This is a genomic window from Klebsiella sp. K5-306 (assembly GCF_051835185.1).
GTDB lineage: Bacteria > Pseudomonadota > Gammaproteobacteria > Enterobacterales > Enterobacteriaceae > Klebsiella > Klebsiella oxytoca.
This window is the reverse complement of record NZ_JAIFJY010000021.1, coordinates 1-57248: the sequence shown is the minus strand read 5'-3', so window position 1 is coordinate 57248 and position 57248 is coordinate 1. Positions and strand designations below refer to the sequence as shown.

At 47.4% G+C, this 57248-nt stretch carries 55 protein-coding genes, 1 tRNA gene and 2 pseudogenes (1 of these 58 running past the window's edge); 25 read left to right on the top strand and 33 right to left on the bottom strand.

Annotated features, from left to right (window positions below; all coding sequences use genetic code 11):
• From K2184_RS24850 to K2184_RS24840, 3 genes are all read left to right on the top strand, one after another.
• Positions 1 to 322, top strand: the final stretch of a protein-coding gene (locus K2184_RS24850; RefSeq protein WP_024273993.1) for a DsbA family protein. The gene continues 401 nt to the left of window position 1, outside the view; 322 of the gene's 723 nt are visible here — the last part of the coding sequence; its start codon lies off the left edge, out of view; its stop codon occupies positions 320 to 322.
• Positions 323 to 362: 40 nt separating this feature from the next.
• Positions 363 to 1121 (top strand): thiol:disulfide interchange protein DsbG, encoded by a 759-nt coding sequence (gene dsbG, locus K2184_RS24845; protein ID WP_064370899.1) that lies wholly within the window; start codon positions 363 to 365, stop codon positions 1119 to 1121.
• A gap of 105 nt (positions 1122 to 1226) precedes the next feature.
• Positions 1227 to 1562, top strand: a complete 336-nt coding sequence (locus tag K2184_RS24840) for a gamma-glutamylcyclotransferase family protein (RefSeq protein ID WP_064370898.1) — start codon at positions 1227 to 1229, stop codon at positions 1560 to 1562.
• A 51-nt stretch (positions 1563 to 1613) separates the two neighbouring features.
• Here the strand turns inward: K2184_RS24840 and K2184_RS24835 are convergent, their stop codons facing one another.
• Entirely contained in the window at positions 1614 to 2642 is a 1029-nt protein-coding gene (locus tag K2184_RS24835; protein WP_016807364.1) for an LLM class flavin-dependent oxidoreductase, read from the bottom strand.
• 177 nt (positions 2643 to 2819) lie between these two features.
• A complete protein-coding gene (locus tag K2184_RS24830; RefSeq protein WP_023320678.1) occupies positions 2820 to 3197 on the bottom strand; it encodes a RidA family protein in 378 nt (125 codons plus the stop codon).
• Positions 3198 to 3587: 390 nt separating this feature from the next.
• Between K2184_RS24830 and lysM the strand changes: the two genes are divergently transcribed.
• Positions 3588 to 4040, top strand: a complete 453-nt coding sequence (lysM, locus tag K2184_RS24825; RefSeq protein WP_047720018.1) for a peptidoglycan-binding protein LysM — start codon at positions 3588 to 3590, stop codon at positions 4038 to 4040.
• Positions 4041 to 4284: 244 nt separating this feature from the next.
• On the opposite strand, the gene K2184_RS24820 is transcribed toward lysM, so the two are convergent.
• Positions 4285 to 4512: a cold shock domain-containing protein gene (locus K2184_RS24820; protein ID WP_004100846.1), complete on the bottom strand. Its 228-nt coding sequence runs from the start codon at positions 4510 to 4512 to the stop codon at positions 4285 to 4287.
• A 447-nt stretch (positions 4513 to 4959) separates the two neighbouring features.
• Here K2184_RS24820 and cspE point away from each other — a divergent pair, with 447 nt between their 5' ends.
• Together cspE and K2184_RS24810 are read left to right on the top strand one after the other, a co-directional pair.
• Positions 4960 to 5172 carry a transcription antiterminator/RNA stability regulator CspE gene (gene cspE / locus K2184_RS24815; RefSeq protein WP_004100844.1) on the top strand — a complete coding sequence of 71 codons (213 nt, stop codon included), beginning with the start codon at positions 4960 to 4962 and terminating at the stop codon, positions 5170 to 5172.
• Positions 5173 to 5704: 532 nt separating this feature from the next.
• Positions 5705 to 6607, top strand: coding sequence for a DMT family transporter (locus K2184_RS24810; protein WP_047720019.1), 903 nt, complete (start codon positions 5705 to 5707; stop codon positions 6605 to 6607).
• A 112-nt stretch (positions 6608 to 6719) separates the two neighbouring features.
• Here K2184_RS24810 and K2184_RS24805 read toward each other — a convergent pair whose 3' ends face one another.
• From K2184_RS24805 to K2184_RS24795, 3 genes are all read right to left on the bottom strand, one after another.
• Positions 6720 to 7898: a MalY/PatB family protein gene (locus K2184_RS24805; RefSeq protein ID WP_017146172.1), complete on the bottom strand. Its 1179-nt coding sequence runs from the start codon at positions 7896 to 7898 to the stop codon at positions 6720 to 6722.
• A complete protein-coding gene (gene nhaC / locus K2184_RS24800) occupies positions 7888 to 9363 on the bottom strand; it encodes a Na+/H+ antiporter NhaC (protein ID WP_017146173.1) in 1476 nt (491 codons plus the stop codon). The genes K2184_RS24805 and nhaC overlap by 11 nt, the downstream gene beginning before the upstream one ends.
• A gap of 141 nt (positions 9364 to 9504) precedes the next feature.
• Positions 9505 to 10515: a LacI family DNA-binding transcriptional regulator gene (locus K2184_RS24795; RefSeq protein WP_017146174.1), complete on the bottom strand. Its 1011-nt coding sequence runs from the start codon at positions 10513 to 10515 to the stop codon at positions 9505 to 9507.
• A gap of 428 nt (positions 10516 to 10943) precedes the next feature.
• Here K2184_RS24795 and K2184_RS24790 point away from each other — a divergent pair, with 428 nt between their 5' ends.
• From K2184_RS24790 to K2184_RS24765, 6 genes are all read left to right on the top strand, one after another.
• A complete protein-coding gene (locus K2184_RS24790) occupies positions 10944 to 12461 on the top strand; it encodes a BglG family transcription antiterminator (protein WP_017146176.1) in 1518 nt (505 codons plus the stop codon).
• Positions 12451 to 12924, top strand: coding sequence for a PTS sugar transporter subunit IIA (locus tag K2184_RS24785; RefSeq protein WP_017146177.1), 474 nt, complete (start codon positions 12451 to 12453; stop codon positions 12922 to 12924). The genes K2184_RS24790 and K2184_RS24785 overlap by 11 nt, the downstream gene beginning before the upstream one ends.
• Positions 12925 to 12945: 21 nt before the next feature.
• Entirely contained in the window at positions 12946 to 14352 is a 1407-nt protein-coding gene (locus tag K2184_RS24780; RefSeq protein ID WP_163525777.1) for a PTS fructose transporter subunit IIC, read from the top strand.
• A gap of 2 nt (positions 14353 to 14354) precedes the next feature.
• Positions 14355 to 15215: a ketose-bisphosphate aldolase gene (locus K2184_RS24775; protein WP_017146179.1), complete on the top strand. Its 861-nt coding sequence runs from the start codon at positions 14355 to 14357 to the stop codon at positions 15213 to 15215.
• Positions 15216 to 15610: 395 nt separating this feature from the next.
• Positions 15611 to 16837, top strand: a complete 1227-nt coding sequence (locus K2184_RS24770; RefSeq protein ID WP_163525778.1) for a tyrosine-type recombinase/integrase — start codon at positions 15611 to 15613, stop codon at positions 16835 to 16837.
• Between the two features lie 158 nt (positions 16838 to 16995).
• The gene (locus K2184_RS24765) at positions 16996 to 17193 is read left to right on the top strand and encodes a hypothetical protein (protein ID WP_163525779.1); all 198 of its coding nucleotides are present in this window, start codon (positions 16996 to 16998) and stop codon (positions 17191 to 17193) included.
• A gap of 187 nt (positions 17194 to 17380) precedes the next feature.
• Here K2184_RS24765 and K2184_RS24760 read toward each other — a convergent pair whose 3' ends face one another.
• The 4 genes from K2184_RS24760 to K2184_RS24745 all read right to left on the bottom strand — a co-directional run bounded on the left by K2184_RS24760 (position 17381) and on the right by K2184_RS24745 (position 19429).
• Positions 17381 to 17557: a glutathione S-transferase N-terminal domain-containing protein gene (locus K2184_RS24760; RefSeq protein WP_224256813.1), complete on the bottom strand. Its 177-nt coding sequence runs from the start codon at positions 17555 to 17557 to the stop codon at positions 17381 to 17383.
• Between the two features lie 15 nt (positions 17558 to 17572).
• The gene (locus K2184_RS24755; protein WP_163525780.1) at positions 17573 to 17887 is read right to left on the bottom strand and encodes a TfoX/Sxy family protein; all 315 of its coding nucleotides are present in this window, start codon (positions 17885 to 17887) and stop codon (positions 17573 to 17575) included.
• Positions 17888 to 18173: 286 nt separating this feature from the next.
• Positions 18174 to 18731: a type 4 pilus major pilin gene (locus K2184_RS24750; RefSeq protein ID WP_163525785.1), complete on the bottom strand. Its 558-nt coding sequence runs from the start codon at positions 18729 to 18731 to the stop codon at positions 18174 to 18176.
• A 392-nt stretch (positions 18732 to 19123) separates the two neighbouring features.
• Positions 19124 to 19429 (bottom strand): conjugal transfer protein TraD, encoded by a 306-nt coding sequence (locus tag K2184_RS24745; protein ID WP_163525781.1) that lies wholly within the window; start codon positions 19427 to 19429, stop codon positions 19124 to 19126.
• Between the two features lie 645 nt (positions 19430 to 20074).
• On the opposite strand from K2184_RS24745, the gene mobQ reads away from it, so the two are divergent.
• Together mobQ and tcpC are read left to right on the top strand one after the other, a co-directional pair.
• A complete protein-coding gene (gene mobQ, locus K2184_RS24740) occupies positions 20075 to 21577 on the top strand; it encodes a MobQ family relaxase (protein ID WP_196552875.1) in 1503 nt (500 codons plus the stop codon).
• 66 nt (positions 21578 to 21643) lie between these two features.
• Positions 21644 to 22555: an NAD(+) hydrolase TcpC gene (gene tcpC / locus K2184_RS24735; RefSeq protein ID WP_196557194.1), complete on the top strand. Its 912-nt coding sequence runs from the start codon at positions 21644 to 21646 to the stop codon at positions 22553 to 22555.
• A gap of 131 nt (positions 22556 to 22686) precedes the next feature.
• Here tcpC and K2184_RS24730 read toward each other — a convergent pair whose 3' ends face one another.
• A complete protein-coding gene (locus K2184_RS24730) occupies positions 22687 to 23196 on the bottom strand; it encodes a TIR domain-containing protein (protein WP_000122166.1) in 510 nt (169 codons plus the stop codon).
• A 135-nt stretch (positions 23197 to 23331) separates the two neighbouring features.
• Between K2184_RS24730 and K2184_RS24725 the strand changes: the two genes are divergently transcribed.
• Entirely contained in the window at positions 23332 to 24168 is an 837-nt protein-coding gene (locus K2184_RS24725) for a macro domain-containing protein (protein ID WP_001151471.1), read from the top strand.
• A 58-nt stretch (positions 24169 to 24226) separates the two neighbouring features.
• On the opposite strand, the gene K2184_RS24720 is transcribed toward K2184_RS24725, so the two are convergent.
• The gene (locus tag K2184_RS24720) at positions 24227 to 24502 is read right to left on the bottom strand and encodes a hypothetical protein (protein ID WP_000430095.1); all 276 of its coding nucleotides are present in this window, start codon (positions 24500 to 24502) and stop codon (positions 24227 to 24229) included.
• Positions 24503 to 24512: 10 nt separating this feature from the next.
• Positions 24513 to 25043 (bottom strand): membrane lipoprotein lipid attachment site-containing protein, encoded by a 531-nt coding sequence (locus K2184_RS24715; protein WP_163525822.1) that lies wholly within the window; start codon positions 25041 to 25043, stop codon positions 24513 to 24515.
• Positions 25044 to 25545: 502 nt separating this feature from the next.
• Here K2184_RS24715 and K2184_RS24710 point away from each other — a divergent pair.
• Positions 25546 to 26415: a restriction endonuclease gene (locus K2184_RS24710; RefSeq protein WP_163525823.1), complete on the top strand. Its 870-nt coding sequence runs from the start codon at positions 25546 to 25548 to the stop codon at positions 26413 to 26415.
• Positions 26416 to 26524: 109 nt separating this feature from the next.
• Here the strand turns inward: K2184_RS24710 and K2184_RS24705 are convergent.
• Both K2184_RS24705 and K2184_RS24700 read right to left on the bottom strand, forming a co-directional pair.
• Positions 26525 to 27487: pseudogene (locus K2184_RS24705) on the bottom strand (hypothetical protein).
• Positions 27488 to 27656: 169 nt separating this feature from the next.
• Positions 27657 to 27926, bottom strand: a complete 270-nt coding sequence (locus K2184_RS24700) for a hypothetical protein (RefSeq protein ID WP_024146121.1) — start codon at positions 27924 to 27926, stop codon at positions 27657 to 27659.
• Positions 27927 to 28842: 916 nt separating this feature from the next.
• Here K2184_RS24700 and K2184_RS24695 point away from each other — a divergent pair.
• Positions 28843 to 29406, top strand: coding sequence for a replication/maintenance protein RepL (locus tag K2184_RS24695; RefSeq protein WP_023201857.1), 564 nt, complete (start codon positions 28843 to 28845; stop codon positions 29404 to 29406).
• A gap of 121 nt (positions 29407 to 29527) precedes the next feature.
• On the opposite strand, the gene K2184_RS24690 is transcribed toward K2184_RS24695, so the two are convergent.
• Complete coding sequence (locus K2184_RS24690; protein ID WP_163525824.1) at positions 29528 to 30208, bottom strand: hypothetical protein; 681 nt, start codon at positions 30206 to 30208, stop codon at positions 29528 to 29530.
• Between the two features lie 214 nt (positions 30209 to 30422).
• Between K2184_RS24690 and K2184_RS24685 the strand changes: the two genes are divergently transcribed.
• From K2184_RS24685 to K2184_RS24670, 4 genes are all read left to right on the top strand, one after another.
• A complete protein-coding gene (locus tag K2184_RS24685; RefSeq protein ID WP_196552874.1) occupies positions 30423 to 30902 on the top strand; it encodes a DUF4756 family protein in 480 nt (159 codons plus the stop codon).
• 156 nt (positions 30903 to 31058) lie between these two features.
• A complete protein-coding gene (locus tag K2184_RS24680; RefSeq protein ID WP_163525825.1) occupies positions 31059 to 31463 on the top strand; it encodes an H-NS family histone-like protein in 405 nt (134 codons plus the stop codon).
• 191 nt (positions 31464 to 31654) lie between these two features.
• Positions 31655 to 32533, top strand: a complete 879-nt coding sequence (locus K2184_RS24675) for a retron St85 family effector protein (RefSeq protein WP_163525826.1) — start codon at positions 31655 to 31657, stop codon at positions 32531 to 32533.
• A 309-nt stretch (positions 32534 to 32842) separates the two neighbouring features.
• Positions 32843 to 33772, top strand: a complete 930-nt coding sequence (locus tag K2184_RS24670) for a retron St85 family RNA-directed DNA polymerase (protein WP_227628991.1) — start codon at positions 32843 to 32845, stop codon at positions 33770 to 33772.
• A gap of 36 nt (positions 33773 to 33808) precedes the next feature.
• On the opposite strand, the pseudogene K2184_RS24665 reads toward K2184_RS24670, so the two are convergent.
• The 8 genes and pseudogenes from K2184_RS24665 to K2184_RS24630 all read right to left on the bottom strand — a co-directional run.
• A pseudogene (locus tag K2184_RS24665) lies at positions 33809 to 33999 on the bottom strand (IS256 family transposase); the annotation flags it as partial.
• A 236-nt stretch (positions 34000 to 34235) separates the two neighbouring features.
• Positions 34236 to 34481 carry an H-NS family histone-like protein gene (locus K2184_RS24660; protein ID WP_163525827.1) on the bottom strand — a complete coding sequence of 82 codons (246 nt, stop codon included), beginning with the start codon at positions 34479 to 34481 and terminating at the stop codon, positions 34236 to 34238.
• A gap of 100 nt (positions 34482 to 34581) precedes the next feature.
• Entirely contained in the window at positions 34582 to 34878 is a 297-nt protein-coding gene (locus tag K2184_RS24655; RefSeq protein WP_163525828.1) for a hypothetical protein, read from the bottom strand.
• Between the two features lie 52 nt (positions 34879 to 34930).
• A complete protein-coding gene (locus K2184_RS24650; RefSeq protein ID WP_163525829.1) occupies positions 34931 to 35221 on the bottom strand; it encodes a hypothetical protein in 291 nt (96 codons plus the stop codon).
• A gap of 79 nt (positions 35222 to 35300) precedes the next feature.
• Positions 35301 to 35507: a helix-turn-helix transcriptional regulator gene (locus K2184_RS24645; RefSeq protein WP_047057312.1), complete on the bottom strand. Its 207-nt coding sequence runs from the start codon at positions 35505 to 35507 to the stop codon at positions 35301 to 35303.
• Between the two features lie 207 nt (positions 35508 to 35714).
• Positions 35715 to 36560 (bottom strand): DUF6387 family protein, encoded by an 846-nt coding sequence (locus K2184_RS24640; RefSeq protein WP_163525830.1) that lies wholly within the window; start codon positions 36558 to 36560, stop codon positions 35715 to 35717.
• A 360-nt stretch (positions 36561 to 36920) separates the two neighbouring features.
• Positions 36921 to 37008, bottom strand: a tRNA-Ser gene (locus K2184_RS24635).
• A 143-nt stretch (positions 37009 to 37151) separates the two neighbouring features.
• On the bottom strand, positions 37152 to 38780 hold the full coding sequence (locus K2184_RS24630; protein ID WP_004100830.1) for an ABC transporter substrate-binding protein: 1629 nt from the start codon (positions 38778 to 38780) through the stop codon (positions 37152 to 37154).
• Positions 38781 to 39047: 267 nt separating this feature from the next.
• Between K2184_RS24630 and yccA the strand changes: the two genes are divergently transcribed.
• Together yccA and tusE are read left to right on the top strand one after the other, a co-directional pair.
• Positions 39048 to 39707, top strand: a complete 660-nt coding sequence (gene yccA / locus K2184_RS24625; protein ID WP_163525831.1) for an FtsH protease modulator YccA — start codon at positions 39048 to 39050, stop codon at positions 39705 to 39707.
• Between the two features lie 88 nt (positions 39708 to 39795).
• On the top strand, positions 39796 to 40125 hold the full coding sequence (tusE, locus tag K2184_RS24620; RefSeq protein ID WP_004100828.1) for a sulfurtransferase TusE: 330 nt from the start codon (positions 39796 to 39798) through the stop codon (positions 40123 to 40125).
• On the opposite strand, the gene yccX is transcribed toward tusE, so the two are convergent.
• The 3 genes from yccX to K2184_RS24605 are packed head-to-tail and all read right to left on the bottom strand — an operon-like array spanning position 40122 to position 41815.
• Positions 40122 to 40403: an acylphosphatase gene (yccX, locus tag K2184_RS24615; protein WP_004100825.1), complete on the bottom strand. Its 282-nt coding sequence runs from the start codon at positions 40401 to 40403 to the stop codon at positions 40122 to 40124. The genes tusE and yccX overlap by 4 nt on opposite strands.
• A 52-nt stretch (positions 40404 to 40455) precedes the next feature.
• Positions 40456 to 41244, bottom strand: a complete 789-nt coding sequence (locus K2184_RS24610) for a helix-turn-helix transcriptional regulator (protein ID WP_163525836.1) — start codon at positions 41242 to 41244, stop codon at positions 40456 to 40458.
• Between the two features lie 16 nt (positions 41245 to 41260).
• Positions 41261 to 41815, bottom strand: a complete 555-nt coding sequence (locus K2184_RS24605; protein WP_023320671.1) for a YbhB/YbcL family Raf kinase inhibitor-like protein — start codon at positions 41813 to 41815, stop codon at positions 41261 to 41263.
• Positions 41816 to 42005: 190 nt separating this feature from the next.
• On the opposite strand from K2184_RS24605, the gene rlmI reads away from it, so the two are divergent.
• Positions 42006 to 43208: a 23S rRNA (cytosine(1962)-C(5))-methyltransferase RlmI gene (rlmI, locus tag K2184_RS24600; protein WP_047720066.1), complete on the top strand. Its 1203-nt coding sequence runs from the start codon at positions 42006 to 42008 to the stop codon at positions 43206 to 43208.
• A 59-nt stretch (positions 43209 to 43267) separates the two neighbouring features.
• A complete protein-coding gene (hspQ, locus tag K2184_RS24595) occupies positions 43268 to 43585 on the top strand; it encodes a heat shock protein HspQ (RefSeq protein WP_004100817.1) in 318 nt (105 codons plus the stop codon).
• On the opposite strand, the gene K2184_RS24590 is transcribed toward hspQ, so the two are convergent.
• From K2184_RS24590 to K2184_RS24565, 6 genes are all read right to left on the bottom strand, one after another.
• A complete protein-coding gene (locus K2184_RS24590; protein ID WP_163525832.1) occupies positions 43582 to 44550 on the bottom strand; it encodes a peptidase in 969 nt (322 codons plus the stop codon). The genes hspQ and K2184_RS24590 overlap by 4 nt on opposite strands.
• Before the next feature lie 42 nt (positions 44551 to 44592).
• Entirely contained in the window at positions 44593 to 47736 is a 3144-nt protein-coding gene (locus tag K2184_RS24585) for a glycosyltransferase (RefSeq protein ID WP_163525833.1), read from the bottom strand.
• A gap of 224 nt (positions 47737 to 47960) precedes the next feature.
• Positions 47961 to 49166 (bottom strand): HlyD family efflux transporter periplasmic adaptor subunit, encoded by a 1206-nt coding sequence (locus K2184_RS24580; RefSeq protein WP_004111917.1) that lies wholly within the window; start codon positions 49164 to 49166, stop codon positions 47961 to 47963.
• Complete coding sequence (locus K2184_RS24575) at positions 49163 to 51310, bottom strand: type I secretion system permease/ATPase (protein ID WP_064345150.1); 2148 nt, start codon at positions 51308 to 51310, stop codon at positions 49163 to 49165. The genes K2184_RS24580 and K2184_RS24575 overlap by 4 nt, the downstream gene beginning before the upstream one ends.
• Positions 51307 to 52743, bottom strand: coding sequence for a TolC family outer membrane protein (locus K2184_RS24570; protein WP_023320665.1), 1437 nt, complete (start codon positions 52741 to 52743; stop codon positions 51307 to 51309). Before K2184_RS24570 ends, K2184_RS24575 begins: the two co-directional genes overlap by 4 nt.
• Positions 52744 to 52913: 170 nt before the next feature.
• The coding region (locus K2184_RS24565) for a BapA/Bap/LapF family large adhesin (RefSeq protein WP_439237794.1) at positions 52914 to 57248 on the bottom strand (4335 nt) is incomplete at its 5' end.

Sequence of the window (57248 nt, the reverse complement as noted above, 5' to 3'; positions counted from 1 at the left end):
AAGTTCGCTGACTTCGGCAAGGGCTGCGCTAACTCTGTGGCGTGCGCATCCTGAACAGTTTGTGAAATTTAACCATATCCTGATGGCAAAAAAGGGATATCACGACGGCGCCAGCATTGAGCAAGCCAAGACGAAGGCCGGGGTCAGCGTAGCAACGCCGGATGAACAAAGCCTGGCGACGATTAAGCAAAGCCTGCTGGTGGCCGAAAAGCTCGGCATCCAGGGTACGCCAGCCACAATCGTTGGCGACGAGATGCTGTCGGGCTGGATCCCCTGGGAGCAATTTGACGCCATGGTCAGCGACGCGCTGAAAAAACAGTAACCCTCTCCGGGGTGGCCCCCCGGAATTCAGAGATAATGAGATGAAATACATTCTACTGCTGGCGGCCTGGATAATGCCGGGCCTGGCATCTGCCGGGGAAGCTCTCCCTCAGATAGTGAAAAATTTTGGCGAACAGCAAGGGATCGCCCTGATTAAAGAGATCGATTCGCCCGGCGGGGTAAAAGGGTGGATCGGCCAGTATCAGGATATGGGGGTGACCCTGTTTTTGACGCCGGACGGAAAGCACGTGATTTCTGGATATCTGTATGACGAAAAAGGTAAAAACCTTAGCGAGGCCTATTTTCAGGAAGCCATCTATACCCCTTCAGGCCGCAAAATGTGGCAGACGCTGAATAATGCTCGTCCGCTGAAGGAAGGCGCGGATTCGGCTGCCAGAAAAATCATTGTCTTTGCCGATCCTTTCTGCCCCTGGTGCAAAGCGTTCTGGTCGGCGGCGCAGCCGTGGGTAAAAGCGGGCAAGGTCCAGCTAAATACCCTGCTCGTTGCTTTTCTCAATCCGAAAAGCGGCAGATACGCAACGGCGATCCTGAACGCGCGCGATCCGGCCGCCGCGTGGCGAGAGTATGAGCTTTCAGGCGGCAAAAAAGTGCCGCATTTTGAGGGCGTTACTCCACGCGACACCTTTAATCTTCTTCAGCATCATCAAAAACTGATGGATGATTTGGGCGCCAGCGCGACGCCGGCTATTTATTACATGAATGAGCAGAATGAGCTCCAGCAGGTCATCGGCATGCCCGACGAACAGCAGCTGCGGGAGATGTTCGGGCCAGCGCCCTGACAGATAAGGCGCTCTGCGGGGCGCCTTGCCAACCCAGGCCAGAGTTCGTATTTTATGGCCTGTTCTGCCCGTTTGGGTCTTCAACGCTTGAGTTAATGAGGGATAATGGAACGCTTATTTGTCTACGGCACGCTGCGCCCGGGCCACTCTAACGCCCATATTATGGACAGCATTGGCGGAGAGTGGCAGCCAGGCTACATCACCGGCACATTTTATGAACGCGGCTGGGGAGCGGCGGCAGATTTTCCGGGCATTGTTCTCGACAAAAACGGCCCCCGGGTGCCCGGCTTTCTGTTTCTGTCGGCGAATCTCGAGGCCCATTGGGCCATGCTGGATGCGTTCGAAGAGGGCTACGATCGCGTTGCTGTTGAAGTCACCACCGATGAGGGTCAGCGAGTGACCGCCTGGACCTACCAGCTACAGCCGAAGAGGACCCCGTAGACGATTTCGCCCCGCACAGCGCTTGCCGGCGGGGCATCGACCGCGACTAACTCAGGCATCGCGCCAGCCCATTGCCGGCGCAACGTGCTTCAGAATCGACTCAATGACATGCGCATTATATTCCACGCCCAGCTGGTTCGGCACCGTCAACAGCAGCGTATCCGCTTCGGCGATGGCCTCATCCTGTTTCAGCTGCGTGATGAGCTTGTCCGGCTCTGCGGCGTAGCTGCGACCGAAAATAGCGCGGGTTTTCTCATCGAGGAAACCGATCGAATCACTCTCGTCACGGCCTGAACCGAAATAGAGACGATCGCGATCGTCCATCAGGGCGAAAATGCTGCGGCTAACCGAGACGCGCGGCGTACGGGTATGGCCCGCCTGTGCCCAGGCTTCGCGATAGGCGCGGATCTGTTTCGCCTGCTGAATGTGAAACGGTTCCCCGGTTTCATCATCCTTCAGCGTCGAACTTTGCAGGTTCATACCCAGCGTTGCCGCCCACTTCGCGGTAGCATTCGAACCGGCGCCCCACCAGATTCGTTCGCGCAGACCTTCGGAATGCGGTTCCAGACGCAGCAGCCCCGGCGGGTTGGGGAACATAGGCTGCGGATTGGGTTTCGCAAAACCTTCCCCGCGCAGGACGTCCAGCAGCACTTCGGTGTGACGACGCGCCATATCCGACTCATTTTCGCCTTCGCCGGGGACGTAACCAAAATAGCGCCAGCCATCAATAACCTGCTCCGGAGAGCCGCGGCTGATACCCAGCTGCAGGCGGCCACCGGAGATGAGGTCCGCCGCACCCGCATCCTCTGCCATATACAGCGGGTTTTCATAACGCATATCGATCACGCCGGTGCCGATTTCAATTTTTTTGGTTTTCGCCCCTATCGCAGCCAGCAGGGGAAACGGGGAACTGAGCTGGCGAGCAAAATGATGCACCCTGAAATAGGCGCCGTCCGCGCCCAGTTCTTCGGCGGCGACGGCAAGGTCGATGGATTGTAACAGCGCATCAGCGGCTGAACGCGTTCCGGACTGCGGCGACGGCGTCCAGTGACCAAATGATAAAAAGCCAATCTTTTTCATGACGAAGTTTCCTGGTTTGCAGGGAGTCGTCGGTAGAGCGCGCCTTATGACAAGCGTGTCTGCCGCGTATCCCACTACTCTACGCGTAACCAGGTGAGAATAAATATCGTTTGTTTAACCGAATGCTTCAAATAAATTGATAAAGCTATTTGCCGCCTCCCGGCCATGGGCCGTCCTTCAGAGGCCGAAAATCGCTTCAATTTCAATTTTAAGGTCGGGTGAAAAGAGGCGGCTGACTTCAACGAGAGAGCTGGCAGGCAGGTGGTCACCGTAGTTTTGATAAAGAACCCGGCGTAATGCGTCGATCTCAGCAAATGAGGTTATAAATATAGTGACTTTAATCAGGGATGAAAAATCAACGCCTTCTGCGTCAGCGACGGTTCTGATCTGCTTAAAGATCTCCTCCGCCTGGGCGGCGATGCTCCCCTGCTGCGCCTGCGTGCCGAACGCGGTTAACCCTGAAATATAGAGCGTGTTTCCGTGCGTTACCGAGTGAACGTAGGGAGCCTTGACTTCCCCCAGTTGAGGATAATTTTTCCGTACCACCTTGCTCATGCTGACATCCTTATTTAAGAGGAAACGAGTCGCCATCCTAACATGCTTTAGCTAAGGCATTCAGTATGTCTCCTCCTGGCAAAAAATAGCATTACAGCCCTTATCTATGCTCTCTTCGCAGCCTGGCAAGGCGTTGCTACGGTACCGATATCGTTGCAAAACGGATCGCATAATGGCCGTGATGACTAGCGTTGATGCCGCGCCATCGCGGAGAATTTAAGGCAAATATCCTGCACTTTGACGCTTATTGCATATACTTCAATGGCAGGTTGCGCTTCTTTAAGACGTTGCCGCTACGGTGGAGGCATCCTGCACTTATCTATATTGGATATTGGATTATTGGGTCTGATGAAAATATTAATCATGAAGCAGTAATGGAGGTATGGAACGATGGGATTATTAAGTTTTGTGAAAGACGCGGGCGAGAAAATCTGGGATGCGGTTTCTGGCGGCAGCAAGGAAGATCGGGCCGAAAAGCTGAAAAAACACATTGATAACCTTAACCTGCCCGGCGCTGAAAAAGTGAATATTGATGTCGCGGACGATGGCACCGCAACGATAACGGGCGACGTCGGCTCACAGGAAGATAAAGAAAAAATTCTGGTGGCGGTGGGTAACGTCACCGGGGTAGGCCAGGTCAATGATAGCGTTAATGTGACGCAGAGCGGAGCGGAAAGCCGTTATTACACGGTGAAATCCGGCGATACCCTGAGCGCCATCTCAAAAGCGATGTACGGCCAGGCTAATGACTATCAGCGTATTTTTGAAGCCAATAAACCGATGCTGACGCATCCCGATAAGATCTATCCGGGTCAGGTGCTGATTATCCCGGCGAAGCAGTAAGTTATTTCGCGAAGCTTCCGTCAGTTCACTCACCACACTTCGTTAATTACCGGCCGGTCTGCTGGTCGGTAATTCACTCTCAGCCATGTGAACGTTTATCCGGGCATTCTGCCTGGCAGCATCGCAGGCCGCTTTAGTGGCCGGGAGAGATAATTTTTCTGTCAGTTAGGGATGGCTTCTGCCACGGCGAACCGCAGCCGTCGAGATGGCACAATCGACGCCCTCTCCTCTCATGGTCATCGTTCTAAAATATCTCTTTATCGCACAGAATAACTTTCGTCGCCGCTGGACCTTTATCACCGCGATGTATGGCAAATTCAACTTTTTGCCCTTCAAAGAGGGTATTAAAGTTATCGCCGTGAAGCGCTGAGTAATTAACGGCGATATCTTTGCTGCCATCAAGAGGAGAGATGAAACCAAACCCCTTCGATTCATTATACCACTTCACCAGACCTTTAATTCTTGAGGACATACTCCCTCCAGTTACACAGCATGAAATTGAGAGAAACGTACAGGATCAAATTTTGGACTCAAAAGGAGGGGATATCAGCGATAGCGCCTGGTCATGAGAACTGCTCAGTAGAGTTTGATGTTCGTTTATCGCGCACAGATTAGGTCATTAATGCACGGATAGCGATAATAAGCAAATCAATTTTTAGCCATCCAGATATCCTTGCGCGGCAAAAAAACTTTATCAGGATATTTACCTGGAAATAAGTCTTGCTATCTATAGTGATGTGTGTGACTAATGAGGGGTCGGTTTAGCATACAGACATAATAAAGCGGTTTAGTAAAGCAGTCCTCATCTTAAGTGTTATCCGTTGATAATTCTTCCTTTTGAGTCTCCTTATCGTTATTAATTAGATTCTGTGCGAAAACCCTTTTCGCCGTAAGGCTCAGATATGTTGAGGTATTATCAATGTCTAATAAAATGACTGGTTTAGTAAAATGGTTTAACGAATCAAAAGGTTTTGGTTTCATCACTCCGGACAACGGTAGCAAGGATGTTTTCGTCCATTTTTCTGCTATCCAGAGCGGTGGCTTTAAGACCCTGAGCGAAGGCCAGAAAGTCGAATTCACCATTGAAGATGGCCAGAAGGGTCCTTCAGCGGGTAACGTCTACGCTGTTTAAAGCGCGCTCCTGCTTTAATGACCCTGACATCACGTCGGGGTTATTTATAATGAGAGTTTTTGAGATAATCGCGTCATTTTGCTATTTTCATGCTTTCGATAACACCCCCCAAATGACGCCCCCCGAGTATTGCTATAACCCCTCCCACTGGTATATCTCTTTGCAACAATAAATGCTCCCGTTTAGAGTCGTAATACCTTAAGCCACCGGCAAAGTACGCAAACCTCGTTTTAAATTAACGGCGAGCGACTTCAGCAATTAAAAAGATAAGAATGTACAGTGCGTATCGTTCATGCTGCCAGTGAAGAGAGCCTGTCGATAAGGCGCGTCTCTATCATTTTTTTCGCGATATTTTCTCAAGGTGGTTAAAGCCAGCACCTGCGGAAGGGATAGTAATGATGATAGCCATCCTGAATGGCGCCGCTACCCATTGATTATTCATGAAAATTTTAAAAAACGTCTAATTTAATTGATGTTTTAAAAAAAACGTAGTTACCATGTAGTACAGTTTAAAGCGATGCAAGGAATCAGCATGCCCTACCTGTTACTTACGCTGGCAGCCCTGTTTTGGGGAGGGAATTATGTTGTAGGGCATATTCTCGTTCAGGGCGCAGATCCGATTGTTATGACGGAAGCAAGGTGGGCGCTAACCGCCATGCTGCTGGTAGGGCTTTATCAACGTCAAATCCGCGAGAGTTGGCGTTTATTGCGTGGAAATGCATCGACGCTGCTGATTTTAACGCTGTGTGGGCAGGTGAGTTTCCCGCTAACCCTCTATATCGGTCTGCAGACCACCTCCGCGCTAAACGCCGCAATTTATATGTCGGCGACCCCCTGCATGGTGCTGATGATTAACCGTCTGATTTTCCATGACCGGGTTTCAGCGCGTAACTGGTGCGGCGTTGCGTTTAGCACCGCAGGCGTACTGCTGCTTCTGCTGCACGGCAATCTGACCAACGCCGAGGGACTCAAAGGATTTAGCCAGGGCGACCTGTGGGCCATGGGGTCTGCGCTAAGCTGGGCGGTTTATTGCTCTCTGCTGCGTAATAAAGATCGGCGTATTCCCGCCAACGCTTTCGTCGCCGTCAGTTCACTTATCGGCGCCCTGATTCTGCTTCCGGTGGTCATTTTCTGGCTATGGCGACACCCCGCCACCTCGTTCGCCGCGTACCACGATATCTCTTTCCTCACCGGCCTGGCGTATCTGATTATCTTCCCCTCGTGGCTGGCCTATTTGTTCTGGAACAAAGGCATCGCCGCCATTGGCGCGACTCGTGGTGAAATTTACACTCACCTTATTCCGCTGTCTGGCGGGATATTGAGTATTCTGTTTTTACATACCCGGCCGCACCTCTATCACTTACTGAGCACGCTGTTAATTTTAATTGGCATCGCGATTTGTTCGATCGCAAAAAAGGAAACGGTGCATTCGTAAGCAGGAATGCACCGTTTTAACCCTGACAGGGGGAGGACAGACTCTCAGCACCTGCGCATTAAAACGGGCGACAGGAACTTCGCTTAGACGGACTCACCGAAGGCAATGTTATTTATGCTGTAAAAGCAATGCGTTTCAGTCCCTCCACCGCTTTTTCGAGGTACGCGCGCGGACACCCGAGATTAAGGCGAATAAAACCGCTGCCGGTTGCGCCAAAGCTGTTTCCCATTGAAGGGGCAATACCCGCAACATCCACCATGAGCCATTTCAGCTGTTCATCGTCCAGTCCCAGCCGTTTGCAGTCTATCCATAGCAGGTACGTCCCTTGAGCAGGGATGATGCGCGCCCACGGTAGATATTGCTCAACCTGCTGAATAAACCACCGTCGATTTTCTGCCAGATAGCGCAGTAGCTCATCCAGCCAGGGAGCGCCGTGTTGCCACGCAGCTGTGCTCGCTTCAATGGACAACGCATTGAAGACGTCCAGTCCATGAGCATCGAGACGGCGCATAAATTGTTCACGCAGCGCCGGCGACGGTATGAGAAAGTTCGCAATGCGTAGGGTAGATAAACCAAACGTTTTACTGGCGGAGGTGGCGGATATCACGCGCGAATGCCAGCGCTCCTCTAAATGCAAGACCGAGGTAAATGCTTCCCCTGGAAGCAGTAAATCGGCCCAGATTTCATCGGAAATTAAAATAACATCATACTCTTCACACAGCCGGAGCAACTCGCTCAGTTCCAGAGCTGACCAACACCGACCGGTTGGATTATGCGGATTACAGAGGATCATTAGCGGCGGGCGCTCTGTACGAAACAGCCTTTCCAGATGATCGAGATCCATTCTGTAGCCCTGGTCAGGCTCCTCATACAGCGGATTATCCAGCAGGCGTCTACCGTTGAGCGAAATAATTTTGGCAAAAGATCCATAATAGGGTCCCTGAACCACCACCCCTTCACCGGGGTGGCTCAGCATTTGCACGAGGAGGGATAATCCGGGAACCACCCCTTCAATACTGCATATCCACTCTGGTTTTATAGCCAGCTGATGCCGCATTAAGAACCATGAGATTAATGCGTCGTAGTAGGTTTGCGGTCGTTCGCTGTAACCAAAAATACCGTGTTCAATACGCTGAACTAAGGCTTTCTGAACGTCCGGCGGGCAGCTAAAGTCAAAATCGGAAACCCACATCGGCAACAGTTCGGTGGCTTCTTCGCCAAAATAGCGCGTCATAAAATCCCATTTCAGCGATCCGGTATGGTGGCGATCAATTATTTTATTAAAGTCCATCTGGCTTCCCTTCCTGTTCTGTGGCCAGCATATTCGTTGCATTTTCTGCGGCTGGGGAGGTTTTCGCGATACCGATTCCGGTAAAGCCGAAAAATAAGGCAAAGAAGATAGCGGCATAGCACTGAACCGCCCAGGGCAGTAAATCCAGGGTGCTCACTCCCAGCGTCGTTGCCATATAGACCCCGGCAGAGGTCCAGGGTAATAAAGGCTCAATAACGGTGCCTGCATCTTCGATGGTTCGAGAAAGATTTTTGGTATCCAGCCCCATACGCCGGTAGGCATCTTTGAATAATTCAGCGGGTACCAGAAGAGCCAGTTTTCCATCGCTCGTTGCGCCAGTTACCAGAATAGTGGTGCCAATGGTGGCGGCGATGAGCTGACCGACGCTGTGAATAACCGTCAATAGGCGGTTGATAATAATGTTGAGCGCCCCCGTTAAGGTTAAAGCGCCGGCAAAGGAGAAAGCGCAAAATACTAGCAGAATGGTGCTCATCATAGAGAACATACCGCCACGGTTGAGCAGTCGCGGCACATCAGCAATGATGCCTTCGCTCCCCTGCGGGAACATGGAGATGTTGAAACCGTCAATAAAGGCATCCAGCCCCTGCTTAAGGCTAAGCCCCTGCATCACGACGCCGAGAATCAGGGCTAACACGCAGGCGCCCAGCATTAAAGGAATGACCGGTTTTTTGCGAACCGCTCCCCACAGAACAATGACGGGCGGTAAAATCAAAACGATATTAAAGCGGTACAGCGACTCCAGCGCATTGACAATATCGGTGACCCGCTGCGGCGTCGCGACCTCGCCCAGCATATTGCTGTGACCGGCGATAAGATATACCGCCGCGGCAAGCAGAAAGCTGGGGATTGTGGTCCATAGTAAGTGCTGAATATGCTCGAAGAGCGTGGTATCGGCGACAATGGCGGCGAAGTTGGTGGAGTCAGACAGCGGTGAAATTTTATCGCCGAAGTAAGCCCCGGATACCACCGCCCCGGCAGCCGCCGCCAGGGAGACGTCCAGCCCGGCCGCGACCCCCATCAGCGCCACCCCCACCGTTCCCGCCGATCCCCATGATGTTCCGGTACACACCGAGACGACGCTGGTCAAAAAGAATGCGGCAATAAGAATATACTCAGGACTGATTAATTTAAGCCCCCAATACACCATATAAGGAATGGTGCCGCTGAACATCCAGGTGCCAATTAAAGCGCCAACGCAGATGAGGATCATAATGACTGGCATCGCTTTCGCCAGTTTATCCACGACCGAACTAATGATCTCTTCCCACGTAAAGCCCTGCCATAAGGCTAATACGGCGGCTACGGCAGCGGAACAGAGCAGTAGCGGTTCGATTCGCAACCCCATGATGCCGTAGCCAATAATTAACAGCATTAGCATGGCTAAAATAGGGACGGTGGCCAGGCCAAATGAGAGCGTTTTTTTCTGCTTTTGAGAGGCATTCATAGCTAGAACTCCAGTCTGTAAGGTCGTTCAAGGGTAACTGCCCCCCCTTTTGCCTGACTGTGATCCTCCGTTCGCCTTCATGTAAGCGATTACATGAGACTATTAAATTTGAAGCCGATCACACTTGTGAGGCTTGACGATTTAATTACCGCTCCCGGGAGGAAGAACGGAATCGCGGACCACCAGTTCCGCTGCGAAGCTATTGACGCAGGGCTGCTGGGTGGCGCCTTTAAAGAGCTGGATCGCCAGCTGCGAAGCGCAACGCGCCATTCGCTCAACCGGGTAATGCATTGTTGTCAGCGCCGGATAGAGATAACGCGCCATCACCACATCATCGAACCCGACTATTGAAAGCTGCTGCGGTAGCGTAATGCCTTTCAGATGCAGGATACGCATGATGCCGGCCGCCATCACATCATTAAAGGTTACCGCCGCGGTAAAAGGGATCCCGCAGTTAAGAAGCTGATGCGCCGCGCGTTCGCCGCCTTCTTCGTTAAAAGGAACGCTTATCACCCAGCTCCTGTCCGGGGTAATGCCGTATTCCGCTAGCGCCTGACGATAGCCTTCCAGCCGCTCGCGGCGATCGATTATCGGTAAGTCGCTCGTCACGCAGGCAATACAGCGGTGCCCCTGCTCAAGTAAATGCAGCGTTGCCTTTTTTGAGGCCTCGCAGTTCTCCAGCCAGACGCAGCGATTGGCCATCCCGGCAATATAGCGATTTACCACCACCATCGCGGGGAAATGGGCGGCATAACGTAGCAACTCCTTTTCCGCCAATCTGCTCGCATGGACCACGATCGCCTCACAGCCCTGGTTGATTAGAAAATCCAGCCCGGCTTTTTCCATCCCTTCATCATGCCCGCCGCTGCATACCATCAAGCGGAATTGTTCCTGCCGTGAGACCTCCTCGACGCCGCGGGCGAGGCGAGCGAAAAAGGGATCGGCAAGGTTGCCGGTCAATAACCCGAGCATATCGCCGCTGCGTTTCGCCAGCGCCAGCGCCGCGGCATTGCGATGATAATTCAGTTCACGCATCGCTTTTTCAACACGCTCACGCGTTACCGGTTCAACCCAGGCAGTTTGATTAATAACGCGCGAAACCGTCGCGGTTGAAACCCCCGCAAGCTGTGCAACATCCTTTATTGTTGCCATTCCCCTTCCTTTTATGCTTTAGATTTAACTGAGATTCATAGTACCGTGGTGGTGATATTTTCTGTAGCGATCGCTGTCGTTTTATTTAAAACCGCAAAATCCCCCCTGGATCACTTTATCAATGTTAATAATAGCTTTAGTTTTAGCTTCATTGAGGTTTGCGCTCTTTTTGTAAAAGATCAACATAAAGAATTAACAAATAGAACATTCTAATCATATCATTCCCACAGCGTGTTATGCAGATATTATATTCTTTTCCATCAGGGACAATTTCTTACATATCTCCACGTATAATGATGTATCTGCCTTGTTGCCTGCTGTTCATTATAATGGTTTACATATGTTCATCTCCTGGTATTTCCCTCTGTCATGCCAGCCGCTATAACTACCGTCATTAAGGCGCCAACTTATCTTTGTAGGAGCGGATAATGAAAGTGCTCAGTAAAAGACAAATATCATTAATCAATCATTTAACGCAGGAAAGTGGCTGGCTGGCCACCTCCCGGGCGGCAAAAATGCTCAATATTTCAGTCAGTACGCTCAGACGAGATGTTGAAGCTATTAACCTTTATTTCACTGATAAAGGTCATTCTGTACTCAGTAAACCCGGTCTGGGCCTGAAGCTTGAGGCGAACGACGTTGTCCCCCTCCCCCTTATCTCCGGGGATGCGCAGGTTGTAAACATACTTAAAAACAAGCGGCTGGTGGGCATTGCGACCGATTTGCTGACGCATTCTCCCACGCCATTATCTATCAGCTTTTTAGCTGAGAAATACTTCATCAGTCGCTCTTCCATTGTGGAAGACCTAATTAAAATTGAAAAATGGCTAGAGTGTTTCTCCCTTAGAATGATAAAAAACCATACCGGTACGTTTATTGACGGTAATGACTATGACATCCGCATGGCGCTTAAGGAGATCATTACTCATAGCGTTTTATGTAACTATCACATGACCGATAGCAGAATCGATAGGTTCTCTCGCGTACAGCTTATCAAAGAATTTGGTAAAGACAACGTGGCCAACTGTATCAATTTGATTGCATTTATCGAGGATGAATTAACCTGCGCCATTAGCGAGCCCTACTATACCAATCTGTTTTCGCATTTACTGGTCACCATCAGACGTCTGGAGAAGAGAATCGTTTGCCCGGCTGATGAAGCTGCGCCAGTGCATGACAACAAGGAATGGCAGATTGCTGAAAAAGCTATCGCATGGCTTGAGCAGAAATATACGCTCAGGTTCCCGCAAATCGAGATTAATTATATTTATCAATATCTTGTTTCATCCGGTAAGCATCCCGTTCATGCCGTCCATCCTGACAGAGGAGTGCAGGACCAGGAAGCGTTACATTATGCCATTAAGTTAACCAGTCTACTTTCGCAGCTGCTTAAATGTGATTTAATCTCCGATCAGCCGCTCTTGAACGCTCTGGTTATGCATATTAAGCCGATGTTGAACCGTCTGGCTTTCCGCATCATTATTCATAACCCTTTGCTGGATGAGATTAAAAAAGAACTTTCTCCTGTATTTTTAGCGGTCAGAAACGCAACTATGCAAATCAATAATTACAGTAAACACGATCCCCCCTCTGAGGATGAAGTCGCCTATTTAACGGTATACATCCAGGCGGCAATCGAAAAGATTAAAGAAAATAAGAAAATCATCCTTGTCTGTTCAAGCGGAGTCGGTACATCTCAGCTCCTGTATAGCCGGATTACCAAAGCCTTCCCCGACTGGGAGATTATCGACATTGTTCCCGGCAGTCGATTAAAGGAAACGTTAGCTGAAAAAAAGTGCGACCTAATCATATCTACCATCCGAATAGAGGAAATGATGATCCCTGTTGCCTATGTTTCCGCACTATTTTCTGCGAAAGACATCATTCGGGTGACCGAAGCCTTATTCAGCAAACGCCAGACTCAGGAGAGTGAATATGTTAAATAAAATAGTAATCAGCGATCTGTTAAGTAAGGCCTGCGTTATTACTGAGATGCAGGCAAAAAGTAAAATCGACGTCATCGAGCAGTTGACTCAGGCGCTGTGCGATGAAGGCATCATTGATAATAAACAAGGTTTTATTAAAGATGTCCTGGCTCGTGAAGCCCTGGGATCGACTGGTTTTGAAAACCAAATAGCCATTCCTCATGGCAAATCCTGTTGGGTCAATGAAACAAGGATAGCCGTCGCAAAACTGAAGGATAATGTCGACTGGGAAACCATGGATAGTTCAGATGTTAAGCTGGTTATTCTTTTTGCGGTAAAAGAAGCCGACAGCGGAGCGGGACATATAAAAGTTCTCGCTCGTATATCTATCGCCCTGGGTGACGATGAGGTTGTTGAAAATCTAATTAATGCCAGTTCGCCAGAGGAACTCTACCGCTTAATTATTAACAATACCGGAGAGTAGTATCCTCACAAGGAGAATAATATGAAAATAATTGCCATTACCGCCTGTCCAACAGGCGTTGCACATACTTACCTTGCAGAAGCCAATCTTAAAAAGAACGCCCTTAAAAAAGGCATCCCTTTACTCGTTGAAACGCATGGCGCCGTAGACAGTGAATATATTTTTACCGAGGAGGATATTCAACAAGCAGATATTGTTTTAATTGCCGCGGATAAGGTCATCGATATCTCTCGTTTCCATAACAAAAATATAATCCGCGTCTCGGTGACTCGCGCCGCAAAGGATGCAGCAGGATTACTGGACGAGATTGTCACCGGTAAATTACAGCCACAACGACACCTGGCGGCAGACGATGCTCAGGAATCGCCGAAAAAAGATAAAGATAAATCACTGGTGTCTCAAATTTATATTCATCTTATCACCGGCGTTAACCTGATGATCCCGTTCGTCGTTGCCGGCGGTATTTTAATCGCGCTGAGCTTCTCATTTGGTATTACTGCGGCAACGCCGGGAGATGAAAATTTTAACCCGCTGGCGAAAATGCTCTCTGACATTGGCGGTGGTGCGGCCTTTGCGCTGATGCTACCCGTTCTCTCGCTCGGAATAAGTAAATCGATTAGCGGCAATATGGGGATAGTGTCGGGCGCGGTCGGCGGCATGATGGCCATTCAGACAGGGTCAGGTTTTTTGGGGGCTTTGCTGGCGGGTTTTCTGGCCGGATACGCCACGCTGCTCATCGTCAAATATATCAACCTTCCTAAATCGATAGCGGGCCTGAAGCCTATTTTAATCGTGCCATTGGTGAGCGTTTTTATTACCGGGGCGTTAATGGTGCTGGTGATTGGCGAACCGATTAAGTTTCTTCTCGACTCGCTGACAGCGTTCCTCGAAAACCTGGGCAATACCAACGCAGCAATTATGGGCCTTTTGATAGGCATGATGGTGGCGTTTGATATGGGCGGTCCCCTTAACAAGACTGTCTGTATGTTTGCAATTGGCTTGATGTCGACAGGGATCTACGAACCTATCGCGGCCTGTATGGCGGCAGGAATGGTACCGCCGTTGGGTATTGCACTCGCCACCACGCTGTTCGGGCGGAAATTCTCCCGTCAGGAGAGGGACACCGGCAAAGTCACCTATGTTCTCGGCCTGTCGTTTATCACTGAAGGCGCTATCCCTTATGCCGTAGCCGATCCGCTACGCGTTATTCCCGCTATCGTCGCCGGCTCCGGGCTGGCAGGCGCGCTCTCCATGGCTCTGGGATGTGCCTCCAGAGCCCCACACGGCGGCATATTCGTCATGTTTATTCCCAATGTGATCACCCACGTTGTGGGATATATCGTCGCCATCGCCGCCGGCGCGTTACTCACCGCGATTATTCTGCGTTTTATTAAAAAAGACAGCCCTGAAACTGTACAGGAGATGTAGTCATGCTTATGAATATGAAAGAGTTATTATCTGTAGCTCAGCAACATAAATTTGGTATTGGCGCTTTTAATATTGCTTCTGCCGAATTCGCCAGAGCGGTTATTGAGGTTGCAGAAAAGCTGCGTTCGCCGGTTATTCTTGAAATTCATCCTGATGAACATGATTTCACCGGCGATGATTTTATTTTCTATCTTCGTGAACTGGCTATCAAAGCAACGGTACCGGTCGTCATTCACCTGGATCATGGGCAGACTCTGGAGCAGGTTATGCGGGCGATTCGCACCGGCTATACCTCAGTGATGATTGATGCTTCAGCGCACCCGCTGGAAGACAATATCGCTATCACACGCCGCGTGACGGAAGTCGCTCATGCTGCAGGTGTTTCCGTTGAAGCTGAACTGGGTACCATCGGCGTGGCACAAGGCAGCGGCGAAGGCGGGCATGGCGAAATACTGTATACCGATCCGCAGCAGGCTGAGCAATTTGTCAACGAGACCGGGGTCGATACGCTGGCGGTCGCGATTGGTACATCGCATGGCTTATATCCTGCAGGAATGCAGCCAAAACTGGATATCGAAAGGCTGAAATCCATTAAACAGCGGTTAACCATCCCGCTGGTTCTTCATGGCGGATCGGGAAATAAGGATGAAGAAGTCGCCGAGTCTATCCAGCACGGGGTCGGAAAAATCAATATTTCCAGCGACATGAAAAAAGCATTCTTTGTTGCTCTGGAAGAAGAGCTGAAATCAGGCAGCCACGAACCTAACAGCTTATTTATCAGGCCAATGGAAGCCGCAAAAGCCGTTGTGGTTCACAAGATGCATTTGTTTTCATCTATCGGCAAGGCGGCGCTCTACGTCTGAGGTATGCGATGGGAGCAGAGGAAGTCGTGACCGACTCTGTTGCTGATGCCCTAAAACAGGGAATGAATCAGCGAAATGAAGCTCATCTCTCAGATGGGCACCCGTTGCAGTAAAACAGGCATAAAAAAACCCGCTTCGGCGGGTCTTTTTATGGGCTGGAACCTCAGAATATTCCAACACTACAAAGCAACAAGGGGTTACCTTTCGGTAACCCCTTGTTTTATTTGGCGGAAGCGTAGTCCGCCATGTTAGTGTCCGTCTAACTCTAGATAAATACTAATTTTTAAATATAAAACAATATGTTGTCATTATTTAGTGTTCGGTACTGTATTGCTAAACGGTCTAAAATCTGTCATTTTATGCACCACCTAATGCACCACGATGAAATCCTACTTATGCCAAAGAAAGCTAAAGAACTGTCTGCACTGGCTGTTTCTAAACTTAAGGCCGATGCAGAATATTACGTTGGTGGCGCTGATGGCCTATACCTTCGGATTATCGGACGCTCACGAGTGTGGGGCTTGCGTATTGTAATGGGAACCCGCATCAGTAAAGCAGGTAAAACAGTTCCCCGCCGCCTTAACATGGGGTTAGGCCCCTATCCCGAAATTTCGTTGTCAGAAGCGCGCGATAAGGCGCGTGAACTGCGTAAGCAGATCCGTAATGGCATTGATCCCCTTGCAGAAAAACACGCTCGAAAAGCGGCTCAAGAAGCTCTGGCACGTAAGCAAAAGACATTTCGTGAATGCGCTGAAGCCGTGATAGAAATCAAAAGTAGTGAGCTAAAGAATAAAAAGCATGTGGCGCAGTGGCGATCGACACTTGAAACCTATGCCTACCCGTTTATTGGGCAAAAAGTGATTGGTGAAATCACCAAAGTAGATCTTCTTGCAATACTGGAACCAATCTGGTTAACCAAGAATGAGACGGCTAGTCGTCTTCGTGGCCGTATTGAAGCCATCATCGATTACGCAAAGGCTAAAGAGTATTTTGAAGGTGATAACCCAGCAGCATGGAAAGGTATGTTGAAACCCCTTCTCCCCTTACCAAGCAAAGTACAAGCTCAGAAACATCATGCGTCATTACCTTATGAAGAAATCGGTTCTTTTATGTCTGAACTGCGCAAACGTAAAGGAATCTCAGCTCGTGCGTTGGAGTTTTCTATCCTGACGGCTTCTCGCTCTGGTGAAGTTCGTGGCGCAGAGTGGTCAGAGATCGATCTGAAAGGTAAAACATGGACTATTCCCGCCAGCCGTATGAAAGCAGCAAAAGAACATCGGGTTCCTCTATCTGATACTGTTGTTGCTCTGTTAAAAGATTTACCACGATTGAAAGATAACAATCATGTATTCCCTGCCCCTCGCGCTGAAACCCTTTCTGATATGTCGTTATTGGCTGTATTGAAACGAATGGGACATAGTGGCTTAACGCAGCATGGCTTCCGTTCTACTTTCCGTGAGTGGGCTGGTGAAGCAACGGACTATCAACGTGAGGTTATTGAACATGCGTTGGCGCACCAGTTGGCTGATAAGGCTGAAGCAGCGTATCAACGTGGGACGTTATGGCCTAAACGGGTGGCGTTGATGGATGATTGGACGGGGTATTGTTTTGCCAACAGCTAATCTACTTGTAAGCATTATCATCGATAACAGTGCTATAAATGCAATGGTAGTAGCTTACACACTCAAAAATGTGATAAAGCATAATTTCTTACTAAATCAGTTGGGTTAATGTAATAGATAGAAGATATTAATTTCAGAACACAGCTCAAGGAGAAATTATGCCCGGACTATTAGGCTACTGGAAACAACTTCCAACCAGAGAGGAATATATTAAAAAGCACAATCTAAGTAAAATATCCTGCTACAGTTGTGGTCATGAAAAATTCAGCGATGTTGGTTTGATACAAGTGTGGGATAATCACAGAAGAATTCTTTGTGCTAAATGTAAGACCACGCTGTTCAGAGAAGAAGATTAACTTCTTTTGACATGAGGCATGATAAGGGCTGTGCTGGTTAGGTTGCTCTTAATCGGCATCTTGAGGTTTATTGGAAGCAGTCCTACTCATTGCCCTGTAGATCGAAGCTCTAGTCTTTAAGTCAGAAGAATAAAGCGCTGTTCCATTATATTTATCACAAAGATAGCAATAAATTGCTAATGTCTCATCAATAGATGACATTGTCATCAATCTGATACGGAACCTTTCCTTTCGGATGTGGTGATTTTATGGCTGGATTAGGCTCGAGCAGATCAACTTTTATTGTTTCATAAGATATGCGAAGCTCTTCTAAAACCCATAGAACTCTCAGTGAACGGCTTTTAGGGTATGTATATATTTGCACTGTCCTATACCTCTGTTATTTTTTGGCTTTAGGCACTGGCAGTTCATCATACATTGCATCAAGTAATCCTGCTAAAAATTCTTTATCATCGACGTTATCCACCAACAGCATTTCTTTCGCCCCTTCATAAGGCAACTCATAAGAAATGACAGGCATATAAGCTATTGCAGAGCGGACCGGTTTGATAAGAAAACGATCATCATAGATACCGCCAACAATCTTTCCGCGATAGTAAATAATGAACTCCCCCATCATTGCGCGTGAAGTTATTTCTTCTAATGATGATAACTGTCCTAATATGAACTCCAGATATTTTTTTGTTGAGGCCATCTCCGTATCACCTGTCATGTCTTTATTAGTTCATAGTAAATCTACACTACTTCAAAAATCATTACAATATAATTTATACTGACATATTCTTATCACAATAGATAAAAAAATAAACCTTTTATATTTATTCGTATTTTTTGTCAACTAAAAGACAATCATGTTATAAACTTAGCATTGTCCCATAAATGAAACGATTATAATGAATGATGCTGTTTGGCTCCGTTGATTTACAAAAAGAAAAGAGCCATACAACCCTTTTCTGTATCAACGAAATAAATATATTTATTTAAATAGAAGTGAATACCAATGTGTTGTTCGTTGCGCTATTACAAGCCGCTGCTGTCACTGCTACATCAAGCATTCCGCCAGCAGATTTAACCACCTTCGTTCCAACCGTAGCAATATAAAAATTCCCTGCTGCTGCGGTTGCAATCTTCACACACTCCGCTGCAGGCACATTGCTGTAGGTAATGGTAAAAGAAGAGCCAGTCGCTGATGATGGTCCTGTAGCTGCAGCCGCCAGCGTGACATTCCCTTTGAATGCGTTAATGGGCTTTGCTGTATTACCTGTTCCACTCAACATATTGTCAGGGAAGATTTTTGCCTGAACAGCGACGGTGTTCGTTAGTCCGGTAAAACTGGATGCTGAAGTATAGAGTGCTTTCACGCCTGCCTGTATGGTAGCAATATTATTAGACTCCGCCTGCGCTCTTTGTGAAGCCTGAACCTTGGGATACACAATAAAAGCCGCAACCACTAACGCGGCAATAATCCCCAGAACAAGCAATAATTCAAGTAATGAGAAACCTTTTTTACTTTTTCTTTTTTTCAATAAAATCATCATCATCTCCTTTTTGTTTTAATGATAAAAAGAGATATAAACGATGAAGATAAATAAACAACCCTATTCAATGATATTATGTTAATTATCCCGACGAGTGGATTACATTAGAAAAGGCAAAGATTTCTCTTTGCCCTTCTGGAGACTTAAAAACAACATTTACTATCACTTCTTATCTATCATCACTTAATCATAAAAGACTAACATTTCTCATGAAAAGTGATAATAATGATAAAACAAAATAAAGATTAAACAATTATTGTGTGGAACAGAACGCATGAGTTGAAAGGAAAAAATATGTATTAATAAAAAGATCATTCAGCGTTCTGTTCTTTTATATAGATAACAGAGATTTATTAGATATCAACCCCTGTCATGAAATTTATTTAATCTTTTTATTTCTGTCTTCCATCCATTTGAGTAAGAAACCATCTCCCTGCTTTTATATATTTGATTCTTTCAATATCATTCAACTCAGACGCTGAAAGTAAAATCCCCATAACAAGTTCTTTATCCACTTCTTCAACACCACAATTCATAGCCTTAGCTACTTCCGCCCCAAGAATAATCTTGAGTCTTGTTTCAACTTTCTTTTGCTCTGATTTTTCCATTGACTTAAGGCGGTTAAGTTCAAGTTGAGCAAATGCCACTTTTTGCTTTAATGTTTTTTCTGTTCTTGATCTTTTACTTTCATTATCCATACTACCTCCTTCGATTGTTATATCTTATTTTAATTACCACAAAGATAAATAACGTCAAATTTACACCGTTTTGTCAGAGACAATGATTCTGATACGTTTCTTTATAAAATTGTGCAACGCATGTGATAGTATTCACTAACCAAAAACATCCGGCACTCTCCGCGTTACTTATTTTTGTATGTTTGTTATTTTATTTTCATCTGTTATTTTTTAAATCTGTTTTCTAACCTCAACCTGTGAATTGTGCAACACATAACACTTTCTGTTTTATTAGCTTTTTTCTTCAATTTTAGCGGCCCCGCCTTACGGCGGGAATAATTAATACTTCTTTTGCCCTTACGGGCCTTTTCTTTACTCTTTTTGTCCTACGGACGCGAAACCTACACCTTTAATCCAGTTTGTGCCACTTAATCCGGCGTATTGTTTTACAACATTCAATATATTTCGTATTAATTAATAAGGGGGGGGGGTTTACATTGGCTTATTTTTTTAAAGACAATGCCCACCTATACACTGCTACGCAGTGTGTGGGGTCTACCGACGGTTGCTGCCGCAGGCTAAAAGCAAAACCAAGGTCAACGTCAACCCCAAAGTTTTTCTGGCGAAAAACTAACAGCAGCACTTTTATTTGAGGTTAATTTGTTAATGGCGATTTTTCATCTGGATTTTAAAATTGTAAAACGAAGCGAAGGCATGACTTCCGTTGCGAAAGCTGCCTACCATGCCCGTACACGTATTACAGATGATCGCATTGGCGAAACATTTGATTTCAGCCACAGAACAGATCTACATGGTCATATTATATTAGCACCTGTTTCCGCACCTGCTCATATTGTTGAAAGCTCCTCAACACTCTGGAATGAAGTTGAAAGAGTCGAGCGTCAACAAAATGGTCAAACAGCCCGTTATTTTGATGTCGCTATCCCTGTAGAATTAAATAACGATGACAAGAGAAAATTAGTTGCCGAATACTGTCAGAAAAACTTTGTCGATAAGGGGATGATAGCTGATATCGCGTTCCATGATTTAGACGGTAAAAATCCCCATGCTCACGTCATGTTAACCCTGAAAACTATCACCACTGCTGGTTTCGGTAAAAAAGACAGAAGCTGGAATGATAAGAAGATGGTTGTTCAGTGGCGTGAGTCGTGGGCCACGATGTCGAACAGCTACCTTGAAGCTATTGGCAGTGAAGAACGTATCGATCACCGTTCACTCAGAACTCAATGTGCCTATGCCCTTACCCAAGCAGAAGAAGCATTCAGCCAAGAAGAGAAAGCCTTGTGGCTTGCCAAGGCAACCAAAACAAACCGTCCAGCAATGCAACGTGTTCATCGTGCCAAGTGGAATGATAAGGAAGCTCAGGAACAACGAGCTGCCGAACAAGCCCTACGCAATCAGCAAATAGAAGAGGCGAAGAAGGTCTACACCACTTTCAGTGAGCTACCACTGGAGATCGTGGTTGATATCAGAAGTTTTACGATTACACATCTTGCTGAACCACAAGAGATTGTTCTTCCAGACTACCCGGCAACAACAAAGCAGCAGCCTGTTATGACGACAGCAACCATAAGCAGAAGGCCAGCAGTAAAATCTTACCGTGATCCCAATAAGGTCAGTAGAGTTAGTGCTGCAGGGAAGAAATCCCCTGTTCTAGTTGTTCCCGAACCAAATAAATCCACTAAATTGAAAACCCCTTCTTCTCGAAACACCAGAGCGATGAACCGTGCTCCTACAAGTAATAGAAAGCAAGTTAAACCACGTCAGAATGGAATGTTTAAGCGTTTCACACTACTTGTGGTGGGCTTCTTCAAAGAGAGATTTGTATGGGCCAGAAGGAAACCCGATACCACTGATGCTGACCATGATAAGCGCATTGCCGAAAACTATGTCTTTGATGAGGTATTGGGTGTGTATGTTTCACGCTCAGAGTTTGAAAGACGCGCTAAGTTTAACAATGACCAAACATCACAAGAAGCAGGAGTCTATGCCAACGAATCAGATATTAACAAGACTGTTCATTTCCCAAATCGTTTTGAGCAAGAACAAACGGAGGTCAACAAACACATGGAATTTATACTGTCTATTGGTGGAAAACCTTCTATACCAAAGTTAAAACCAGCTAACAGAAAATCTAACATCAAATAGTAATGTTATCTCCACTATTAATTTTTAATCAAATGAATGTTACATAGGCTAAAAATGTGATATCCTATGAAATATGAATTTTCCATATGCTTGGTGAATGTTTTGGACAACAATATATATAATATCCTTTTCTTCATCTTTCTTTCAATAGTAATTCCATCCCTTTTATTCCTCGCATGGAAACAGCACCAAAAAACCAAAGAGATTCGTTCATATCTATTGAAAGAGGGATATAATATTATTTTCAACGGAGAAGGTAACTCATACCTCGCGTTTAATATTAGTAATGCGACATTTCGTGCAGGTAATTTAATTTCCAATAATTATTTTCAAGCATCAATTTCTTATATCCACGATTATAGATGGGAGTGGAAGGAGGTTGACGCAAAGAAAATAAACAATATATTTATTATTTACATTTCGGATATTGATTTCCCTTCTCAAAAACTATTTTATCACAATAATAAATCTTTAGCTGAAATAGACTGGGCAAAATTACAAGCTATTTTTCATCAACCATATGAAATAAAGAATGACGTCATGCTAGATAACAATGATACGCACTATGATTTTTTCATATCTCATGCAAATGAAGATAAAGATACTTTTGTCAGACCATTGGTAGACGAGTTAAATCGACTTGGTATAATTATTTGGTATGACGAACAGACACTTGAAGTCGGCGATAGCTTAAGAAGAAATATTGATTTAGGTCTAAGAAAAGCAAATTATGGCATAGTCATACTTTCTCATGACTTTCTAAACAAGAAATGGACACAGTACGAATTAGATAGTTTAATTAATCGTGCAGTGTATGATGATAATAAGATTATATTGCCAATCTGGCATAATATCAATGCTCAAGAGGTATCTAAATACAGCCATTATTTGGCGGATAAAATGGCACTACAAACTTCTCTATATAGCGTTAAGGAAATAGCAAGAGAGTTGGCTGAGATAGCATACAGGAGAAGATAAAACAATAAATCATAAGTGTTTAATATCTTCGATGCACAAAATCAAGCGTATTAACACATCTAAATAATATATTCGTTATGGAATGAGTGTTCCGTGCTCACTCCATATATTGTTTAGTATACGTTGAAATATTACAGACCTAACTTAGTATAAACAGATGCAGGGTATAGATAACTACCACTATTTGAACTTGAATAATAGTTAACACAGTAATTATCTAATGCATATTTAATAATTTTAGGTTGGAAGGAAACAGACACTGTATAATGCTCTGAATCTAAAAGCGGTTTAGGAATGAAGTTCTTATCGACTGTTCTATCTCCGTCTAAATTAGCTATTACAACAGGAAGGTTAAATTCTACGATAAGATCTATTTCATGGGCAAGAAACGATACTCCATCGCTACCTTTTCTCTTAGTATTACTACTTCCCAACAGTACTACTTGTTTAGCATTTTTCATCCTTTCGCGGAGGTTTCGCTTTATGGTTTCAGGCTTACTTGTATCCCTTGAAATAAAGAGATCATGAGCATCAAAAAAGTTAAAATCTATGTTTTCATTTGCTTTCCATGCTTCCATTAGACGATAAAGCTTTATATCTTCACTTGCAAAAGCTACATATGTCTTATTACGATAACTCATATAGTCCCCATGAAGCAGTCAATATTAGTAGCAACATGTTGAAAATACATTATATATCAGATAGTGTAAACATCATTTATAAGAAACCACTATCAACACATTTTATTTACATATAACTAACAAGATTGGTACAAAATGGCAAAAGTTAACTTTTTCGATAAGCGTATACTTAAAAAATTTTCAGACTACACATCAACTATAAGTACCATATTTTCACTTTTTTTGATTTTTGTAGACATTCCAACAGAAAACAAACTAACACTTGGCATTATATTTTTAATTATTTTGTTCTTGTTGTATTTCGGCATATGGTTTAAATCAAATAATCTTTCGGAAGTTAATTTAGATGTTGAGGGCAGTATTGTTACTGTAAAAGCAGGTGATTTATTCAGACAAGATGGATTCAAGGTCATTGCTTTTAATGAATATTTTGACACGCAAGTTGATGATGTTGTCATTTCTCATAACTCACTTAATGGATTATATATTGATAACTATTTAGCAGGGTCCGTATCTGATTTGAATCATCGTATTTCTAATCATCAGTTTGAAGAAGATGAACGGCTTGAGATCAACCATAAAAGAAAAGAGGGTAAAACACAAAAATATTCGCTAGGAACTATCTTTGTTAATAATGATTATCTATTAACTGCATTTTCAAAATTTGACGATAAAAATAGAGCTTTTCTTACAATGCCGGATTACTTAGCATTTTTAATAAATTTTTGGGACAAAGTTAATCGTATATATGCACAAAAAAGTGTCTCTGTTCCTATCTTTGGCTCTGGAATCACCAGAATAAAGGAACATAAAAATATTAGCGATGAGGATTTACTTAAAATAATGTTATGGACTTTTAGAATAAGTGAAATGAGGTTTAAATTTCCGGCAAAACTTACTATCGTTATCCACAAAGATAAGATAGATAAAATAAACTTATTGGATATAAAATCAGCGAGAAATGGTCTTTAGTTATATTTATAATGGGCGAACCATAAAACGTCGCCCATTATATAATTCTTTTCGCTTTTTACATCCTTCGCCTAAACACAACATTATCAGAGAAAATAGCCTTACCAGCGACAAATCCAACAACAGCGATTACTGGGAGGCTGATAGTAGCTCCTGCCATACCTGTAGACATGCCAATGAGAAAAGACATGCCAAAAGACAACAGGATGATCACGAAAGCATACCAGCCGGGAAAGGTGCCATATAACACCGTCGCTAAACAGCCTGTACAGACGTGAACCCCACGCTGACTCTCTTTGAAGCAAAACGGGCATTTGATGGTATTGTTTTCCATGATGGCGTCCTTAATTGGCTTTCCAGCCATTGCTGGTTTTAAAGAGATTCATTGCACCATCAACAGATTCATTCATCCCTTTAACGCCAACGAACGCCTTTTTGTCAATCCAGCCCGGAACGTCAACCAGCTTCCATGTATATGACACACGAACAACCTTCTGACCGCCGTTACTCGGTTCCGTCCATTCCTTGATCTCGTCAACAGCACGACGACCGACACAAGCACCGTCTGTTGTGCTCCAGACTTTAGCTTTTACTCCTTCGTCTGTTATCCCTAATACGTTCGAATCATAGCCCTGCTCAAAGACCATCATTCCCTGCTCAATAAAACCGTCGAGGATCACTGAATTCGTCCCTGTGCCAGTCGAATCAAGCCGTGGCTTAGCAAGACGGATGGGGAAACTGGTGTTGTTGTTATCCAGCGAGAAGCAGTATTTGGTCTGCCCGATCTTGGCATTGATCGCTTTCTCAAAATCGCCTTTTTCACCACATCCCGCCAGTGCCAGACTTGCGCCAGCAACGAGTAAAATCTTCTTCATTTTCCTATCTCCTTTGTGATAGCGAACAGCGCCGTCCTGCTAGCAGCGGATGAGTGCCATGCAAGGAGAGAACCGACTTTCGCGATCGATATCAGTAACTAACAAATTGATATAATTAAATTATTTTTTCTATTCGTCATATTGTTTCTATCGATCGATGACGATCGACTGATAGTTTTTATCTATCATAAATAATTTATCGATCTGTTATACCGATCAATTTTTATAACTACTCACCTTGCTGAACGAGTGCGTGTGGGATATGTGGAGAGGGAGTGAGTGGCGTCGTTCTGCACTACGGGTGATTTTTACTATCAAGATAAGCTACAATCTTGCTTTAGCAGCAGGTAGCAATATAAAGAAGATGATCTGTGATATTTCTGGAGAATGACCTTCCGCTGAGGAACGGCAAAATGATTGATTGGGTTTAACGACAATGATAGCATTTGCCATTATTTGGTATTAAATTGATCTGAGAGATAACAGATATAAGGATTCTCACATGGCTAATTCAGGAAAAGAATATGAAGAACTTGTCAGAGATATCCAACGTTCTTTAATTAATGCAGGAAATGTCCCTAGCCTTAAAAATATAAACATTGAGAAAAATAAAAAGATCAAAGACCGTTCAGGTATTGACAGAGAATTTGACATATATTGGGAGTTTGAAATCGGAGGCCATACCTATCGTTCAGTTATTGAGTGTAAGGACTATTCCTCCCGGGTGTCTATTGAAAAGATAGATGCTTTTATCAGCAAAACAAATGATATACCGGGTTTAAACTTAATTTATGCAACACGGACAGGATATCAGAGTGGCGCAAAGATAAAAGCAGAGCAACATAACATTCAACTGCTTGTTATCAGAGATCAGCAAGAACAAGACTGGACGGATGAAGATGGAACTCCATATTTAAAGACAATCAACTTTAATATACCATTCCAAATCCCTCCAAAAATATTCAGTTTCGAGTTAAATATTGATCAGGAATGGTTGAAATCACAAAATACCTATACAGCACAAATCATAGGAAATATTTTTAAAACTGAAAAGTCAGATTCCATTTTCATTTGTAATGTAAACAACAACGAGCGTTACAGTATTCATAATCTATCGAAACTACTTCACAAAAAAGATAATAACATGAAATACGGAGAAAACGCATATACTGAAGAAATTGAAAATGGTCATATTGAAAACGCAGACTCAAGCATTAAAATAAAAATTAAAGGTTATAGTTGTAAATATATGTACTACAGGCCAATAGCGAACATTTCCCAAGTCGATTTCTCTGAACAAATCAAGGCCATTGTAGAAGATTTCATAACAGGAAAGAAAAAATGGGTATTGAAAAATGGCATTGTAAAATAAATATTCCATCGTAATAAGATCTCTTAATACATTTATTATTTGCATAAAAATAAACTGTATCGAAAGTACAGTTTTAGTTGATTTTTAATGACTACTAAAAACCATTTAATTATGAATATTGCTCTGGAAGCTCCGCTATTTTGATACCACCAATACGTATAGGTAGCTCACCTTCTCGCTGGCACAGCTTCTTAATGGATTGCTACTCCTCAGCTTCTGTTTCCATGTGAGCAGTGGCCGAATCAAAAGCACCTTCAGCTACAACTATGGTAGGTTCTTTATCTATTCCATTATCAACCGATTCTGTTTCAGGTACCTCGGTCAGTTCTTCTTCCAGTCCGGCCAAACTCGCTTTCAGTTCATCAAGACTACTGGCGGCGTCTCTTGGCGCATAGAAGAACAGCCCACTGATGAAGATAGCTTCCATTACCTCACTGAAAGAAAACGAGGTATCGCCATAAACAAAGCAACTGTGCTTGGAACTCTTCACACCCGATACGTTTTTCTTCAGCAAACCGTCTTTCGATGAAGTCATCAATGTCTGTTTGCTATAGAGGATTACAGGCAGATTCTTTATCTCATGAACATCACCACTGATACTCCAGCGTTCTTTATCTCCTTTTATAAAGCCGGAAGCATCACAGCTACTTTCTATGTCAAACTCATCAGTCGGGAACCGCTCGCGATTAAAATAGGTCGAAAAATCCTCCCCTTCTTCCATATCCTGACGCTTGTAAGCGCGATAAACCGAGCTACGACGGTCAATCCCAATCCATTCAATATTCCCTGTCGTTGGCCCAGACGGTTTTCTAACCTCATCTATATAAGCACCAACATCTCTGTCCAGATAAGCTGCTAACAGTGCCTTCCACGGTTCTATTGCCAGAAAGATACTTGCCAGCGTTGTTCCTTCTTCAATCAGAACAGTATGGTGGAAGAAGCGAAGAAGAAAGAAGGGATCGGTATTGGCTATCGTGTTCTGGATGGATAGCAATGGAACCGCCGAGGTTTCATCGTAATCGGACTGAAACCGCAGTATTGCATCGGAACAAAAAATTAATTTACCTTCCATCGCTCATCGCCTCCTGACGCTATCAGACAACGCATTTTACCAGAACACTGCCACTTACCGCATTCGACTTTAACCTGACCCATGTTCGTTGATAGCTCTGGATATAGATTCAACCCAAAAGCATTGACCTTATGGATAACATCACAATATCTGAAACTGATAACTCAGATTATAACATCTGTGATTTTATAGTTTCTTCACTCATCTGTGTGAGTTCTGAAACCAAGCGAATATAAATATTTTTCAACCTATCTTTATCGCAACGACTTACAGACTCCGATAACAGATAATGGCTATAATTATTGACATAAATATCATTGTCATTTTCAAGAGTGAGTTTTATTCCATGTTCAGTATCTTCTACTTTGTTTACAATACAGATCATAAATGGTGTTTTCTCATAGGGATGAAAGAGTGTTATTATTTTAATATTTTTCATTTTATTTTTTACTTTTTTTATTACTATTTAATACAACATCGCGATCGTGAAAATCAAATTTATTTATGTTTTAACCATGATTTTCCCTCTTATTTTTAAACTACTTTTTGAAAAAATCTTTATCTCTGTGCTGACGCACGGCTACGCCCTGACGCTGACATTTTTATTTTATTCATCTCCTGTCTGTTAAATAAAAAGAAAAGCACTCGATCATTGTTTGATCTCTTTTCCTCATGATGCTGAATTTAGATCCTATGTTTAAACATAGTTTTTCCCTTTAGGCATATAGCATTTGCTCTTAAACGTATAGGAAAACTATATCCTTGGTAGCAGCACTTCGTGATTGTTGCGAACAATCACTCTGCTGAACAGGGCTTGCCCCTGTTAATATTGGATTTATCCAAAAAAGATCGCGTCGTAGACGCATATAAAGTTAAAGTAAAATTAATCAAGCAGTCCCGATAGTAGCAGCGGTTCGTGATTGTAGAAAACAATCACTTCGCTGTAATAACATAGTAGGAAAAATAACACAGATAACACCACTGGTGCCATTTTGATAAGGCACCAATCAACTAAAGAGAAGAACTATTTTCAATATTATATTCTTTAAAATGTCATCCAAAGCTTCGCTATTTGAATAATGAAGAAGAAAAATGCTCTCAAGTCAGCTATAGCTTAAAACAAAGTACGCACTCTCGGGAGTTAAAGTCCCGAATCCCGGTACTTAAGTTGATAACTATTCTCAAATAAAAATAATAAAGTGTTATTTGTATATATTCTGTAGCACTACAAGTTTTATACGTAAAAACATCAAGTGTTAGTTATTTTAAAAAATATAAACTTTAAGTATTGACTTGCACACAAAATATAGTATTTACTTAAATGTATAACTAAAAAAAATAAAGGAGTAAATACCATGATAGAAAATAAGATACAAACTGAAGTAAAGAAATCAAGAAGAGGTCTCCCACGTCATACTAAAAACCCATTTCTTAATGATACAAGTCTACATACAAAAACTGGCGTCAGACGTATTACTACAGGAAAAGATCGATTAGCATTAGTTAATGAGAGTACGGGAGAACAAGTTGGTAATGGTGGTTTCTTTCAGTCTATGGAAGTAGACAAGACACAGTTCGTGAAGCTTTATGTGGATGGCGTATCAGCTATTGAGGGTTTATCCTCATCCGGTAAGAAAGTATTCAAGATACTGTATCTTGCTATCAGAGATAATAAAGATACAGATACGATATTAATGTCATTCGATATTGTTGATCAAGATATCGTGAAAATATCAAGAACTACTTATTTCAAAGGTATGAAAGAACTTGCTGACAAGAAATTTATTGCTGAGACCATGATACAGAACTATTATTTTATTAATCCAGACTATATGTTTAATGGTGATCGTTTAACTTTCATGAAAACTTATTACTTGAAGGACAAAAATGCAAAAAACAAAAAGAAGATAGAAGGATAGAGGCAATAAAATTAATCGCCAAGGGAAAACACCGTAGTTTCAAGAAAGATGTTTACTCAAGCAGTTCCTATAGGAAAGGTAGCTCCATAAAGCCAAGGCATTTTCACAAAGTCTCACCCTATTATAAAAACTGTATGGGGTGATTAAAAAATGAAGCGAAATCGAATGAGAATACGTTTTTTATATACCAGTTTACAAACTCATATCTAGAGGATTTACTTTTTATCATTGCTGAAATATCAATCATATTATGTGTTGATCTACGTAGCTCTGATATATAGAGCACAAAATCAACATGTTCATAATGTGGATTCTCAACAAGGAAATTAAGTTCTGTCATTACATTTTCAGATTCATAAGGCATTATCGATTCATTAAGAATAACAAGTCCACCGACTGCTCTAGGAATATTTAAAGATTCCTTTGTTGCTCTAATTTGTCTATTGGCGGTGGCCACAAGATCTTTTATATTTCTATAAGCATAATCCATTATCTTTTTTCTGAAAGCATCTGACTCAGGGTGCTTTCGAATCAATTCCTCAATATGAACTCTACCGAACCAGCTCCTTTTGAGCCATTCATCGGTCTTGGCTAGCTCATTAAGTTTTTCATTTATTAAATCAGTTCTATCATTTGTTAGCAATTTTTTTTCTAAAATAACATCTTTATTGAACAACAAATAATCTGCCATTTTCGAGTTAGTACCATCATTTTTTTTGAAATCATCCTTTATATCGTCCAATACTATATTGTTTTTCCTAGATCTAATAAAATCAAGAAATCTTTCATCTATAGACGCCATTTTTCCTTCCTTAAGCGTGACTCAATCGCTAAACGTCAAAATCATACATCATTCAATCACTGCTTGGCAATATAATTAACGTCATAATGAATAGGAATGAGCATATAAAGATGCCTTATTTAAAACCAATAAGTAAACTATCCATACCAATTTGACACTTACACTACATCTCGTAATATAAATATATCCACCATTTTATTTATGAGGTATTCTTATGAGAGAAGTAAAAACAGACAACAGTGATTTAATCGAATACGTAAATACAGTCAAAGAACTAAAAAATCATATTTCGATAGAAGAATACAGAAATGAATATCGTAGGCTACGCTCTGATGATATTCCATTGATTAAGGCTCAGAAATTTAAGTCTGCACATACCGAACTTCGCAGACTTGAAAAAAAGAGAGAATCTCTTATTGAATACTTTATTGATGAGCTTAACCCAATAAGCAGTTCAAAAGCTAACACATCAGCGAAATCATCAGGTAATCTTGACCTGTTTAACGAACGTGTATTATATCGTAAAGTAATCTCAGAAAAGAGTGATGATGAAATAATTGCCTTAGTCATAAAACAGCGTACAGAAGCCGCTGTTGAGTTCCAGCGTTCCATAGAACAAAGTCTTGAGCAACTCTCTCATATCTCGTCAGAGTTCGAGCCATCAAGCCAAAAGCGCAGGAAAATGTCTCTTTGAAGAACCGCCCTATGTTATCCGTGTCAAATGAGATTTATTGTATTGCTTAAGCGACAATATTTACTATATTATTTACTGGTTGTTTTTTGACTATACAACAACACAGCATATATTATTTTTATTAATCGCCTTTTCTAAAACACCGGATGACATACTATGAGTGAAGCTCTCAAGGCACTGAACAATATTCGTACACTTCGCGCACATGCTCGTGAAACAGATCTGGCAACTCTGGAAGAGATGCTGGAAAAACTCTCTGCTGTCGTTGAAGATCGTCGTGAGGAAGAAAGTGCCGTCCGTAAAGAACAAGAAGAACGTCAGGCTAAGCTTGAAGCCTTCCGTCAGAAACTGTTAGAAGATGGTATTGACCCGGCTGAACTCCTTGCTACTGTTGGCTCATCTCAGCCTAAAGCCAAATCGACCCGCGCTCCTCGCCCTGCCAAATACAAATATACAGATGAAAACGGCAACGAGCAGACTTGGACGGGTCAGGGCCGTACTCCTAAAGCGATAGCTGCTGCTATTGAAGCAGGTAAGACACTGGAAGACTTTGCGCTCTGATCACAATAAAGCCGTCAATCTAATTTGGCGGCTTTACTTTCACTCGCATAAAATATATTATATTTAAATCAATTAAAAGGATTTAATATTATAACGCCATACTAAAATTATAATCTTTATGGTGCAATAAGATTCTTTTTAGAATAGAATATATAAACATCTATGCTGATGTGCCATTGTTAGGAATGATCATGAAACTTCCCCAACAGAGCATCATTAACAAATTTTCCGACCTATATATTAATCAAACCGTCGATGAGATTAGAGATCTATTAATTAATGGATTTGATGATTCACGAAAAACGATATTCTTATGTGGGAAAGATAAGTCCGACAAAAAAAGTCTTCGGTATAAATTTTCGACTTTTCTTTCTCAGGAAAAAGGAATCACTCTTACCTATCCAGAAGATTTGTTTGAAGACCTTCTCGAAGGACAGGGAAAAAATAGTCTACTATCCCTCGAAACACAACTCGCGAACTCTGTTGACCTGATAGTTCTTATACCTGAAAGCCCCGGTTCTTTCGCTGAGTTAGGCGCATTTTCTATGGATAAAGCCTTAGCAAAGAAAATGCTTGTTATGAGATTGGGGGAATATAAATCAGGAAAAAGCTTTATCAATCATGGACCTATAAGGCTTGTCCGAACGCATGGTGGTGAAATATTTGACATCCCGAAAAGCTTTGATGAAAAAAATCCAAAACATGTAAAAGCTGTTCTTGATAAAATTAAAGAAACGCTTCCAAATGGACGAAAGAAAAAAGAGCTAGATAATATATTATTATATTCGAAGCATGTCCTCCTTTTAATATATCTTTTTGATGATTTAAATTTACGCTCGGTATACAAAACCATGGAACTGATCATGGGGAGAAAGTTTGAAAGTAGAGATAATATTGCCTGTAAAGCTGCAACGCACTCTCTCATAAGGGCTGGGATGATTAACCAGCAAGAGGGATTATTTACTATAACTAAAACAGGTTATAATTCAATAATAAATAGTTTTCATTTGAAATCATCACTCGCTGAATTAAGAACAAAAATTATGAATAAACAATATGCTAGACACTGATTGCTATTCATCATAAAATCCCAACGTGCGCTAGTTTTTAAGCAGGTGGCTTTCTAGTTCGCTAGTGGTCACAGTGGATGGAGAGTCTCTCCGTTCCCGCAGTTCATCACAAAGATAGCGTGATGATCGAGTCCCCCAACTCCCGCCCGCCGTGATTTGGGGGACTCGTACATCCGCCTTACGGAAGGATGCTTCGCATCCATACCTTCACAGGTATGTCTGCTCATTTTCCTTCCCCGCTGTAGTCGTTAAAAACTAGCGCACAATTTTATCGCTTAGAAAATGCACTTCTACTATGATGAAATAAATATGAATGCTCATCAAGGAAAATACACTCAGCAACTATTATCCCTTCCGATCCTTGAGAATGTGGACGATTTATCACACGCCCTTAGGCTTCCGAAAGAAGTTATTTCAAAATTTAGCTTTAATAATGATAAATATTATCACCGTATAGAAATGAAAAAAAAATCCGGTGGTATTCGACACATAGAGAGTCCTTTAAAGGAGTTAAAAGCAATACAGCGATGGGTTCTAAGATATATTTTAGATAAATTGTCACCTTCAGTTTATGCAAAAGGCTTTGTAAGAAAAAAATCAATTATTGATAATGCTAAACCGCACGAGGGAAATCAATACATTTTAAATCTTGATTTGCAAGATTTTTTTACTAATGTCAAAGCATCGCATGTATATACTCTGTTTAAAAATATAGGATATAATAATAACATAGCTTTTATACTAACATCTTTTTGCGCTAAAGGGGGGTATTTACCTCAAGGTGCACCGACTTCACCCGCCTTATCTAACCTTGTTTGCTTAAGACTGGATCATCGTATATCTACATATTGTAAAAAACGGGCTTTAACATACACACGCTATGCAGATGATCTTTGCATATCAGGAAATAAAATACTAATTTTACAAAAAGCATCTTATTTAATAAAGGATATTATCTGCGATGAAGGATTCATCATTAACTCTAAAAAAGAAAAATTTCTAGGACCAAAGGTACGGCGAGAGGTTACAGGTTTAACCGTCACACCTAGAATCACTATAAGTAAAAAAGATTATTGCATTTATAGAAAAAGGATTTATGATTTAGTAAGAAATGAAATACCAAATAAGAATGAAATCATAGCAGGTGTATTATCTTTTGTCAGAAGCATTGACAAGGATAAAGGCAGAAAGCTTTCTGAGTTCTATCAGAAGCAAAATGCCATCATTATGAATGTTTAGCGAGTCTGTCCGTAATTCTGTCTAACTGCCCACCAGCTAAAGGTGATCGCTCAGGCGGTCACCGAGCTCGATAATATAATAGCTCATTCTCACCTGCCAGTTCTGGATCGGCATACTCCATTTTTTCAATGCATCCTTGATTGCCAGATAAATCACTTCCCGCATCGAGTTATTTTATGTTTCTTGATGACACCCCAGAATTCGCTGTTTTGTGATTCGATAGCATTCGGATGTAGATAACCTTAAACAGTTTTCACCTGCCTCATCAGATATTGAGTCATCAAATAAAAATGTATAAAATTTCTGTTTAAATTCATAATATGGATTAGTTAGGATCCCATCAGCCCTCTTTTAAATCCGACGTTTTATCAGCTCAGATAGGTATCCCTAACTCATTTATGCTCCAGCAACCTGACATGACTGTCCGCTTTCTCACCTCAGTTCTTGACCTAATAGCAAATTATCATTTAAGGATGAGATCTTCTGGTGAAACCCGGTCACGCCCCATTTTCTCAAGCAACTGTTGTAATCTCTTGGCCTTCAATTTCTGCGCTTTTTTCTCACCAATTTCCTGATAATATTCTTCCCGGCGCTCCGCAACGACTTGACGGAACTTCTTCAAAAGCTGTTCAAGTGTTTTGATGTCGGTAGTTGCGGCTTCTGATTGGATTTTTTTATACATATACATCACATGAAATTCATCAATCATTTTTAACTCCTTGTATAGAGTATGTTTTCACTATCATTATTAGCTTTCAAATCAGGTTTGTTATCAGCCCCATGAAGGGGCCAATCGATATCAGAACACATCAACATATTGATTCCGCCAGAACGGTATAATGCATTTTGGCTAATGCCTGCTTAACCTCTTTAAAATCCACTTCAGACAGTTTTCCAGCGGCGTTCTTTTTCCATGCTTTTTTCAGAAGATGCTTCTCAGCATTTCTCATCGCCAGATCGATTAGTTTACAGACAAACTCATGATCCATTACATGCGTCATAATCATATTACTGGTCGTTTTATCCTTTGAGTTAAAAAGCTCCGCATAGATATGCAACGACACAACATAAAAAATTTCAGTAGATTTATTCTTAAATGTATTCATTTTTATTTCCTCTTTAGTTTAATATTAAAATAGTAAAATGTTTATAGCACTATCAACGGTATACACACTTATAGATAATCCAAAGCCGACGAAGATGCTGTTTTACTTTCACATAGTTAACACTCCCGGAGATCCGTTCCGCTTTTTGTTCACCTTCAATCCCATAAAAACTGTTCTTTGTTTTATCGATAATATTTTCAATCACTTCGTTCATATCCTCCTTATTTTTCAGAAAATGGTAGGAATGCACTGACTGGTTTCGTAGTCGTTTATTCATATAATGGTTATACAAACATTCGGCTTCACTAATAAACTGCTCTGTCGTATTAAGTTCTATTTTCATATATCGCCCTTTTATTGTTTAAGATAATAAGAGTCCCTGAGCGAAAGATATCTATTCGCCCGGAAACGGTATTTATGTTTTATGCTGCGTTCTGACGTGAGTTTCGAATAGTAGTTTCAATCCATTCATCTATCTCACTTTCGACAAAAGCTACGCACCTTGGACCTATTTTTACCCTGTCTGGAAAGTTCCCTTCCTTAATACGCTCATATAAGGTAGTGCGACTGAATCCTACCCGATTAAGCACTTCAGGCACCCGAATAAATCGTTTAATGTTATTTTTCATTATCTATCCTCTATTGTTTAACGTAATCTCTATAAGATTTCGTTTTTCTCTATGTTGTTGCGACGAGAACAATAATAACGAATTCGCTTATGACGTTTTAGGGGCGTTCATAAAAGAGTTTTTTGAAAAATACGAAGGGAGGTGAACGGAAAAAGATTCGTTAAGGCTGGATGCGATCACGTTCGCTCACGGCGAACGTAACCCTTTTTACTTGGCTGATTTTTTCTTCTTCTTATCGTCCTCAACATGCTTATCAACCGGCGAGTCTTTTAAGTGATTGTTTTGCATGATGTAATCTTCAAGCGATTTTAGATAGCTTGCATCAGTCAGAAAAGCCATTGCCAGCGGGTAGTCCGTAGCCTTTAGCATTCCTTCGTCACGATCGTTGTCGCTGTCTTCGTGAAGCAGCGAAGAAATCAGCGAAAGCGGGATTTTGACGCCATTGTCCTCACCCCAGAAAATCAGGTCCATCATCGGGATAAGACGATATTCAATAATTTTTCTGAACGTGCTTTTGCCAAAACGATACTCCCGTTCCGCAGGAGCTTTCATCTTTAGCTGTCTCTTCCATTGCGGGATCAGCACTTTCAGATGTTCAATGATCTCTTCGGTTGATGCCTCTTCCAGATGAATATCGACAGTGATACGAGCAAGGTTTTTCAGCGATGTTTGTTTTAGATACTCTGACAGAAATTCGGATTCGCTTAACGCGGAAAGCTCAGGAGTGGCTTCGGTTAATGCCAGCGTTTTCGCATAAAATTGCGCGTGGCTTCGTGTCGTAGGGTTTACTGCGTAGGTTCTGGCAAGCTCATGTCCAAGGGTGGCAGTATCGCCACTGAAAAAGATCTCGCCTCGCAAAATTTTATTGCGGTAATCATCCAGTAGTAGTCTGTTGAAGGTTGGTATGGTATCCCGGCTCAACAACATCCTGTAGGCCAAGATACGCCGCTCAATCTCCACATAAAACTGTTGCAGGCTTAACTTCTCTATCGCCTCATAGCGTTCAACATCAAACCATGCTTCCAGTGCTTTCCTGATTTCACTTCTTTTCATCCGTCCTCCTGCAATCCATTACGCTCTCTTTAGCTGTTTTAACCGACAGAACAATCGGTTGTCCAGTAAACCATCAGCGCAATACGTTTGGGCTACAGGGTCCCATGCTGATATGTCGCTTTACCTGCTCGGAGTATGTTTGAGGACTTAGCGCTGGGAGGATTGTTCCCTGATTTCTTAACAGAGCACGGTTCGAAATGGATTTGCCCTCACCCGAAAGATGAGTATCAGAAAGGATTTTTAGTGAGAAAGGACGGATTTTAGATGTAAAAAAAGCCCGTATAAACGGGCTTTTTTTGTACCACTTTATGCACCATAAAATCAAAACCATACTTCAAGTTATTGATTTTATTACAAATTTGGCGGAAGCGTAGAGATTCGAACTCTAGAACCCTTTCGGGTCGCCGGTTTTCAAGACCGGTGCCTTCAACCGCTCGGCCACGCTTCCGGTATGGGGCGCACTATAAACACCTCTGTTGAGGCTGTAAAGCATCAATTTGTTCAATCGGCTTAAAAATAAGCAAAAACGTGTTATTCGTCTGAAACTCAGGCAGTTTGCGCAGAAATTCAGCGCAAACTGCCCGCGCCGACCTAATGTTTTTTGATGTACATATCTTTGGTGTAGTAATACCCCAGTTTATCCGGCGTAAAACCCCCGACCCATGGCTTCACCAGATGGGTACGCACATAGTGATAGACCGGAATAGCCGGGACATCCTGGCCTAGTAAATCCTCCGCCTGCTGGTAGAACTGACCCCGCGCCGCGGTATCAGACGCTTTTGCCGCATTGCGCAACGCCTCATCGTAGGCTGGATTACTGTACTGAGTGGTATTTTCACTATCGCCGGTACGGAAGGTATTGAGAAAAGTCGCGGCATCGTCATAGTCGGCAATCCACGCGTAGCGCACGGCGTCAAAATTATGCGTGTGCATGGTGTCGAGCATGGTCTTCCACTCCTGATTTTGCAGCTTCGCCTCGACGCCAAGATTCTTTTTCCACATTGAGCTGGCGGCGATGGCAATTCGCTGGTGCGATTCCGAAGTGTTATAGAGCAAATTAAATACCAGCGGATGGGTCTCGTTATACCCGGCCTCGCTCAACAGTTTTTTCGCCTCGGCGATACGTTTATCGCGCGACCAGCTGGCATATTCGGGATTGTGCAGCTTCACCCCACCGATATCAGGCTGGCTGACAAGCCAGGCAGGACGCTGCCCCTGCCCCAGTACCTTCTCCGCGATAATCTCTTTATCGAGGGCCATATTCAGCGCCCGCCGTACGCGCGGGTCATTAAACGGCGGCCGGGTCGTATTGAACTGGTAATAGTAGGTCGCCAGCTGCGGCGAAACATTCAGCTGTTCGCCCAGAGTTTTTTTAAGCTGGGCGAACTGGTTAATCGGCACGGTATAGACGATGTCGATCTCCCCCGCTTTGTAGCGGTTGATATCGGCGGCTTCAGAGCTTATCGGCAGATAGGTCACCTTATTGATGACGGTATGCGCGTTATCCCAGTAACGCGGATTGCGCTCTGCGACGATACGCTCGTTCACCACCCACTGCGACAGCTTGTAGGGCCCGCTGGTTACCATATGTTCCGGTTTGGTCCACTTGTCGCCGTAGCGCGAAATGAGGACTTTATCGAGCGGAACCAGAGACGGGTGCGCCAGCATGGCCAAAAACGCCGCATTCGGCTGGGTTAAGGTCACCTCAAAGGTCGCATCATCAACCGCTCTGACGCCCAGCGTCTCGGGCGCTTTTTGACCCCGTGCTATCTCCGCACCGTTGACGATATGCATATTGCCGGGATAACTCGCGTAAGGGGACGCCGTGAGCGGCGACACCAGACGCTGCCAGCTCCAGACGATATCCTGCGCCGTAATCGCCGTCCCATCAGACCAGGTCGCACCTGGACGCAGGTGGAAGGTCCAGACGGTGTTATCTTTATTCTCCCACTTCTCCGCCAGCCGGGGCTGAATGTCGCCTGCTGGCGAAACGCTGACCAGCCCTTCGAAAAGATCGCTAATGATATTGTTTTCAACGTCGCTTTCGACTTTATGCGGATCCAGCGACGACGGCTCGCTGCCGTTATTTCTGACCAGCTCCTGCTTCTCTGCCAGCACCGTTCCCGGCGGCACCTGCGCGGCCAGCGCCGGGAGAGTGATTGAGAACAGACCGACAGCCAGCAGTACCCGCGTGATGTGATTATATTTTTGTGATTTCATATCCCTTGCCTTTGTTACGCTTCGTTTGTACCCTCTCCAGAGTTAGTCGCAGAATGGCTATAACGCAATATTTTTCAGTTAGTTATCAGATTTCGATCTGGCCACAGAAAGCAAATGAATAAAAATTCCACTTATTCGTCTTTTACTGGAATAAAATGCTGAATCCAGCCCGTTTACTTTGAGTAAAGATGGGTAAAAGCATTAGGGCTTCGGCCTCGTTTTTTTTATGCTTCATTATTAATTACATCTGTCATAAGAGAGTGACTCATGGATCGTATAATTACATCGTCGCGTGACCGTTCATCGCTGCTTAGCACGCATAAAGTTCTGCGGAACACCTATTTTTTGCTTAGCCTGACGCTGGCATTTTCCGCCATTACGGCGACGGCCAGCACGGTACTGATGCTGCCTTCGCCGGGTCTGATTCTGACGCTGGTCGGCATGTATGGCCTGATGTTCCTGACCTATAAAACGGCAGATAAACCTACCGGCATTATTTCCGCGTTTGCCTTTACCGGCTTCCTTGGCTATATCCTGGGGCCGATGCTCAATGCCTACCTGTCTGCGGGCATGGGCGATCTGATTGGCCTGGCGCTGGGCGGAACCGCGCTGGTGTTTTTCTGCTGCTCGGCCTACGTGCTGACGACCCGTAAAGATATGTCCTTCCTCGGCGGCATGCTGATGGCGGGCGTGGTTGTGGTGCTTATCGGTATGGTTGCCAATATTTTCCTGCAGCTGCCGGCTCTGCATCTGGCGATCAGCGCGGTGTTTATCCTGATTTCTTCAGGCGCCATCCTGTTTGAGACCAGCAACATCATCCGCGGCGGTGAAACCAACTACATCCGCGCGACCGTAAGCCTGTACGTCTCGCTGTACAACATCTTCGTCAGCCTGCTGAGCATCCTTGGCTTCGCCAGCAGAGACTAATCCTCTCCCCGGCTCAACTCAGGCCCCGCTTATGCGGGGCCTTATTTTTTGCTACACTGCCGCCATTTTCAGCGGTATGTGAAGAATCATGTTTATCTTTGAAGGCAACGAAATAGAGACCGATAGCGAAGGCTATCTGAAGGATACGACCCTGTGGAGCGAGGCGATGGCGACCGTTATTGCTGAACAGGAGGGCATCGCCCTGTCCGTTGAACACTGGGAAGTCGTGCGCTTCGTGCGCGATTTTTATCTGGAATTCAACACCTCACCGGCAATACGCATGCTGGTGAAAGCCATGGCGAACAAGTTCGGCGAAGAGAAAGGCAACAGCCGCTATCTTTACCGCCTGTTTCCGAAAGGCCCGGCTAAGCAGGCGACAAAAATCGCCGGTCTGCCTAAACCGGTAAAGTGTATCTAATACAAAATGGCGAATTTCTGCCACTCTCTGGTGGGTTGATGCGGCTCGGTCAGAACCCTGTCCACCCGCGCGCTGCGCGGCCCACCGGCTTTCAGCCAGGCGATAAGTTTCTCCACCTGCTCCGGCTCTCCGCAGGCAAGCACCTCCACGCCGCCGTCGTCTAGGTTGCGCGCGTATCCCGTTAGCCCAAGCTGTAGCGCCTCGCGCTGGGTAGAATAGCGAAATCCGACGCCCTGAACGGAACCGTATACCCACGCCATCGTGCAAACCGTTGCCATGCTTTCTCTCCTTTCCGGACATTGACTCAATGACAGAGGATAGCAAATTCTTTCAGCGTACATGCTTTGGTAATAACCCATAGTGCTGACGAAAACGGGCGGTAAAGCGCGAGCCTGACAGATAGCCGCTGCTTTGCGCAATGTCGCCAATGGGCCGCGACGTCGACTGTAATTGCCCCAGCGCGTAGGCCATCCGCACCTCTTCCACGATCTGGCGAAAGCTCCGGGACTCCTGCTGCAAACGGCGACGCAGCGTCGATTCGCCAAGAAACAGCATTTTTGCGACTTTCGCCACGCTCCACGCTTCGGCAGGCGACAGCATAATAATCTGCCTGACCTGACCGGTTAAGTCGTCGCGCCGTTCGTTAAGCAGCGGTCCGGCGTATCCGGCCTGATACAACGCCAGCAGCAACCCCATCGCCTGATGATGCTGTAACTCCGCCGAAAGCCCTTCCCGCACCGCCTGCAGAACGCTCTGCCACATAAACGACAGTTCCGGCGCCAGCGGCGCGCAAAGCGAAGTCAAACGACCGACCTGCGGTTCGCTCATATAGCGATGCTTAAAATCAGCCAACAGCTCGGGCGTTAGTGACAGCAGATCGGAGCAAAACAGCCCGTTTTCCGGCTGATTTATGACCTCCAGTTCCACCTCGGCGGGCAAAATGATCAGCTGCTGCGGCGTTGCCAGCATCTCGCTGGCTCCCTGCACAATGACCTTACTGCCGCGGTTTACCAGGCAGATCGCGGGCGAGAACAGCGTGACGCGGTGCAGTTTGCATAGACGGCGGGTGGTAATTTCCGCCGCCGTTAGCGCATTATGGTGAAAATTGATATTCCGCATCATGCCGCCCTTTTTGTTATCTTACGGCCAGCGCCGTTAACTGCGCGCTGGCGATGGCGTGGCTGTGTAACATAAATCCGACTAACGCCCCGCTGGCCGCGCTATCAATGGGCAGCGTCGGGGTATCAAGCGCCCAGACCGTAAAGCGGTAGCGATGAGGTTTATCTCCGGCCGGCGGGCACGCGCCGCCAAAACCCGCATAGCCAAAGTCATTGCGCCCCTGTACCGCCCCGGCAGGCAGTTTAGCGTTATTTTTGTCTCCGGCGCCAGCGGCTAAACTTGTCACCTGTTGGGCAATATTCACCACCGTCCAGTGCCACCAGCCGCTCCCGGTCGGCGCATCCGGGTCATAAGCGGTCACCGCGAAACTACGGGTACCCGCCGGGGCATTTTGCCAGGCGATCTGCGGTGATACATTGCCGCCGGTGCAGCCAAAGCCGCCAAACCAGTGATTCTGCGCCAGAGACCCGCCATCGCGCATATCTACGCTGCTGACGCTAAACGCTGCGGCATTCGCCGTTCCGCTCATAATAACCATTATTGCGACAGCCCATTTCAATCCTGTTTTCATCGTATTTTCCTCCGTCGGTTGAGGAAATACTGTAAGATCGCGGCGAGATTTTTATTGTGCCAAAGCGCCTGCATTTTGTGCCGAAACGCTCACCTGCCGATAGCGGTGGAATGGTGCTTGCCACAGCCACTTGTGCTAATCTACGCGCCGTTTTTTAGTGCCGATATTCCCGTTGCTTAAAGGTAGCTCCATGACAGACTCCATTTTCCCCCGCTTAGTGTTAACCAAAGGACGCGAGAAATCCCTGCTGCGTCGCCATCCGTGGATTTTCTCCGGCGCCGTCGCCCGGATGGAAGGTAAAGCCCGTTCAGGTGAAACCATCGATATTGTGGATTCACAGGGAAAATGGCTGGCCCGCGGCGCCTATTCGCCTTCGTCGCAGATCCGCGCCCGCGTCTGGAGCTTCGATCGCACTGAAGCCATTGATAACGCCTTTTTCGAGCGTCGCCTGCAGCAGGCGCACACCTGGCGCGAGTGGCTGGCGGCCCGCGACGGGCTCGATAGCTACCGCCTGATTGCCGGAGAATCCGACGGCCTGCCGGGCGTTACCATCGATCGTTTTGGCGACTTTTTTGTGCTGCAGCTGCTGAGCGCCGGCGCTGAATATCAGCGCGCGTCAATTGTCAGCGCGCTGCAAACGCTGTTCCCGAACTGCGCCATCTACGATCGTAGCGATGTCGCGGTACGTAAAAAAGAGGGCCTGGAGCTGGCGCAGGGGCCGGTGGTCGGTGAACTGCCGCCTGCCCTGCTGCCGATTACCGAGCACGGTATGCAGCTGCTGGTCGACATTCAGGGCGGCCACAAAACCGGCTATTACCTTGACCAGCGCGACAGCCGCCTGGCGACGCGTCGCTATGTTGCGGATAAACGTGTGCTGAACTGCTTCTCCTATACCGGCGGTTTTGCCATCTCTGCGCTGATGGGCGGCTGCCGTCAGGTTGTCAGCGTCGATACGTCGCAGGAAGCGCTGGACGTCGCCAGACAGAACGTTGAGCTGAATAAGCTGGATTTATCGAAAGCGGAATTCGTCCGTGACGATGTGTTCAAGCTGCTGCGTAAATATCGCGATTCAGGCGAAAAGTTTGATGTCATCGTGATGGACCCGCCAAAGTTTGTCGAAAACAAAAGCCAGCTGATGGGCGCCTGCCGCGGCTATAAAGATATCAATATGCTGGCGATCCAGCTCCTGAACCCCGGCGGCATTCTGTTGACCTTCTCCTGCTCCGGCCTGATGACCACCGATTTATTTCAGAAAATCATCGCCGATGCCGCCCTGGATGCCGGACGTGATGTACAATTTATAGAACAGTTCCGTCAGGCTGCCGATCACCCGGTGATTGCAACCTATCCGGAAGGGCTGTATCTGAAAGGGTTTGCTTGTCGCATTATGTAACTTGAAAATGGAGAATCGGCCCGCATATAGCAGGTAATCATGTAACCCGGGAGGTGCTTATGATAGCCAGCAAATTCGGTATCGGCCAACAAGTTCGCCACACGCTTCTGGGCTACCTGGGCGTAATCGTCGATGTCGATCCAGAATATTCGCTCACGGAGCCGGAAGTAGACGAAATCGCCGCTAACGACGATTTGCGTCTTGCGCCCTGGTATCACGTGGTGATGGAAGATGACGATGGCCAGCCGATTCACACTTATCTTGCAGAAGCGCAGCTGAGCAGCGAGCCCAGCGACGAGCATCCGGAGCAACCGTCTCTGGACGAGCTGGCGAGAACCATACGCCAGCAGCTGCAGGCGCCGCGATTGCGCAACTAATCTAAAACCCGCGCTGCGGGTTTTTTATTACCCTCTCTTTTTGCAGTCGCTGCCAGCGCCTGGCATAACTGGTTATTGAACCGTCCGTCACGCTGCTGTTTTTCACTCCAGCGGGTATTAGCCAGCTTCATCTCACGTGAAATGCCCTCGCTATTAAGCGCAAGCTGTTGAAAAAACGGTGCTAGCATCGCCCCACCCGGTAAAACCTGAATTTTAAACACCGGGCTACCGTCGATGTAGCGATACGCCAGCGCGTGGTCCGGCAATATGGTGGCGGCAAACGACTGCTGCGCGTAGCTGGCCCAAAAGCTTGCCGCGCCGTAGCCGCGCGAGAAATAATTTTCGCAAACGGGCGGGGCGGCTAACGGCAAGATGCTTTGCTCCGCGGGCCTGAATGCATTTTCCATCCAGCGCGCCATGCCTTCCAGATACCATTTCTGTTTAAAAACCGCGTAGCCGTACTGATACAAATGGAACAATTCATGGGCGGGCGTAACGTTGCGCGCCGGCCGCCGGGCCGCATTGAGGACAATTTTTAAACCGCAGGGGAGCGTCGCGCCATCGCTCATGGTCTCCGCCGCCACGCGGTCAAAGGCCAGGCCGTGACCTTTGGGAAGCGTCAGCAGGTAGATATTAATTTGTCGGGCCTGGGTATAAATTTTCTGCTGCAGCGGCGGGCGTAGACCCAGCAGCGAGGTGTAAAGATATTTTGCAGCCTGGAGCTGGCTCGCGATGTCTTTCACGACATCCGGCACGCCATCGCCGGTACTATCCTGCGGATATTGCAGGGCGTCCTTACCCTGCAGGCTGTAATAAATATGAAACTCATCGACAACGTGCGCTTTTTCCAGATGATGATTGTGCAGCAGCGATCCTGGCACGCAGCGGGCAACCTGCACCACGTCACGGGCCAGCAGCGGCGCACAGCCGCCGCAGGCCAGCAGCAGCGCGACGACTCGCCTCATGGCCTCTCCTGCGGCGAGCGCAGGGGAAACGGACACGGACGGTTACCCAACGCTTGCCGCCTGTGGACTCTTGCTGGCCAGGCCGATATCCGCCTTCGCCTGCGCTGCCATCAGCCGCTCGCTGGCCTGCAGCCACGCCGCCCAGTGTTCGGCGATGGCGCTGGCATAATAGCGTTGAGCGTTGCGCAGCGCGGCCTGCCGCATACTTTGCTGTAGCGTTTTGTCCGCGATAACCTTGATCAACGCCGCCGCCAGAGCTTCTTCATCGCCGCAGGGAACCAGCATCCCCGCTTGCCTGTCCTGCAGGATGTCGCGCGGACCGTATTTGATAGCAAAGCTAATCAGCGGGGTACCGTAGGCCATCGCCTCCACGGCGGAAATAGACTGCCCTTCCTGAGTCGAACAAAGCACGGTACAGCAGGCCGTTTTATGCGCCTGGGCGATGTCGGACGTGAAGCCATTGATATGGATCGCCTGCGCCAGCCCCCACTCCGCCACCTGCGCGCTCAGGCTGCGCCGCAGCGGCCCTACGCCATAAGTGTGCAGCTGCGCATCGGGGATAACCGCCAGCACTTTACGAAAGGCGCTCAGCAGTAAGGCGTGCTGCTTCTCCTCCGAGTAACGCGCGAGGTAGATAACCGTTTGTGACGGCACTTTCTGCGGGTTCGCCGGAATATTGCCGTTATCGAGATGGTTGGGGATCACCGCCATCTGCGTAGCCGGGAATCCCTCCTGCTGCAAATCCTGCCACTGCTCATCGGTGAGGATAATCAACTGGTCGACGAGATCCGGCTGCTCCAGGAGGTGTCGATATGAGCTTTTCAGCGCGCCGTTAGAGAGCTGATGATGGGAGTGAATAATGGCGCTTAATGAGCAGGCCATACGCTGAGCTGGCCGTGAACAGACGAAGTTTTTCCACGTTTTATTTTTATCCACGATAAAGTGCCAACGCCCTTTCCCCGCCAGCATGGTTTCCAGCATCCACGAAAAAAAGTCCTCCTCCAGAGTAAAGCGTTTGACGTCGCCCCCGGCGAGGGCAATTTCCAGAGCGCTGAGCCGCAGGTTGCCTTTCTTCTCATCAAAGCTTTTACGCAGCAGAATATTGCCGGCGCTATCGATATAATCTTCGATAATTTTCCCCTGCGGGCGTAGCAGGAAGTTCTGTTTTCCCACCGGCAGGTCCGCGTCGGGATTGACGACATGCCTGAGTTCAATACTCCCCACCAGCGGCTCCAGCGTCGCAATCGCGTTCATCTCCAGGCAGTCGCTTAACCACTGGTAAAGGTTATAAACCGGTACCTCTTTGGGCAGCGCCCCCCGCGCCTTCAGCGCCTTGACCACCGTGGGTAATTCGGGATTCCACGCCGCGGTAATCAGCCAGGGTACGGCGCGCAGATGTTCGGTGAACAGCTTCGCCCGACGCATGGCGGCCACCTCGATACCGTTACCGACATCGCGTAGCGTCTCCAGCAGAAAAACGGGCGTCGCATCAATCGACGACGGCGCGTTGTCCTGCTGGAGCGACGGCTTTTTTGCCGCTAAGTGGTATTTCTGATAGGCGATAAAGCCGGAGAGATAGTGTTCGACGTCATCGATACGTACGCGGTAGCTGTGGTGGCGTATAAAGAAGCTGTTAACGATCCGCGCGGGATTTTTAAAGAACATCGCCAGCTCGGGCCAGAAGAAGCCGTTCAGCAAATAGCGGGCGCGGGTTTCCAGCGCCTGCCAGAATTTTTGCTGGTCAAAATCATCCAGCAGGTGGCGGTGCTCGGGCGAGGCGCCCAGCCGGGTGACCATTTCCGACGCCGCCATCATTAGCTCCAGCAGCGTGGGATAGGTCGTCACACGATGCAGTACGAAATCAAGATGATCGCGCACATTATTGAGACCAAAACGAAAGTACTTCTCCTCCGGGCGGAAGCGGGTTAATTCATTTACGCAGTAGCTCAGCCAGTGGTCGTGATGCTGCCAGTGTTTGTTTTGAATGAAATAGGCGAAGGCTTTTTCCACCACGTCCAGCCACAACGGCTCTTTGGTCAGGCCGTACAGGCGCATCAAGGCAAACGCCGCTTCGCCATCGTAGTAGATAATGCGGAATTTGGCCTTCAACGACAGATCGTGGCTATTTAATACATGAACAAATTGGCCGCTTTGCGGATCCTGCATCCAGGCAATACCGGTCGCCAGCTGCGCCATCAGCGGCAGATACTGCCGGTCTCCGGTCGTTTCGGTATATTTTACCAGCGCCAGGATGCTGACGGCATTACCGCCAAGCTTGATCTCCTCGCCAACGTCGCAGAGGAACGCTGCCTCGCGCCCATCATCCAACGTCCGCACCTCAATCAGCGTGCTTACCAGATACGCAATCGCCCGGTCTATGGCCTGGCGAACCGACGGCTGGCGCGTCGCTTCCCAGCCTTCGATCAGCGAATAGGTCGAGCTGGCGTGGCGCAGCGCGTTATAGGAACGGACCGGGCGATCGAAACAGGGGAACCAGCCATAATGATACAGCCCGTCTTTCCTGACCTGACGGGCCAGATAATCGCTGCCTTTTTTAATCACCTCAGCCAGGCACGCTTCCTGCCAGTTTTCCCCAATGGCGCGATAGCCGGAGCCCCTCCCGGCATGTTCAATGACTTTTACGCCAAAGCGATCGCAGAAGACCGCCTGGGTTTTAAAACGCCACAGAGGCTGCTGCGGATCCTCCGGCCAGCGAAGCGTCTGCTTAAACCGCCGCTGGCCGTAGTTTTGCAAATTAACGCTATTCGGCGCGACGACGCCATTGTCGCCGTCGTAGAGCAGCGCGTTGCCGGCGATTTCCTGCTCTAGCATCGCACAGCTAAACTGCGGGTCAAACGCGAGTCCAAAGCGAAAATAGTTGCGCTTGGTGACCCTGAATTTCTCATTGAGGGAGTGCCAGCTGAGCTTTTCCACGCTGTCCACAACGTCGATACGCAGCCACTGCGGTTCATTGGCCTGCTTTTTACGCCACTCCTGCAGCGCTCTGGCCCCCGCCAGCCAGGCGAGATCGAAGCTGGTTCCGCTGGCGATATGCATATGCGCCCGCTCTTTGCCATCGCTGACGCTAAAGAAGATCACCCATGCCGGATAGTCAGAGGGCAACACGGTGGATTTCAATTTTTTGGCCTGAAAGCAAGCTTGTTGCAGTAAGTCACTTAGCGCCATCTTTCCCTCTCCATTTATTCAACAATGCGTTGGATGTTTAAAAATTATTATCAGAGACTGCAAACAAACTCGTTTTAGAGATTGCGCCACATTATTGTCGGGTGGCGTATGACGCCTTATCCGACCTGTCATTCCCGTATACCGCGCCGGGGTATCAGCCCCGGCACATCTCCCGGACCGCAAACGGCGGAGCACCCGTAGCCGACAAGATGTTCGCACTTTGATTAGCGCTCCCGTAATGCTTCTTTGGCCCGATTAAATGGTTTTACCAGATAATCCATAACCGTTTTTTCACCAGTCTTAATATCAACGGTAGCGATCATCCCCGGGCCAATTAAAAAGCGCTTGCCGCTCTTATTCTCCAGGTAATCATTATCAGTACGGATAAATACCCGGTAGTAGTAAATATCGGGTTTAGCTTCATCCTGAGTGGTATCCGGCGATATGGTTTCCACCACGCCGTTAAGTGCGCCATAGATGGCATAATCATAGGCGGTGATTTTGACCAGCGCCTGCTGGTCGGGATGGATAAAAGCAATATCGCGAGGGGAGATCCGCGCTTCGATTAATAAACGGCCGTCTACAGGCACGATTTCCATCAATTCGCCATTGGGCGCAATAACCCCACCAATAGTATTGACCTTAATATTTTTAACAATTCCCTGTACCGGCGAGCGGACGGTTAAACGCGTCACCGAATCGGCGCGCCCTTTAATCACTTCCGCCAGGCTGGCCACATCGGCATTGGCTTTTGACAGCTGTTCACGCGCGTCAACAAAATAACGCGTATTGAGATCGATTTTTTTAAAACTAATATCCGCGACCTGCTGACGAAGACGCAGCACTTCGACGTTGCTCGCCGCCCCGGTTTTCGCCAGTTTTTCAGTAATGGCCAGTTCGCTATTGACCAGCTTTAACGACTCATCCAGCTGACGCGTCGATTTGCTCAGTTGCTCCTTGCGGCTATGGTAAAGGCGGGTCTCCTCCGCCAACAGCGCGGGCCAGGCTTTCAGGGTGTCGGGAAACACCAGCGGCTGATTGTTGACCTCAGCAGTTAAGCGAATGCTCGCCGCCAGAGAGGCGCGATACTTCGCCTGGCTTTCCCCCACGTTAGATTCGCTGCGGGTGGGGTCGAGGCGCGCCACGACCTGTCCGGCTTGCACTTTGCTGCCCTCCTGCACGTTCAGCTCGGTTAAGATGCCGCCATCGAGGGTCTGAATCACCTGCTCCCGGGAGCTGGGGATCACTTTTCCGGTGCCCGTAGAGACTTCATCCAGCACGGCGAACCAGGCCCAGACAGCGCCCACCAGCAGCATACCGGCCAGCAGCAGTATCAGCCGCCGCGATTTTACGATCTTCGCTTCGTCTTGTTCGTTATCCGGCAGCAGCGCCACCGGGTCATGATCCGCCATCAGGGGAAGCTTATTCATATATTCACCACCTGGCCGCGGGCTTTCTCTTGTTCAAAGACGGTGGCTTTAGGTTTATCCAGCGCCAGCTGTCCATCCTGGATGACCAGAATCCGGTCAACGATATTGAGCACCGCCGCTTTATGCGTGGCGATAATCATCGTTCGCTCGCCGGCCCACAGCGCCAGCTGTTCCACAAAGGCCTTTTCCGTTCGCTCGTCGAAATAAGAGGTCGGTTCATCAAGCAGGACGATGTTCGGATCGCGCAGCAGGGTTCTGGCCAGCAGCAGCGACTGGCGCTGGCCGCCTGAAAGCCCCACCCCGCCTTCCATGACAATATGTTCGAGGCCGAGGGGCAGTTTGCGTACAAACTCCAGAGCGCCGCACAGGGTAAGCACCGAGAAGATTTCATCATCCGTCGCCGCTGGCCGCCCAAGGATTAAATTCTCGCGCAGGGTGCCGTGAAACAGCCGCGCCTCCTGGGTGAGCAAAGTGGCGTTGCGGCGAATATCCGCAAGGTCGATCTGCGGCAGGCTTAAATCATCCAGCCGCAGTTCGCCGGCGACCAGCTCGACGTTGCCCATCATCGCCTGCAATAGGGTCGATTTACCGGCGCCGATTCGCCCAAGGATGGCGATTCTCTCACCGGCTTTAATCGATAGCTGGTTAATTCGCAGCGGAATCGCGGCGTCGTTAAGGCCGTAGCGGAATTCCGCCTGGCGGAACTCATAGTTACCGTGCAGCACGGCGCGGTGAACCCGGGGTTCGTCCTGGCCGCCTTCGACCGGTAGCGCCATCAGATTATCGAGGCTGGCCTTCGCCGTTTTCACCTGCTGCCAGCGAGCAAGCACGCCGCACAGCGCGGTCATCGGCGCGACCATGCGGGTTGAAAGCATCGATGCCGCCACCATGGCTCCGGTGGTGATGTCGCCATTAATCACCAGCGGCGCGCCGACCACCACTACCGTGGCGTACAGCAGGTTTTGTACCGACATTCCCCAGCTGACCAGGCCGTGAGTGAGCCTGCGCGTTCTGACCCCCGACTCGGCGGTAATCGCAATATAGCTATTCCACTGATGCAAAAAGCGGCTTTCCGCCTGCATCATTTTGATGTCCTGCAAACCCTGAATACTTTCCACCAGAATGGCGTTTCGTAAGGTATTTTCGTGCTGATTTTTGTTGGCCAGCGCCGCGAGCTTGCGCTGCAATAGCAGGCCAGGCAGGATCATCAGAACCGTCGCCACCGGCGCTATCCAGCTTAGCCACGGCGAGACGATAAACAGCACCACCTGGAACAGCAAAAAGAACGGTAAATCCGCCACGATGGTCATCATGGTTGAGGTCATCATTTCGCGCACCTGCTCCAGCTCGCGGATTTGCGAAATAAAGCTCCCCGTTGAGCGCGGCACTGCGCTGTTTTTCAGGCGCAGCGCGTGGCCGAAAACCCGGTCCGAGACGCGAATATCCCCACGTTTGCCGAGCAGATCCGTGACGTGTCCGCGCATAATTTTCAGCGCAAAAGCAAATACCGCCGCCAGCAATACGCCGCTGAACAGGACATAAAGAGTGGGATAAGACTGGGCCGGGATCACCCGATCGTATACCTGCATCGAAAACAGAATCCCGCTCAGCGCCAGAACGTTAATGGCGAACGAAGCCAGCATGACGTGCATATAGGGGCGAAGATCTTTCAGCACAATTTTACGCAGCCAGTCCGGCTGAAAGCGGGTCAGATAGCTTTCTGTGCGAATATCCCTTTCCGGAGACGACGGGCGAAAAGCAACGGTGTTGTCAATTTCCGGCAATAGGGTTTCCAGCGGGCAGTAGCTGAGCAGCGACAGCTCCTTCACGAACCGCACCCCGACGGCATTATTGACGTCAAAGCTTTCAACTATCGCCACCTGGCCATCGCGCAGCTGGATAACGAGCGGTAGCCGCCAGGCCGACATTTTCTGATCGGTGGCGGATAAAAACTGACAGTTTAATCCGGCGTGGCGCGCCAGGTGCCGGAGCGCTTCGGGCAGGGTTTTCTGCGTCGCCCATTCGGCAGCCGCATGTAGCGTTCCGGGAGAAAAACTTTGTCGATAGTGGTTGGCAATAAAGGCAATCGCATTCGACCAATCGGACAAGTGCGGTATTCCGGCACGTTCATCTTGTGGGGTCATGGGCGGATCTCCACGCCCTGGATATTTTGATTTTCCAGCGCGAACACCGTGCGCATCTTGCCGGTGCTGAACAGGCAGTCCAGCTCCAGCGAGCGCAGTTGTGATTCCGTCAGGACCTGGCTAAATCTGGCCTGGTAAATTTCCTGATCGACGTTGAGCAGATCCAGCAGCGGCCGTGAACCGAGCTGGAGATACTGATCCTGGTACAGCGCCCGGGTTTGCTCGCCCAGTTGCTGCTGTCGTTTCTGAATCCCCAGCGACTGGGCAAGATTGACCGCTTCATCGCGAGAGGCGTTCAGCTTCTGGCTGGCGTCCAGCTGGGCGGTTTTGATCGCCGCATTCGCCGCCGCCAGACTTTGTTGGGCGGCGTCGCGGGAGGCGGTCATCGCCCCGCCCTGGTAGATAGGCATTTGCACTTTTACCCAAGCGGAATATTGCGTTTTATTCAGCACCGCGCTGTTGGCGTAGTTATCGTTAAGATAATGGGTCACCTCCGGTTCGAGGGAAATCGTCGGCAGCATTTGCGCGTTGGCGTTATCCAGCTGCGCCTGCGCCTGACCGGCCTGGGCCAGCGCCGCCAGTACCGCTGGAACGGAACGGTAATCGATTTTGGATACCGCGCAGGCGGCATCCATTCCCTGCGGGACATCATCCGTTACCGTCGCGATTCCGCCGATGCCGATATAGGTCGCGAGCGTGGCTTTCCAGCGTTCAAGGGCCGCCTGATATTGCAGGAGCGTGGATTGCGCGCCTTCCACGCGGGTATCGGTCTGCACAACGTCCGATAATGAAGATGCCCCCGCATCGTTGCGCTGGCGAATAAGATCGCCGATCTGCTGTAGCGAGTTAACCTGCGCTTTGGCGATTTCAACCAGCTTTTGATAGCCCTGCACCTGGACTACCGCCGCGGCGGTATCGTGAGCGACCTGATCGATATTCAGCATCACGGTGGCCTGCTGCTGAGCCACGCCGGAGTCTGCTGCTCTCACCGAACTGGACACTTTGCCGAAGTCGTAAAGCATTTGCGACACTGAGACGACCAGCGATGGCGTATATCCGGCATCAGAATAAGTGTTTGTATAACCATTATTCATACCCGCACTTATTTGCGGGTAATATTTTGCTTTGGCCACATCAACTTTTTGCGCCATCTCCTGAAGCTTACTGACCTCCTGCGTAATAGAGGGATGCCAGTTCACCGCGTTTTTTACCGCCTTTTTAATATCCAGCGGACTGGATATTCGGGTTTGACTGTTAATAATCTCGTCGTTATACCCGGCGACCTGCTGATTATCGGTTAAACGCTGGCTGCTAATATCATTCGGTAGCAAATATGAATTTTCCGCATGAGCTGAAAGCGACGGATTTAACGTGATTAATAGAGCTGTATAGCCACAGGTTATGACATTCCTTTTTTGTATAAATAGACGCATCAAATTTACCCTTCAGAAAACACGCACTGAAAAAACGGATATAATAATTTCCGCATCATTATTTTTATTAAATGATAGTCGGCGATCTCCCGCTTCACTGACCTGATTGATTCCTCCGCGATAAAATAGTCTGGACGGCGCTTCCCTGTGCCGTCATCGATTTAAGCTAGTTAATTGGAGTTATTGGTATCAAGCAGCTCGTTGAGCGAATTGATATGCACCCCTTCCAGCGTGATTAAGGTTGTCGATTGATGGCCGCCTGCGCCACCGTCGCGGTCGATAGATACCACCGTATTACTGCCCACGTAGCTCAAGGTGACATAATTGCCCAGGCTACTGCTGTTACCATCCCAGCCGACCAGCAGCGCCGATACGTCGATATGATCCCCTTGCGCAACCGAGAAGTCCTTCCAGGTATCGCTTCCGTTGCCGCCGGTATTATCATCGGCCAGCAGGTTGTAGATTACCGTGTCGGCCCCGATGCCCAGGGTGAAGGTATCGTCGTAAGCGGTACTGTGGATGTCGTCGCCGTTTACGCTGCCGGTAATCTGCGGATGCAGATCGATAGTCAGCGTCGCCGCGGAAGAAGCGCCATTGCTGTCGTTCACCGAGTAGGCAAAGACTTCCTTATGCGTGATGGTCGACACATCCATTCCTGCCTTCAGACTGTAGGTGTAAGAACCATTATTCGCCATCGTCAGGGTGCCATAGTCACCGTAAATTGTGACGCTGGTTGCGCTTACGTTACTCCCGTTGCTGGTCGTGATACTGCCATTGCTGTGGAAAGTCCAGGTTTCCGCAGCGCCGCTGGAAGTGTGTCCGGAGACGCTGTAAGACGAGTACAGTACGCCATGGAAATCTTCCGTACCGCCTGAGTTATTTCCGTTCTGTATATTTCCACTGACGTTGGTTCCCGCTACCGTGTAGTGCGTCGCGGTGTCAATGGTCGTCCCGGTTATCGAAGCCCCGACGGTATAATTCGGTGCCGGCGTTAAGAAAGTATCAAGAGTGGCGGTCGCCTTAGACACCAGAACCATCTCGTAGTTACCTTCGCTCAATGCCACATTCATCAGCGTTAACGTATCCGCAGCATTTGTTGTGGTGCCGATAACGGTGGTCAAGCTCTCTGTCGGCGTGCCCTGCCATACCAGAACCTTACTGCCATCGCTGAGCACGTGATAAATGCTGACCGTGCTGTCTATTTTGACGGTATTGACCACCGAGCCACTCGCGGTGTAGTTCACTTTCACCGAGAGCGTATCCATTTCGCGATCGGCCCCAACGCTGAAGTTGATGGTCCTGGTTGCTGATACGCCTCCCGTGGTTGATTTACCGCTTGTATTCAGCCCCGCAGTGTCAATCGCCGGAACATTCACCGTTGCCAGCGCCGTTGCTACGTTCAGCGTGACCTGGTCATTGACCGCCAGCGAAGCCGGGCTATCGATATCGATCGTCAGCGTGGTGCTCGCCGTGTGGCCGAGGCTGTCAGTAATGGTGTAAGTAAAGACTTCCGATTGACCGACGCTATTCACTCCGCCATAAGGCTGATAGGTATAGCTACCGTCGCTGTGGATGGTCAACGATCCCCATGCGCCCTCTATCGTCGTTCCGCTGCCGCTGACCTCCTTAGGTTCAGCGCCGTTAACCGAGGTGGCGGTGACGCTGGTCACCTTAATATTGACCCCTGTATCCGCTACGTCGCCTGCACCATCGCTTTGCAGCACGTTGCCCGTCAGGCTGTCGGTGTGATAGCCCTCAGAATCGGTGACCGAGACGTTGACAAAGGTCCCTAGGTTCAGGTCCAGCAGGGCCCCCAGCAGGCCTCCGGTATTCGGTGATGAGACCACCGCCGTATACGATCCTGAAGGTAACATCGAGGACCAGCCGCCTCCGCTATAGCCGAGGCTGAGCCCGATGCCGTTAACGTTAATGTTGACGGCGTTTGTCAGGACCTGCACGACTTCTCCGGTAGCCTTATCGATGATAGAGAGATCCGCCGTGAAGGACGATGCGCCGCCCAACAGGCTCAGCAGCGTCGTCAGTGCCGCGCCCAGACTCAGTCCGGTGCTCCCTGAGACCGTCAGCAGCACTTTTTCGTTCGCGCCGGCGGCCACATCAAAGTCAAAGCTATTACCGTTAAGTAACCCAACATTGACGTTACCGAGTAACGAGACGCCGACGAGCTGCCCGACGGTACCGCTTTCTCCGTTGAGAGTATCGAACGTCGCGGTCAGATCCGTTTCCTGAGCATCCGGATTGGCCTGCGCCGGTTCGATATTGCCGCCGATATTAATCGTCAGGTTCGTCGTCGATGTATTACCCGCTTCATCGGTAATGGTATAGCTAAAGACATCCGATTTACCGATAGCGGCCCCGCCTTTGGTCAACTGGTAACTATAGCTGCCATCAGAGTGAATCGTCAGCACCCCATAAGCTCCGGTGATATCGACGCCAGCGCTGGTCACATTGACCGGGGTCGATCCGTCGACGGAATCCGATACCGCACTGGTGACCGAGATGCCCTGACCGCTATCCTGCATATCGCCGCTGGCGGTTGTATCCAGCACGTTACCTTCAATGGCGCCGACGCTGTAGCCAACCGAATCCGTTACATCCACGTTGACGAAGCTTGCCACCTGGGCCGCTGCCAGCGCGTTGATTAACGATACCAGGGTGCCGTTACTTTCCGGCGCAGAGATAACCATGGTGTAGTCGCCGGCCGGCAGATTGGCGAAGGAGACCGTGCCGTTATAGGAGAGCCCGCCAAGCAGGCTCGCCGAGATAGAGACGCTGTTTTCCGCTATCGCCACAACTTCACCGGTGACCGTATTCACCACCGACAGATCGGCCTTCAGGGTATTTCCTGCCCCCAGCAGATTGACGATAGTGGTCAGCAATCCGCTCGCCGTCAGCAGCGAGTTGCCGTTCACCGATACCGTCATATCCTCCACGGTGCCGGATCCCACGCTAAAGCGCAGATTATTGCCCGCCAGCAGCGAGACATCGACGGTGCTGAGCAAGGTCAGGCCAACCAGTTGACCGCTGGTACCGCTGACGTTGTTCAGGTTACCTTCCAGCGCGACAACGTCCGGGCTGTTGCTATCGGGGTTGGCCTCAATATCGCTGTCAGAGTCGGAATCGCTGTCGGAATCCGAGTCGCTGTCAGAGTCCGAATCGCTGTCCGAATCCGAATCGCTGTCAGAGTCCGAGTCGCTGTCAGAGTCCGAGTCGCTGTCGCTATCCGAGTCACTGTCGGAGTCGCTGTCCGAATCCGAATCGCTGTCAGAGTCCGAGTCGCTGTCGGAGTCCGAATCACTGTCCGAATCCGAGTCGCTGTCAGAGTCGGAATCGCTGTCAGAGTCCGAATCACTGTCAGAGTCGGAATCGCTGTCAGAGTCCGAATCACTGTCAGAGTCCGAATCGCTGTCCGAATCCGAATCGCTGTCGGAATCCGAGTCACTGTCAGAGTCAGAATCGCTGTCGGAATCCGAATCACTGTCCGAATCCGAATCACTGTCCGAATCCGAATCACTGTCCGAATCCGAATCGCTGTCGGAATCCGAATCGCTGTCAGAGTCCGAGTCGCTGTCGGAGTCCGAATCACTGTCCGAATCCGAATCGCTGTCCGAATCCGAGTCGCTGTCGGAATCCGAATCACTGTCAGAGTCAGAATCACTGTCAGAGTCCGAATCGCTGTCAGAGTCCGAATCGCTGTCCGAATCCGAATCGCTGTCCGAATCCGAATCGCTGTCGGAGTCGGAGTCGCTGTCAGAGTCCGAGTCGCTGTCCGAATCCGAGTCGCTGTCCGAATCCGAATCGCTGTCGGAGTCAGAATCGCTGTCAGAGTCCGAGTCGCTGTCGCTATCCGAGTCACTGTCGGAATCGGAGTCGCTGTCAGAGTCCGAGTCGCTGTCGCTATCCGAGTCACTGTCGGAATCGGAGTCGCTGTCAGAATCCGAGTCACTGTCGGAATCGGAGTCGCTGTCGGAGTCCGAATCACTGTCAGAATCCGAATCACTGTCAGAGTCCGAGTCGCTGTCGGAATCCGAGTCACTGTCAGAGTCCGAGTCGCTGTCAGAGTCCGAGTCGCTGTCGCTATCCGAGTCACTGTCAGAGTCCGAGTCGCTGTCGGAGTCGGAATCGCTGTCCGAATCCGAATCGCTGTCGGAATCGGAGTCGCTGTCAGAATCGGAGTCCGAGTCGCTGTCGGAGTCGGAGTCGGAGTCAGAGTCAGAATCGCTGTCGCTATCCGAATCGCTGTCAGAGTCAGAATCGCTGTCGGAATCCGAATCGCTGTCAGAGTCCGAGTCCGAGTCGCTGTCAGAATCCGAGTCACTGTCGGAGTCGGAGTCACTGTCGGAATCCGAATCGCTGTCAGAGTCCGAGTCGCTGTCAGAGTCCGAGTCGCTGTCAGAATCCGAGTCACTGTCGGAGTCGGAATCGCTGTCGGAGTCCGAGTCACTGTCGGAGTCGGAGTCGCTGTCAGAGTCCGAGTCGCTGTCCGA

What these genes read in the sequence shown, in the direction of transcription:
- dsbG (WP_064370899.1), top strand. Translation starts at nt 363, where the DNA reads ATGAAATACATTCTACTGCTGGCGGCCTGGATAATGCCGGGCCTGGCA.
- K2184_RS24840 (WP_064370898.1), top strand. Translation starts at nt 1,227, where the DNA reads ATGGAACGCTTATTTGTCTACGGCACGCTGCGCCCGGGCCACTCTAAC.
- K2184_RS24835 (WP_016807364.1), bottom strand. Translation starts at nt 2,642, where the DNA reads ATGAAAAAGATTGGCTTTTTATCATTTGGTCACTGGACGCCGTCGCCG.
- K2184_RS24830 (WP_023320678.1), bottom strand. Translation starts at nt 3,197, where the DNA reads ATGAGCAAGGTGGTACGGAAAAATTATCCTCAACTGGGGGAAGTCAAG.
- lysM (WP_047720018.1), top strand. Translation starts at nt 3,588, where the DNA reads ATGGGATTATTAAGTTTTGTGAAAGACGCGGGCGAGAAAATCTGGGAT.
- K2184_RS24820 (WP_004100846.1), bottom strand. Translation starts at nt 4,512, where the DNA reads ATGTCCTCAAGAATTAAAGGTCTGGTGAAGTGGTATAATGAATCGAAG.
- cspE (WP_004100844.1), top strand. Translation starts at nt 4,960, where the DNA reads ATGTCTAATAAAATGACTGGTTTAGTAAAATGGTTTAACGAATCAAAA.
- K2184_RS24810 (WP_047720019.1), top strand. Translation starts at nt 5,705, where the DNA reads ATGCCCTACCTGTTACTTACGCTGGCAGCCCTGTTTTGGGGAGGGAAT.
- K2184_RS24805 (WP_017146172.1), bottom strand. Translation starts at nt 7,898, where the DNA reads ATGGACTTTAATAAAATAATTGATCGCCACCATACCGGATCGCTGAAA.
- nhaC (WP_017146173.1), bottom strand. Translation starts at nt 9,363, where the DNA reads ATGAATGCCTCTCAAAAGCAGAAAAAAACGCTCTCATTTGGCCTGGCC.
- K2184_RS24795 (WP_017146174.1), bottom strand. Translation starts at nt 10,515, where the DNA reads ATGGCAACAATAAAGGATGTTGCACAGCTTGCGGGGGTTTCAACCGCG.
- K2184_RS24790 (WP_017146176.1), top strand. Translation starts at nt 10,944, where the DNA reads ATGAAAGTGCTCAGTAAAAGACAAATATCATTAATCAATCATTTAACG.
- K2184_RS24785 (WP_017146177.1), top strand. Translation starts at nt 12,451, where the DNA reads ATGTTAAATAAAATAGTAATCAGCGATCTGTTAAGTAAGGCCTGCGTT.
- K2184_RS24780 (WP_163525777.1), top strand. Translation starts at nt 12,946, where the DNA reads ATGAAAATAATTGCCATTACCGCCTGTCCAACAGGCGTTGCACATACT.
- K2184_RS24775 (WP_017146179.1), top strand. Translation starts at nt 14,355, where the DNA reads ATGCTTATGAATATGAAAGAGTTATTATCTGTAGCTCAGCAACATAAA.
- K2184_RS24770 (WP_163525778.1), top strand. Translation starts at nt 15,611, where the DNA reads ATGCCAAAGAAAGCTAAAGAACTGTCTGCACTGGCTGTTTCTAAACTT.
- K2184_RS24765 (WP_163525779.1), top strand. Translation starts at nt 16,996, where the DNA reads ATGCCCGGACTATTAGGCTACTGGAAACAACTTCCAACCAGAGAGGAA.
- K2184_RS24755 (WP_163525780.1), bottom strand. Translation starts at nt 17,887, where the DNA reads ATGGCCTCAACAAAAAAATATCTGGAGTTCATATTAGGACAGTTATCA.
- K2184_RS24750 (WP_163525785.1), bottom strand. Translation starts at nt 18,731, where the DNA reads ATGATGATTTTATTGAAAAAAAGAAAAAGTAAAAAAGGTTTCTCATTA.
- K2184_RS24745 (WP_163525781.1), bottom strand. Translation starts at nt 19,429, where the DNA reads ATGGATAATGAAAGTAAAAGATCAAGAACAGAAAAAACATTAAAGCAA.
- mobQ (WP_196552875.1), top strand. Translation starts at nt 20,075, where the DNA reads ATGGCGATTTTTCATCTGGATTTTAAAATTGTAAAACGAAGCGAAGGC.
- tcpC (WP_196557194.1), top strand. Translation starts at nt 21,644, where the DNA reads ATGAAATATGAATTTTCCATATGCTTGGTGAATGTTTTGGACAACAAT.
- K2184_RS24730 (WP_000122166.1), bottom strand. Translation starts at nt 23,196, where the DNA reads ATGAGTTATCGTAATAAGACATATGTAGCTTTTGCAAGTGAAGATATA.
- K2184_RS24725 (WP_001151471.1), top strand. Translation starts at nt 23,332, where the DNA reads ATGGCAAAAGTTAACTTTTTCGATAAGCGTATACTTAAAAAATTTTCA.
- K2184_RS24720 (WP_000430095.1), bottom strand. Translation starts at nt 24,502, where the DNA reads ATGGAAAACAATACCATCAAATGCCCGTTTTGCTTCAAAGAGAGTCAG.
- K2184_RS24715 (WP_163525822.1), bottom strand. Translation starts at nt 25,043, where the DNA reads ATGAAGAAGATTTTACTCGTTGCTGGCGCAAGTCTGGCACTGGCGGGA.
- K2184_RS24710 (WP_163525823.1), top strand. Translation starts at nt 25,546, where the DNA reads ATGGCTAATTCAGGAAAAGAATATGAAGAACTTGTCAGAGATATCCAA.
- K2184_RS24700 (WP_024146121.1), bottom strand. Translation starts at nt 27,926, where the DNA reads ATGAAAAATATTAAAATAATAACACTCTTTCATCCCTATGAGAAAACA.
- K2184_RS24695 (WP_023201857.1), top strand. Translation starts at nt 28,843, where the DNA reads ATGATAGAAAATAAGATACAAACTGAAGTAAAGAAATCAAGAAGAGGT.
- K2184_RS24690 (WP_163525824.1), bottom strand. Translation starts at nt 30,208, where the DNA reads ATGGCGTCTATAGATGAAAGATTTCTTGATTTTATTAGATCTAGGAAA.
- K2184_RS24685 (WP_196552874.1), top strand. Translation starts at nt 30,423, where the DNA reads ATGAGAGAAGTAAAAACAGACAACAGTGATTTAATCGAATACGTAAAT.
- K2184_RS24680 (WP_163525825.1), top strand. Translation starts at nt 31,059, where the DNA reads ATGAGTGAAGCTCTCAAGGCACTGAACAATATTCGTACACTTCGCGCA.
- K2184_RS24675 (WP_163525826.1), top strand. Translation starts at nt 31,655, where the DNA reads ATGAAACTTCCCCAACAGAGCATCATTAACAAATTTTCCGACCTATAT.
- K2184_RS24670 (WP_227628991.1), top strand. Translation starts at nt 32,843, where the DNA reads ATGAATGCTCATCAAGGAAAATACACTCAGCAACTATTATCCCTTCCG.
- K2184_RS24660 (WP_163525827.1), bottom strand. Translation starts at nt 34,481, where the DNA reads ATGATTGATGAATTTCATGTGATGTATATGTATAAAAAAATCCAATCA.
- K2184_RS24655 (WP_163525828.1), bottom strand. Translation starts at nt 34,878, where the DNA reads ATGAATACATTTAAGAATAAATCTACTGAAATTTTTTATGTTGTGTCG.
- K2184_RS24650 (WP_163525829.1), bottom strand. Translation starts at nt 35,221, where the DNA reads ATGAAAATAGAACTTAATACGACAGAGCAGTTTATTAGTGAAGCCGAA.
- K2184_RS24645 (WP_047057312.1), bottom strand. Translation starts at nt 35,507, where the DNA reads ATGAAAAATAACATTAAACGATTTATTCGGGTGCCTGAAGTGCTTAAT.
- K2184_RS24640 (WP_163525830.1), bottom strand. Translation starts at nt 36,560, where the DNA reads ATGAAAAGAAGTGAAATCAGGAAAGCACTGGAAGCATGGTTTGATGTT.
- K2184_RS24630 (WP_004100830.1), bottom strand. Translation starts at nt 38,780, where the DNA reads ATGAAATCACAAAAATATAATCACATCACGCGGGTACTGCTGGCTGTC.
- yccA (WP_163525831.1), top strand. Translation starts at nt 39,048, where the DNA reads ATGGATCGTATAATTACATCGTCGCGTGACCGTTCATCGCTGCTTAGC.
- tusE (WP_004100828.1), top strand. Translation starts at nt 39,796, where the DNA reads ATGTTTATCTTTGAAGGCAACGAAATAGAGACCGATAGCGAAGGCTAT.
- yccX (WP_004100825.1), bottom strand. Translation starts at nt 40,403, where the DNA reads ATGGCAACGGTTTGCACGATGGCGTGGGTATACGGTTCCGTTCAGGGC.
- K2184_RS24610 (WP_163525836.1), bottom strand. Translation starts at nt 41,244, where the DNA reads ATGCGGAATATCAATTTTCACCATAATGCGCTAACGGCGGCGGAAATT.
- K2184_RS24605 (WP_023320671.1), bottom strand. Translation starts at nt 41,815, where the DNA reads ATGAAAACAGGATTGAAATGGGCTGTCGCAATAATGGTTATTATGAGC.
- rlmI (WP_047720066.1), top strand. Translation starts at nt 42,006, where the DNA reads ATGACAGACTCCATTTTCCCCCGCTTAGTGTTAACCAAAGGACGCGAG.
- hspQ (WP_004100817.1), top strand. Translation starts at nt 43,268, where the DNA reads ATGATAGCCAGCAAATTCGGTATCGGCCAACAAGTTCGCCACACGCTT.
- K2184_RS24590 (WP_163525832.1), bottom strand. Translation starts at nt 44,550, where the DNA reads ATGAGGCGAGTCGTCGCGCTGCTGCTGGCCTGCGGCGGCTGTGCGCCG.
- K2184_RS24585 (WP_163525833.1), bottom strand. Translation starts at nt 47,736, where the DNA reads ATGGCGCTAAGTGACTTACTGCAACAAGCTTGCTTTCAGGCCAAAAAA.
- K2184_RS24580 (WP_004111917.1), bottom strand. Translation starts at nt 49,166, where the DNA reads ATGAATAAGCTTCCCCTGATGGCGGATCATGACCCGGTGGCGCTGCTG.
- K2184_RS24575 (WP_064345150.1), bottom strand. Translation starts at nt 51,310, where the DNA reads ATGACCCCACAAGATGAACGTGCCGGAATACCGCACTTGTCCGATTGG.
- K2184_RS24570 (WP_023320665.1), bottom strand. Translation starts at nt 52,743, where the DNA reads ATGCGTCTATTTATACAAAAAAGGAATGTCATAACCTGTGGCTATACA.